The sequence below is a fragment of the Rhodobacter capsulatus genome (assembly GCF_052363175.1).
GTDB lineage: Bacteria > Pseudomonadota > Alphaproteobacteria > Rhodobacterales > Rhodobacteraceae > Rhodobacter > Rhodobacter capsulatus_D.
The window spans coordinates 557561-613045 of the sequence record NZ_CP198946.1; the positions used below are offsets into that span (position 1 = coordinate 557561).

The 55485-nt window shown below is 64.6% G+C and carries 51 protein-coding genes and 1 pseudogene (1 of these 52 running past the window's edge); 29 read left to right on the forward strand and 23 right to left on the reverse strand.

What is annotated here, in order from left to right; all coding sequences use genetic code 11:
- From ACTTAI_RS03535 to ACTTAI_RS03570, 8 genes are all read left to right on the forward strand, one after another.
- Positions 1 to 513: the 3' portion of an OmpA family protein gene (locus ACTTAI_RS03535; protein ID WP_444454349.1), read on the forward strand. 150 nt of this gene lie to the left of the window's left edge; the window shows 513 of its 663 coding nt (coding positions 151-663); its start codon lies beyond the left edge, outside the window; it ends in the stop codon at positions 511 to 513.
- A gap of 233 nt (positions 514 to 746) precedes the next feature.
- Complete coding sequence (locus tag ACTTAI_RS03540) at positions 747 to 2012, forward strand: AAA family ATPase (RefSeq protein WP_444454350.1); 1266 nt, start codon at positions 747 to 749, stop codon at positions 2010 to 2012.
- Positions 2013 to 2033: 21 nt separating this feature from the next.
- Entirely contained in the window at positions 2034 to 3512 is a 1479-nt protein-coding gene (locus ACTTAI_RS03545; RefSeq protein ID WP_444454352.1) for a CpaF family protein, read from the forward strand.
- Positions 3513 to 3526: 14 nt separating this feature from the next.
- On the forward strand, positions 3527 to 4495 hold the full coding sequence (locus ACTTAI_RS03550; protein ID WP_444454354.1) for a type II secretion system F family protein: 969 nt from the start codon (positions 3527 to 3529) through the stop codon (positions 4493 to 4495).
- 10 nt (positions 4496 to 4505) lie between these two features.
- Positions 4506 to 5504, forward strand: a complete 999-nt coding sequence (locus ACTTAI_RS03555; RefSeq protein ID WP_444454356.1) for a type II secretion system F family protein — start codon at positions 4506 to 4508, stop codon at positions 5502 to 5504.
- A 3-nt stretch (positions 5505 to 5507) separates the two neighbouring features.
- Complete coding sequence (locus tag ACTTAI_RS03560; protein ID WP_444454358.1) at positions 5508 to 6071, forward strand: tetratricopeptide repeat protein; 564 nt, start codon at positions 5508 to 5510, stop codon at positions 6069 to 6071.
- A gap of 25 nt (positions 6072 to 6096) precedes the next feature.
- Positions 6097 to 6957, forward strand: a complete 861-nt coding sequence (locus ACTTAI_RS03565; RefSeq protein WP_444454360.1) for a tetratricopeptide repeat protein — start codon at positions 6097 to 6099, stop codon at positions 6955 to 6957.
- Position 6958: 1 nt separating this feature from the next.
- Positions 6959 to 7462, forward strand: a complete 504-nt coding sequence (locus ACTTAI_RS03570) for a prepilin peptidase (RefSeq protein WP_444454362.1) — start codon at positions 6959 to 6961, stop codon at positions 7460 to 7462.
- Here ACTTAI_RS03570 and ACTTAI_RS03575 read toward each other — a convergent pair.
- The 3 genes from ACTTAI_RS03575 to ACTTAI_RS03585 all read right to left on the reverse strand — a co-directional run bounded on the left by ACTTAI_RS03575 (position 7455) and on the right by ACTTAI_RS03585 (position 11792).
- Positions 7455 to 8315 carry a 4-(cytidine 5'-diphospho)-2-C-methyl-D-erythritol kinase gene (locus ACTTAI_RS03575; protein ID WP_444454364.1) on the reverse strand — a complete coding sequence of 287 codons (861 nt, stop codon included), beginning with the start codon at positions 8313 to 8315 and terminating at the stop codon, positions 7455 to 7457. The two genes, ACTTAI_RS03570 and ACTTAI_RS03575, sit on opposite strands and share 8 nt — an antisense overlap.
- Positions 8302 to 10020, reverse strand: coding sequence for a tetratricopeptide repeat protein (locus ACTTAI_RS03580; protein WP_444454366.1), 1719 nt, complete (start codon positions 10018 to 10020; stop codon positions 8302 to 8304). Before ACTTAI_RS03580 ends, ACTTAI_RS03575 begins: the two co-directional genes overlap by 14 nt.
- A 110-nt stretch (positions 10021 to 10130) precedes the next feature.
- Positions 10131 to 11792: a 4Fe-4S dicluster domain-containing protein gene (locus tag ACTTAI_RS03585; RefSeq protein WP_444454367.1), complete on the reverse strand. Its 1662-nt coding sequence runs from the start codon at positions 11790 to 11792 to the stop codon at positions 10131 to 10133.
- Positions 11793 to 12045: 253 nt separating this feature from the next.
- Between ACTTAI_RS03585 and greA the strand changes: the two genes are divergently transcribed.
- The 7 genes from greA (at position 12046) to ACTTAI_RS03620 (ending at position 20252) form a co-directional block, all read left to right on the forward strand.
- Positions 12046 to 12516: a transcription elongation factor GreA gene (gene greA, locus ACTTAI_RS03590; protein ID WP_444454369.1), complete on the forward strand. Its 471-nt coding sequence runs from the start codon at positions 12046 to 12048 to the stop codon at positions 12514 to 12516.
- Positions 12517 to 12540: 24 nt separating this feature from the next.
- Entirely contained in the window at positions 12541 to 13578 is a 1038-nt protein-coding gene (locus ACTTAI_RS03595; protein WP_444454371.1) for a hypothetical protein, read from the forward strand.
- Between the two features lie 73 nt (positions 13579 to 13651).
- Positions 13652 to 13864: a hypothetical protein gene (locus ACTTAI_RS03600; RefSeq protein WP_444454373.1), complete on the forward strand. Its 213-nt coding sequence runs from the start codon at positions 13652 to 13654 to the stop codon at positions 13862 to 13864.
- Positions 13865 to 14251: 387 nt separating this feature from the next.
- The gene (locus tag ACTTAI_RS03605; protein WP_444454375.1) at positions 14252 to 15463 is read left to right on the forward strand and encodes an acetyl-CoA C-acetyltransferase; all 1212 of its coding nucleotides are present in this window, start codon (positions 14252 to 14254) and stop codon (positions 15461 to 15463) included.
- Positions 15463 to 15960, forward strand: coding sequence for a cupin domain-containing protein (locus ACTTAI_RS03610; RefSeq protein WP_444454377.1), 498 nt, complete (start codon positions 15463 to 15465; stop codon positions 15958 to 15960). Before ACTTAI_RS03605 ends, ACTTAI_RS03610 begins: the two co-directional genes overlap by 1 nt.
- Entirely contained in the window at positions 15957 to 18143 is a 2187-nt protein-coding gene (locus ACTTAI_RS03615; protein ID WP_444454379.1) for a 3-hydroxyacyl-CoA dehydrogenase NAD-binding domain-containing protein, read from the forward strand. Before ACTTAI_RS03610 ends, ACTTAI_RS03615 begins: the two co-directional genes overlap by 4 nt.
- 93 nt (positions 18144 to 18236) lie before the next feature.
- Positions 18237 to 20252, forward strand: coding sequence for a M3 family metallopeptidase (locus ACTTAI_RS03620; protein WP_444454381.1), 2016 nt, complete (start codon positions 18237 to 18239; stop codon positions 20250 to 20252).
- A gap of 106 nt (positions 20253 to 20358) precedes the next feature.
- Here the strand turns inward: ACTTAI_RS03620 and ACTTAI_RS03625 are convergent, their stop codons facing one another.
- On the reverse strand, positions 20359 to 21240 hold the full coding sequence (locus ACTTAI_RS03625; RefSeq protein ID WP_444454383.1) for a cation diffusion facilitator family transporter: 882 nt from the start codon (positions 21238 to 21240) through the stop codon (positions 20359 to 20361).
- A gap of 51 nt (positions 21241 to 21291) precedes the next feature.
- The gene (locus ACTTAI_RS03630) at positions 21292 to 21912 is read right to left on the reverse strand and encodes an SH3 domain-containing protein (RefSeq protein ID WP_444454385.1); all 621 of its coding nucleotides are present in this window, start codon (positions 21910 to 21912) and stop codon (positions 21292 to 21294) included.
- Positions 21913 to 21999: 87 nt separating this feature from the next.
- Here ACTTAI_RS03630 and ACTTAI_RS03635 point away from each other — a divergent pair, with 87 nt between their 5' ends.
- Positions 22000 to 22986: a 2-hydroxyacid dehydrogenase gene (locus ACTTAI_RS03635; protein WP_444454386.1), complete on the forward strand. Its 987-nt coding sequence runs from the start codon at positions 22000 to 22002 to the stop codon at positions 22984 to 22986.
- Positions 22987 to 23016: 30 nt separating this feature from the next.
- Here ACTTAI_RS03635 and ACTTAI_RS03640 read toward each other — a convergent pair whose 3' ends face one another.
- Positions 23017 to 23805, reverse strand: coding sequence for a hypothetical protein (locus tag ACTTAI_RS03640; protein ID WP_444454388.1), 789 nt, complete (start codon positions 23803 to 23805; stop codon positions 23017 to 23019).
- A 134-nt stretch (positions 23806 to 23939) separates the two neighbouring features.
- Between ACTTAI_RS03640 and ACTTAI_RS03645 the strand changes: the two genes are divergently transcribed.
- The gene (locus ACTTAI_RS03645; RefSeq protein ID WP_444454390.1) at positions 23940 to 26438 is read left to right on the forward strand and encodes a GcvT family protein; all 2499 of its coding nucleotides are present in this window, start codon (positions 23940 to 23942) and stop codon (positions 26436 to 26438) included.
- 158 nt (positions 26439 to 26596) lie between these two features.
- On the opposite strand, the gene ACTTAI_RS03650 is transcribed toward ACTTAI_RS03645, so the two are convergent.
- The 5 genes from ACTTAI_RS03650 to carB all read right to left on the reverse strand — a co-directional run bounded on the left by ACTTAI_RS03650 (position 26597) and on the right by carB (position 33449).
- Positions 26597 to 27436, reverse strand: a complete 840-nt coding sequence (locus ACTTAI_RS03650) for a glycoside hydrolase family 25 protein (protein WP_444454392.1) — start codon at positions 27434 to 27436, stop codon at positions 26597 to 26599.
- Between the two features lie 97 nt (positions 27437 to 27533).
- Entirely contained in the window at positions 27534 to 27893 is a 360-nt protein-coding gene (locus ACTTAI_RS03655) for a carboxymuconolactone decarboxylase family protein (RefSeq protein ID WP_444454395.1), read from the reverse strand.
- Positions 27894 to 27937: 44 nt separating this feature from the next.
- Positions 27938 to 29011: an NAD(P)/FAD-dependent oxidoreductase gene (locus ACTTAI_RS03660; RefSeq protein ID WP_444454397.1), complete on the reverse strand. Its 1074-nt coding sequence runs from the start codon at positions 29009 to 29011 to the stop codon at positions 27938 to 27940.
- Positions 29012 to 29253: 242 nt separating this feature from the next.
- Positions 29254 to 29955 (reverse strand): porin, encoded by a 702-nt coding sequence (locus ACTTAI_RS03665; RefSeq protein WP_444454398.1) that lies wholly within the window; start codon positions 29953 to 29955, stop codon positions 29254 to 29256.
- Positions 29956 to 30116: 161 nt separating this feature from the next.
- Positions 30117 to 33449, reverse strand: coding sequence for a carbamoyl-phosphate synthase large subunit (carB, locus tag ACTTAI_RS03670; RefSeq protein ID WP_444454400.1), 3333 nt, complete (start codon positions 33447 to 33449; stop codon positions 30117 to 30119).
- 265 nt (positions 33450 to 33714) lie between these two features.
- Between carB and ACTTAI_RS03675 the strand changes: the two genes are divergently transcribed.
- From ACTTAI_RS03675 to ACTTAI_RS03690, 4 genes are all read left to right on the forward strand, one after another.
- Positions 33715 to 34824 carry a phosphatase PAP2 family protein gene (locus ACTTAI_RS03675; protein ID WP_444454402.1) on the forward strand — a complete coding sequence of 370 codons (1110 nt, stop codon included), beginning with the start codon at positions 33715 to 33717 and terminating at the stop codon, positions 34822 to 34824.
- A gap of 121 nt (positions 34825 to 34945) precedes the next feature.
- A complete protein-coding gene (gene aspS, locus ACTTAI_RS03680) occupies positions 34946 to 36727 on the forward strand; it encodes an aspartate--tRNA ligase (RefSeq protein WP_444454404.1) in 1782 nt (593 codons plus the stop codon).
- Positions 36728 to 36826: 99 nt separating this feature from the next.
- Positions 36827 to 38200: a DUF1800 domain-containing protein gene (locus ACTTAI_RS03685; protein ID WP_444454406.1), complete on the forward strand. Its 1374-nt coding sequence runs from the start codon at positions 36827 to 36829 to the stop codon at positions 38198 to 38200.
- Between the two features lie 4 nt (positions 38201 to 38204).
- Entirely contained in the window at positions 38205 to 39434 is a 1230-nt protein-coding gene (locus ACTTAI_RS03690; RefSeq protein WP_444454408.1) for a DUF1501 domain-containing protein, read from the forward strand.
- Here the strand turns inward: ACTTAI_RS03690 and ACTTAI_RS03695 are convergent, their stop codons facing one another.
- The gene (locus ACTTAI_RS03695; protein WP_444454410.1) at positions 39435 to 39569 is read right to left on the reverse strand and encodes a hypothetical protein; all 135 of its coding nucleotides are present in this window, start codon (positions 39567 to 39569) and stop codon (positions 39435 to 39437) included.
- A gap of 136 nt (positions 39570 to 39705) precedes the next feature.
- On the opposite strand from ACTTAI_RS03695, the gene ACTTAI_RS03700 reads away from it, so the two are divergent.
- Complete coding sequence (locus ACTTAI_RS03700) at positions 39706 to 40413, forward strand: GNAT family N-acetyltransferase (RefSeq protein WP_444454412.1); 708 nt, start codon at positions 39706 to 39708, stop codon at positions 40411 to 40413.
- 89 nt (positions 40414 to 40502) lie between these two features.
- Here ACTTAI_RS03700 and ACTTAI_RS03705 read toward each other — a convergent pair whose 3' ends face one another.
- A complete protein-coding gene (locus tag ACTTAI_RS03705) occupies positions 40503 to 41213 on the reverse strand; it encodes a response regulator (RefSeq protein WP_444454414.1) in 711 nt (236 codons plus the stop codon).
- A gap of 141 nt (positions 41214 to 41354) precedes the next feature.
- Here ACTTAI_RS03705 and mce point away from each other — a divergent pair, with 141 nt between their 5' ends.
- Positions 41355 to 41759: a methylmalonyl-CoA epimerase gene (mce, locus tag ACTTAI_RS03710; protein ID WP_444454416.1), complete on the forward strand. Its 405-nt coding sequence runs from the start codon at positions 41355 to 41357 to the stop codon at positions 41757 to 41759.
- Between the two features lie 18 nt (positions 41760 to 41777).
- Here the strand turns inward: mce and ACTTAI_RS03715 are convergent, their stop codons facing one another.
- A complete protein-coding gene (locus ACTTAI_RS03715) occupies positions 41778 to 42467 on the reverse strand; it encodes an EI24 domain-containing protein (RefSeq protein WP_444454418.1) in 690 nt (229 codons plus the stop codon).
- Positions 42464 to 43069, reverse strand: coding sequence for a nitroreductase family protein (locus ACTTAI_RS03720; RefSeq protein WP_444454420.1), 606 nt, complete (start codon positions 43067 to 43069; stop codon positions 42464 to 42466). The genes ACTTAI_RS03715 and ACTTAI_RS03720 overlap by 4 nt, the downstream gene beginning before the upstream one ends.
- A gap of 93 nt (positions 43070 to 43162) precedes the next feature.
- On the opposite strand from ACTTAI_RS03720, the gene ACTTAI_RS03725 reads away from it, so the two are divergent.
- The 3 genes and pseudogenes from ACTTAI_RS03725 to ACTTAI_RS03735 all read left to right on the forward strand — a co-directional run bounded on the left by ACTTAI_RS03725 (position 43163) and on the right by ACTTAI_RS03735 (position 44564).
- Positions 43163 to 43411 carry a DUF167 domain-containing protein gene (locus tag ACTTAI_RS03725; RefSeq protein WP_444454422.1) on the forward strand — a complete coding sequence of 83 codons (249 nt, stop codon included), beginning with the start codon at positions 43163 to 43165 and terminating at the stop codon, positions 43409 to 43411.
- A 232-nt stretch (positions 43412 to 43643) separates the two neighbouring features.
- Positions 43644 to 43907 carry a hypothetical protein gene (locus tag ACTTAI_RS03730; protein ID WP_444454423.1) on the forward strand — a complete coding sequence of 88 codons (264 nt, stop codon included), beginning with the start codon at positions 43644 to 43646 and terminating at the stop codon, positions 43905 to 43907.
- Between the two features lie 9 nt (positions 43908 to 43916).
- Positions 43917 to 44564 (forward strand): annotated as a pseudogene (locus ACTTAI_RS03735) (DUF1523 family protein).
- A gap of 151 nt (positions 44565 to 44715) precedes the next feature.
- On the opposite strand, the gene ACTTAI_RS03740 reads toward ACTTAI_RS03735, so the two are convergent.
- Both ACTTAI_RS03740 and deoC read right to left on the reverse strand, forming a co-directional pair.
- The gene (locus ACTTAI_RS03740) at positions 44716 to 47055 is read right to left on the reverse strand and encodes an aldehyde dehydrogenase family protein (protein ID WP_444454425.1); all 2340 of its coding nucleotides are present in this window, start codon (positions 47053 to 47055) and stop codon (positions 44716 to 44718) included.
- 7 nt (positions 47056 to 47062) lie between these two features.
- Positions 47063 to 48016 carry a deoxyribose-phosphate aldolase gene (gene deoC, locus ACTTAI_RS03745; RefSeq protein WP_444454427.1) on the reverse strand — a complete coding sequence of 318 codons (954 nt, stop codon included), beginning with the start codon at positions 48014 to 48016 and terminating at the stop codon, positions 47063 to 47065.
- On the opposite strand from deoC, the gene ACTTAI_RS03750 reads away from it, so the two are divergent.
- A complete protein-coding gene (locus ACTTAI_RS03750; RefSeq protein ID WP_444454429.1) occupies positions 48015 to 48176 on the forward strand; it encodes a hypothetical protein in 162 nt (53 codons plus the stop codon). The two genes, deoC and ACTTAI_RS03750, sit on opposite strands and share 2 nt — an antisense overlap.
- Positions 48177 to 48193: 17 nt before the next feature.
- Positions 48194 to 48535, forward strand: a complete 342-nt coding sequence (locus ACTTAI_RS03755) for a hypothetical protein (RefSeq protein ID WP_444454431.1) — start codon at positions 48194 to 48196, stop codon at positions 48533 to 48535.
- A gap of 54 nt (positions 48536 to 48589) precedes the next feature.
- Here the strand turns inward: ACTTAI_RS03755 and grxD are convergent, their stop codons facing one another.
- The 5 genes from grxD to ACTTAI_RS03780 form a co-directional block, all read right to left on the reverse strand.
- The gene (gene grxD, locus ACTTAI_RS03760; RefSeq protein ID WP_444454433.1) at positions 48590 to 48949 is read right to left on the reverse strand and encodes a Grx4 family monothiol glutaredoxin; all 360 of its coding nucleotides are present in this window, start codon (positions 48947 to 48949) and stop codon (positions 48590 to 48592) included.
- 38 nt (positions 48950 to 48987) lie between these two features.
- Positions 48988 to 49227 (reverse strand): BolA/IbaG family iron-sulfur metabolism protein, encoded by a 240-nt coding sequence (locus tag ACTTAI_RS03765; protein WP_013066292.1) that lies wholly within the window; start codon positions 49225 to 49227, stop codon positions 48988 to 48990.
- 84 nt (positions 49228 to 49311) lie between these two features.
- Complete coding sequence (locus ACTTAI_RS03770; protein ID WP_444454435.1) at positions 49312 to 50199, reverse strand: hypothetical protein; 888 nt, start codon at positions 50197 to 50199, stop codon at positions 49312 to 49314.
- Positions 50200 to 50209: 10 nt separating this feature from the next.
- A complete protein-coding gene (purL, locus tag ACTTAI_RS03775) occupies positions 50210 to 52372 on the reverse strand; it encodes a phosphoribosylformylglycinamidine synthase subunit PurL (RefSeq protein WP_444454437.1) in 2163 nt (720 codons plus the stop codon).
- Positions 52373 to 52753: 381 nt separating this feature from the next.
- The gene (locus tag ACTTAI_RS03780) at positions 52754 to 53662 is read right to left on the reverse strand and encodes a LysR family transcriptional regulator (RefSeq protein WP_444455691.1); all 909 of its coding nucleotides are present in this window, start codon (positions 53660 to 53662) and stop codon (positions 52754 to 52756) included.
- Between the two features lie 246 nt (positions 53663 to 53908).
- On the opposite strand from ACTTAI_RS03780, the gene murI reads away from it, so the two are divergent.
- Positions 53909 to 54721 carry a glutamate racemase gene (gene murI / locus ACTTAI_RS03785; protein ID WP_444454439.1) on the forward strand — a complete coding sequence of 271 codons (813 nt, stop codon included), beginning with the start codon at positions 53909 to 53911 and terminating at the stop codon, positions 54719 to 54721.
- A 3-nt stretch (positions 54722 to 54724) separates the two neighbouring features.
- On the opposite strand, the gene ACTTAI_RS03790 is transcribed toward murI, so the two are convergent.
- Positions 54725 to 55438, reverse strand: a complete 714-nt coding sequence (locus ACTTAI_RS03790) for a DUF805 domain-containing protein (protein WP_444454440.1) — start codon at positions 55436 to 55438, stop codon at positions 54725 to 54727.
- Between the last annotated feature and the right edge of the window lie 47 nt (positions 55439 to 55485).

Consider the following 55485-nt stretch of genomic DNA (forward strand, 5'->3'; position numbering starts at 1 on the left):
CTGACTCGCAAATTCGCGCAAGATGTGCCGAATACGGTCAACTTCGCCTTCGACTCGGATGTGCTGGACGGGACCGCCCGGGCGGCGCTTGTGCAGCAGGCCAACTGGATCAAGCAATTCCCCGAAGTGAAGTTCCGCGTCTATGGCCACACCGATCTTGTGGGCTCGGATGCCTACAACAAGGCGCTTGGCCTGCGGCGTGCCAAGGCTGTGGTCGCGTTCCTGAACGCGCAGGGGATTTCCCGCGCACGGCTTGAGGCGGTCGTGTCTTATGGCAAGACTCAGCCGCTCGTCTATGATCCGGGCCCGAACGTGCAGAACCGCCGGACCGTGACCGAGGTGTCAGGTCTGGTCAAACGCGCGCCGCAATATCTCAACGGCCAATATGCCGAGCTGGTGTTCCGCGAATATGTCGCCTCGGCAACGACGCCGAGCACGATCAGCCTCTCCACGGGCACCACCAGCGGTGGCAGCGGTGGCAGCGGTGGCGACAGCGGCGGCGCGTCCCAGTAAGCTTCGCGACCAGGGTGATCTCGGGCGGGCTTTGGCAACAAGGCTCGCCTGTTTTGTTGATCGTCGCCAAAAATCCCACAATTGGAGCAATCCGGCCCAAATGTCGCCCAGATTGGTCGCGACCTTTGGAAGGCAGGAAATGGCACGTCCTCTGAGTCGTGCCCCTTCCGTGGCTGGCCGGTCGGTGTTTTGCCCGGTTCCTGTCACGGAATGCGTAACAAAGGACCGAGGCAATGAGTGCAGCAGCAAGTCTTTCTCCGGAACCGGCCCCGATCGTGGCCTGCACGGTATCGCGCGACGTCTCTAATTTCGACCTTCTGATCGAGGACATGGAAGCCGAGCTCGGTGAAAGCTGGGGCGATCTGACCTTCGAGGATGCGGTGGTTTTCCTCAATCAGCCCGATGCCGAGATGCTGGAATTCGTCGCCATCGCCGTCGACAGCGAAGATGAAAGCAATCTGGCGCGGATCTCGGGCATCATCGGCACGGCCAAGGAAAAAGGCATCCGGGTGATCCTGATCGCCGAGGAGGTCAGCCCGATCGCCCTGCACCAGCTGTTGCGTCTCGGCGCCGATGATTTCGTACCCTATCCGCTGCCGGAAGGCGCGCTGCACGAGGCGATCGAGCGTCTCGGCCAACCCGATCTGCCGCCCGAGATGCCCGGCGTTCCCGCGGCGCCGCCGAGCTTCAAGAATTCGGGCGGACGCGATGGCGTCGTGCTGCCCGTGCATGGCCTGTCGGGCGGGGTGGGGGCGACGACCTTCGCCGTGAACCTGGCCTGGGAACTGGCTTCGCCCGAAGCCTCGAAGAAATCCCCGGTGCAGCCGCCGCGGGTCTGCCTGCTTGATTTCGATCTGCAATTCGGCTCGGCCTCCACCTATCTCGACTTGCCGCGCCGTGATCTGGTGTTCGAACTCTTGCAGGACACCGCGCACATGGATGTCGAAAGCTTCAATCAGGCGCTGTTGACCTTCAACGACCGGCTGCATGTGCTGACCGCGCCGTCCGAGATGCTGCCGCTCGACATCGTCACCGCCGAAGATATCTCGCGCATCATCGAGATGGCGCGGACGAATTTCGACTTCGTGGTGATCGACATGCCGACCACCGTGGTCAGCTGGACCGAGACGGTGCTGAGCCAGGCGCATCTTTACTTCGCGCTGATGGAGCTCGACATGCGCTCGGCGCAAAATACGCTGCGGATGATCCGCGCGCTCAAGGCGGAAAACCTGCCGATCGAGAAGCTGCGCTTCGTTCTGAACCGCGCGCCGAAATTCACCGATCTTTCGGGCAAGTCCCGGGTCAAGCGGCTGGCGGAAAGCCTCGATATTTCGATCGAGCTGCTCCTGTCGGATTGCGGCCGCATCGTCACCCAGGCGAATGACCACGGCTTGCCGCTGGCGCTCTCGGCGGCCAAGGCGCCCTTGCGCAAGGAAATCCAGAAGCTCGCCCAGTCCATTGCCGATTTGACCCGCGCCACTGAGGCCGCCACGGCCTGAACGGCTCTCCGGAGTTAGCCCATGTTCTCGCGTTACAAGAAACCCGCCACCGGTGCGCCCACACCCGCCGCGCTTGCCCCGCGACCTGCCGCCGCTCCCGCGGCTCCGGCTGCGGCCAAGGCGCCGATTGCCGCGCCCGCCGAGGCGCCGAAAGCGGCTGTGCAGCGCAAGGTGATGCCGGGGGCTCCGGTTTCGCCGCAAGTGGCGGCGGCTGACAAGGATCGCAAGCGCAAGGAACGGATGGGCGAGCTCAAGGTCGAGCTGCACAAGCGCCTTCTGGAAAACCTGAACCTTGCCGCGCTCGAACATGCTTCGGAGACGGAGCTGAAAGCCGAGATCGCCGCAATCTCGGGCGAGGCGATGACCGAAATGTCGGTCGCCCTGAACACCGCCGAACGGCAAAGCCTGCATCAGGAGCTTTACGACGAGGTGATGGGCCTCGGGCCCCTTGAGCCGCTTCTGAAGGACGAGACCGTTTCCGATATTCTGGTGAACGGGCCGAACCAGATTTTCGTTGAACGCTTCGGCAAGCTGCAGCTCAGCGATGTCACCTTCAAGGACGAAAAGCACCTGCTGCGGATCATCGACAAGATCGTGTCGGCCGTGGGCCGCCGCGTCGATGAAAGCAACCCCTATGTCGACGCCCGTCTGGCCGATGGCTCGCGTTTCAACGCGATGGTGCCGCCGATCGCCGTCGATGGCTCGCTCGTCTCGATCCGGAAATTCAAGAAGGACAAGCTCGCGATTGACGATCTTGTCCGCTTTGGCGCCTTCACCGAAGAGATGGCCGCCTATCTGCAGGCCGCGGTTGCGACGCGGCTCAATGTGATCGTCTCGGGCGGGACGGGCTCGGGGAAAACGACGACGCTGAACGCGCTGTCGTCCTTCATCGACAACTCCGAACGCATCCTGACGATCGAAGACACGGCCGAACTTCAGCTGCAACAGACCCATGTCGGCCGGATGGAAAGCCGGCCGCCGAACGTCGAGGGCAAGGGCGCCGTCACCCAGCGCGACTGCTTGCGCAACGCCCTGCGGATGCGTCCCGACCGGATCATCGTCGGCGAAACCCGCGGCGAGGAAGTGATCGACATGTTGCAGGCGATGAACACCGGCCACGACGGCTCGATGACGACGATCCACGCCAACAACGCCCGCGACGGCATCTCGCGTCTGGAAAACATGGTGGCGATGGCGGGCATCGAAATGCCGCTGAAGGCCGTGCGCAGCCAGATCGCCAGCGCCGTCAACCTGATCGTGCAGGCCTCGCGTCTGCAGGACGGCTCGCGCCGCATGGTCTCGATCACCGAGCTGACGGGGATGGAAGGCGACGTGATCTCGATGCAGGAGATCTTCCGCTACGAACGGCTTGGCCTTGCGCCGGATGGCAAGATCATCGGCCGCTTCACCGCCACGGGCGTGCGCAGCCACTATTCGGACCGGTTCCGGCAATGGGGCTATGACCTGCCCGCCTCGATCTACGAACCGGTTCAGGACTGACGGGGGAAGCACGCATGATCATTTCCGCCACGCCGATCATCTATGGTCTGATCTTCGTCGCCGTGCTTTTGCTGGTCGAGGGCATCTATCTGCTCGTCTTCGGCAAGTCGATCTCGCTCAACAACCGGGTGAACCGCCGCCTCGAGATGCTCGACAAGGGCCAACGGCGCGAACAGGTGCTCGAACAGCTCCGCAAGGAAGCGACCCAGCATTCGAACGCCCAGGGCATTCCGCTCTATTCGCTGCTGGCCTCGAAAGCGCAAAAGGCCAATATCGCCTTCTCGCCCCCCGCGCTGATGGGGGTGATGGCGCTCGTCAGCTTCGTGGCCTTTCTGGGCCTGACGCTCGGCACGCAAGCCTCGACCCCGGTCCGGGCCGCTTTGGCCGTTCTGATGGGCGTGGGCGGGGTCTATTTCTGGATCAACGGCAAGGCCAACAAGCGCCTGAAACTGGCCGAGGAACAGCTGCCCGATGCGGTCGAGCTGATGGTGCGCAGCTTGCGCGTCGGCCATCCCTTCGCCTCGGCGATTCAGGCGGTGGCAAAGGAAATCCCCGATCCGCTTGGCACCGAATTCGGCATCATCGCCGACGAGGCCGCCTATGGCCGCAACGTCGTCGACTGTCTGCGCGATCTGGCCGAGCGGCTCGACATGCAGGATCTGCGCTTCCTCGCCGTTGCCGTGTCGATCCAGCAGACCTCGGGCGGCAACCTTGCCGAGGTGCTCGAAGGTCTGGCCAAGGTGATCCGCTCGCGCTTCCGGCTGTTCCGCCGTGTCCGCGCCATCACCGCCGAGCCGAAATGGTCGGGCATCTTCCTGTCGGGCTTTCCGGTCGCGGTGCTGGTGGTGATCCAGGTGGTCTCGCCGAACTATTACGACGGGGTCAAGGACACGCCCTCGTTCATTCCGGCGGCGCTGATCGTCTTTGCGCTGCTCGGGGCGAATGTGCTGTTCATGAAGGTCATGACGACGATCAAGGTGTGAGGAGGCCGGAATGTCCGTAAATGCGATCACCGAGACGCTGACCAACATGCTGGGCCCGATGGGCCCGGTCATTGTCGTTGCGGGCCTTGGCGCGGTCCTGATCCTTGCGGCGCTGCCATCGCTTCTGTCGAAACGCGAAGACCCGCTCGACAAGCTGCGCAAGAGCGTTGCGGCAAGCAACGGTCTGACCACGGCGACGCAGAAGACGCAAAAGCTGCGCAACACCGCAGGACCCGACAAGCTGCAGAAATTCGCGGGCTTTCTGGAGCCGCAAAACAAGGAAGAGATGTCGGAAAGCCGGAAATGGCTGCAAAAGGCGGGCTATCGCGGCCCGCATGCGGTGCGCCATTTCCACGCCGTGCAATTCGCGCTGGCGATCGGTCTTTTGATCCTCGGCGTGCTTTACGTGCTGTCCTACAATGCCGGGCATGAAGTGCCGCTCGACTCGACCAAGGCGGTTCTGGCGATCATCGGCCCGGCCGTGCTTGGCTATTACGCGCCGCGCCGCTGGGTGAACCAGCGTGTCGATGCCCGCACCGCCGAGATGCAGAACGGCTTTCCCGATGCGCTCGACATGCTTTTGGTCTGCGTCGAGGCGGGCCAGTCGCTCGATCAGGGCATCATCCGGGTGTCGAAGGAACTTGCCACCTCCTATCCCGCGCTCGCCGAGGAATTCGAAACCGTCGCCCACGAGATCAAGGCCGGTCTCGACAAGCCTTCGGTGCTGCGCGCCTTTGCCGATCGCTCCGGCGTGCCCGATGTCGCCTCCTTCGTGACCGTGATGATCCAGTCGCAACAATTCGGCACCTCGATCGCCGAGGCGCTGCGGCTTTACGCGGCCGACATGCGCGACAAGCGGATCATGCGCGCCGAGGAAGCGGCGAACAAGATCCCGACCAAGATGACGCTGGGCACGATGCTCTTCACCGTGCCGCCGCTGCTCATCATCCTTGTCGGTCCCTCGGTCCATGATATGATGGAAAACTTCAAAGCCTTCAGTCAGATGTGATCCATGGGCCTTTCCTTTCGCGCTTTGGGCGCGGCACTGTCGCTCTGCCTTCTGGCCGCCTGCATGTCGGGCGGCCTTGGCGCATCGAAGGGCAGCCCCTTTGCGCCCGGCGCGGCCGAGGGCGAGGGCGTGGACGGGCTTCTGGTCGGGCACCGGCTGATGGCGGCGGGGGAATATGAACTCGCGCTCAAGGCCTATTACCGCGCTGCCGCGGAAAAGGGGGCGACAGTCGACGTGCTTTCGGCCATCGGCTCGGCGGATCTCAAGCTTGGCCGTCTGGGGCAGGCCGAACAGATCCTGCGCCGCGCCACCGAAAAGGACGAGCGCTTCGTGCCCGCCTGGAACAACCTCGGCGTCGTGCTGATGGAGCAGGGCCACCCGGCCGAGGCGGCACGGGTCTTCCAGATCGCCTATGGGCTCGACAGTGGCGATTCTGACTCGATCCGGCAAAACCTGCGTCTGGCTCTCGCAAAAAAAGAGAAACCTGATTATGATCCGCCCACGGACAGACCGTTCAAGCTGGTCCGGCGGGGGGTGGGCGAGTACCTTCTGCTGACCGAGCAGTGAGGCACGAGCAAAAGGACGCAGAAACATGCGCCACCCGATCTTTCTGGCCGCCCTTGCGGGCGGAGCCCTTGTCCTTGGCGGCTGCATGGGCAACGACAAGGCCGAGGTGAACAAGGCGCTCGACTCGGTCAATGCCGTCGACGCGACGAACCTTTCCGACATCATGCTCACGGTGGGCGACCCGCGCGAGGCGGTGAGCTATTTCACCCGCGCCACGAATGAACACCCCGACCGGATCGATCTGCAACGCGGGCTCGCCAAGTCGATGGTGCGGGCCGGGCAGGCCGAGGCCGCGATCGGCGTCTGGAACCGCGTCCTGACCATGCCCGCGGCAAATAACGACGACAAGGTTTCGCTGGCCGACGCGCAGATCCGCGCGGGCAAATGGGACGACGCCAAGGCGACGCTGAACACCATTCCGCCGACGCACGAAACCTTCGAGCGCTACAAGCTCGAGGCGATGGTGGCTGACAGCGAGAAGAACTGGAAGAAGGCCGACAGCTTCTATGAAACCGCGGTCGGGCTGACGACGCGGCCGTCGAGCGTCTTGAACAACTGGGGCTTCTCGAAGTTGACCCGCGGCGATGCCAAGGGCGCGGAAAGTCTCTTCTCCGAGGCGCTGACCTACGATTCCGCCTCGTTCACCACCAAGAACAACCTGGTGATGGCGCGGGCAGCGCAGCACAAATACGACCTGCCTGTCGTGGACATGACCCAGACCGAGCGCGCGAAGCTGCTTTACACGGCGGCGCTCTCGGCGATCAAGCAGGGCGACGTGGCGATCGGCAAGGGGCTGTTGCAAGACGCGGTCGATACCTCGCCGGTCTATTTCGAAGAAGCGGCGCGGGCGCTTGAAGCGCTGGATGCCGGTGGCAAGCGGAGCTGAGATGCTGGGGCTGGGTGTTTCGCAAGCGGCCTTGGCGTTGTTCGTCGCCGTGCTGCCGATCTGCGGTTGGGTGATCTACACCGACCTGAAGTTCATGAAGATCCGCAACGTGGCGGTGCTGGCGCTGATCGCGGTTTTCGCGGTCGCGGGCTTTCTGGTCCTGCCGTTCGAGGTCTGGATGTGGCGCTGGGTGCATCTGCCGGTGATCCTCGTCATCGGGCTCTTGCTCAACATCGCGCTGGGCGTGGGCATGGGCGACGTGAAATTCGCCGCCGCCGCCGCGCCGTTTTTTTCCTCGGAGCCGGGGCGGGTGATGCTGGCGATCGTGCTGTTGCAGGGCTGCCTGATCCTGGCCTTCGTCGCCCATCGCATCGCCCGGGCGATCCCGGCGGTGCGGGCGGCAACGCCCGACTGGGCCAGCTGGGGCCACAAGAAGTTCCCCTTCGGACTTGTGCTTGTGGGGACGCTTCTGACCTATCTCGGGCTGATCGCGGCGATCACCTGACGGTGGCCGCCGCCTTTTGCGCCTGATCCCCAAGGCTGCCATGCGCGCTCCACCAGCCCGGGTGACTTGCGGCAAGGGCAGCCTGCGCCGCTTCCGCCTCGGCTTCCGAGCCGAACAGGCCAAAGCAGGTGGCCCCCGATCCCGACATCCGCGCCAGTTTGCAGCCGGGCAGGGCGGCGAGCACGGCCAGCACCTCGGCAATCACCGGCGCCTGCGCCACGGCCGGAGCCTGAAGATCGTTGCGCTGATCGGCCAGCCAGGCGATGCAGGCCCCCGCATCGGCAAAGGCCGGGATCTCGGGCAGCGGCGGGTTGTCCTTCACCGTCAGCGCCTTGAAGACCGAGGGCGTCGGCACCTCGACGCGCGGATTGACCAGCACGGCGGGCAGGGCGGGCAGGCTGACCGGGGTCAGATCCTCGCCGATGCCGCGGGTGCGGGCCGGGCGCGGGTCAAGGCACATCGGCACATCGGCCCCGAGTTTCAGCACCGCGGCCGCATCGGGCAGGGGCTGGCCGGTCAGCGCCGCCATGCCGCGCAGCGCCGCCGCCGCGTCGGAGGAGCCGCCGCCAATCCCGGACGCCGCGGGCAGGCATTTCTCAAGCGTCACCGCCGCGCCTGCACCAAACAGGGCAGCCGCCTTCAGCACGAGGTTCTCCGGCCCCTCTGGCACGGCTGCGCCCTCGGGGCCGCTGACCTTCAGCCCCAGCCCCTCGGCCGGGGCGAGCGTCAGCGCATCGCCCACGGGCGAAAAGGCGACAAGACTGTCGAGCAGATGATAGCCATCGGCGCGCTGGCCGGTGACATGCAGGGCAAGGTTCACCTTGGCGGGGGCAAAGACGTCAATTCTGGGCATGTTCGGGGTGCAGCGGTTTTGCACCTTCCTCCTTCAGCACGACATCCAGTCCGACCTCGAGCTTGCGGCGGACACGGTTCAGGTCCAGATCATCCGCCGGACCAAGGTTGAGCGCCCGGCGCCACTGGAATTCGGCCTCGCGGCTGCGGCCCACGGCCCAGTAGACATCGCCCAGATGGTCATTGAGCAGCGGATCGGCGGGGGTCAGCTCGACCGCCTTTTCCATCTGCGCCACCGCCTCGTCATAGCGGCCCAGCCGGTAATAGGCCCAGCCCAGACTGTCGGTGATATAGCCATCATCCGGGCGCCCGGCGACGGCCTTCTCGATCATCTCGAGCGCCTCTTTCAGGTTCTCGCGCTTCTCGACATAGGAATAGCCGAGGTAATTCAACACCGCAGGCTGATCGGGCGAAAGTTTCAGCGCCTCGCGGAAGCCCTTCTCGGCTTCTTTCCACGCGCCAGACCGCTCCTGCGCGATGGCGCGGGAATACCACAGGCCCCAATCCTCCGGGCGCGGTTCGCCATTCAGGGCAATCGCCTTGTCATAGGCTTTCGCGGCCTCGGCATAGCGTTCCTCGCGGCGCAGGGTGTCGCCCAGCGAGGACCAGGCATTGGGCAGGTCGGGATGGGTGCGGCTGAGCTGTTCCAGCACCTCGATCGCCGCATCCGAGCGCCCGGCCGAGACCATCGCCTGCGCGCGGCCCAGTTCGGCGGCGTAAAAGGCCGGATTGTCCGGGCCGATTTCGGCATAGGCGGCAATCGCCAGATCGAATTGGTCCTGCGTTTCCAGAATATCAGCCGCCAGCAGCGCGGCATCGACATCGTCCGGCTGCAGCCAGAGCGCCAGCCGCGCGTGGATCAGTGCGAAGCCGGGCAGGGAATCCGCATTCAGAGCGAGTGCCACCGACTGGAACACCTCGGCCACGCCGTCGCGGGCCGATCCGATCCGGGTAAAGGGCAGGGTTTCCCCGGCTTCAAGCTGCTTGCGGATCGCGGCAATCTCGGGCGGCAGCGCCGCGCCATAGGCCTTGTCGATCAGCGCGATCGCATCCTGGTCGCGTTCGAGTTGCGACAGCACCTGCACATGCGCCAGAATCCCGCGCCGGGTGCTGTTGAAGTAATCCGCATACTTGCCAGAGAAGATCGCTTCCGCGCTTTCGTAATCCCCTACCAGCGCCGAAGCGAGCGCCCGGTGATACCCGGCAAAGCCGTCGAGCCCGTCAATCTTGCCAAGCTTGTCAAAGGCCTCCATCGCCTCGGACATCTTGCCCGACCCCGCCAGCGCCCAGGCCTTGTAAAGCCCGCTCACCAGCTGACCGGCATCGCCGCCCTTTGCGAGCAGGGCATCCCCGGCGGCAAAATTCCCCGATTTCGCGGCATCGGCCAGCATCACCAGCACCGCCACCTGCGAGGGCTTCTCGGCCTTGACCATCTGCGCTGCCAGATCGCGGGCGGCATCGACATCGCCAAGCGACAAGAGGCTGATCAGCAGCCCTTCCTGCACGCGCCCGTCGGTGGGATCGTCGGCCAGCAGGCGTTGATAATATTTCGTTGCCTCGGCGTAATTGTTGTCCATCGCCGCGGCCTGCGCGGCCAGATAGGCGCCATCATCCTCGGACCGGGCGGCGGTGACAGGCAGGGTCACGCCAAGGCCAAGGGTGGCGACAAGGCACAGGGCTGGCGAAAGTCTCGAAAGGAAGGGCACGGATCGGTCCTTATACTCGGGCTGCCGCAAAAGGTAGCGAGGCCCATCGCCCAAAGCAATCGGGGGAGGCATTCGCCTCCCCCGCAACACGCCGATGTGACGCGCAAGACTCACATATTGGGGTAGTTCGGGCCGTCGCCGCCCTGCGGTGTGGTCCAGGTGATGTTCTGCGACGGGTCCTTGATATCGCAGGTCTTGCAGTGCACGCAGTTCTGGAAGTTGATCTGGAAGCGGGCCTGATCGCCTTCGCCCAGCACCTCATAGACACCCGCCGGGCAGTAGCGCTGCGCCGGTTCCGCATAGTCGCGCAGGTTCACCGCGATCGGCACCGAGGGATCTTTCAGCCGCAGGTGGCAGGGCTGGCTTTCCTCATGGTTGGTGAAGGCGAAGCTGACGTTGGTCAGCCGGTCGAAGCTGATCTTGCCATCGGGCTTGGGATAGTCGATCGGCGCGAAATCCTTCGCCAGGCCGGTATGGGCGGCGTCGGTCTTCTTGTGCTTGAGCGTGCCGAAGACCGAGAAACCGAACAGCGAATTCGTCCACATGTCGAGCCCGCCGAGGAACATCGACGCCCAGATCCCCCACCACGACCACAGCGGCTTGACGTTGCGCACCGGAAGGAGGTCTTTCGCAATCGGGCCGGAGCGGACATCGGCTTCGTAATCGACCAGTTCGTCGCCTTCGCGCCCGGCCTTGATCGCCTTCGCGGCGGCTTCGGCCGCGGCGATGCCCGAAAGCATCGCATTGTGGTTGCCCTTGATCCGCGGCACGTTCACGAACCCGGCCGAGCAACCGAGCAGCGCAGCCCCCGGTACCGTCAGTTTCGGGATCGATTGCCAGCCGCCTTCCGAGATCGCCCGCGCGCCATAGGCCACACGCTTGCCGCCTTCCAGAAGCTGCGCCACCATCGGGTGATGCTTGAAGCGCTGGAATTCCATATAGGGCGACAGATAGGGGTTCTTGTAGTTCAGGTGCACGACGACGCCGATATACACCTGATTGTTCTCGATGTGATAGATGAACGACCCGCCCCCGGCGTTATGGTCCAGCGGCCAGCCCATCGTGTGGCTCACCGTGCCCTCGCGGTGCTTTTTCGGGTCGATCTCCCAGATTTCCTTCATGCCCAGACCGAATTTCTGCGGGCATTTGCCATCCGAGAGGTTGTAGCGCTCGATCAGCTGCTTACTCAGCGACCCACGCACGCCCTCGGCCAGGAAGACATATTTGCCGCGCAGCTCCATCCCCGGCTCGTAGTTCGGGCCGGGCGTGCCGTCCGAGGCCAGACCCATCTCGCCCGCGACGACACCGGCGACGCGGTCGTTGCCATTTGCGTCCTTGTCCCAGACCAGTTCCGAGCAGGACATGCCCGGGAAAATCTCGACCCCCAGCCCTTCGGCCTGTTCGGCCAGCCAGCGGCAGACATTCGCCATCGACACGATGTAATTGCCGTGATTCGACATCAGCCCCGGCATCGGCCAGTTCGGGATGCGGATCTGTCCGGCGGGCGAGAGCAGGAAGAAATTGTCTTCCTTGACCGGGGTTTTGATGGGGGCGCCCTTGTCCTTCCAGTCCGGAATGAGCTTGTTGAGCCCGCGCGGGTCCAGAACGGCGCCCGAAAGGATATGCGCGCCCACTTCCGAGCCCTTTTCGAGCACCACCACGTTCAGATCCGGGTCGATCTGCTTGAGCCGGATCGCCGCAGAAAGACCCGACGGACCGGCCCCCACGATCACCACATCGTATTCCATCGACTCGCGTTCGATCTCGGCCATCTCGGGGGCTCCTTCGTTCAGGCAGCAGCAGCGCGTTCCGGCGTCGTGGTAACGCGAATGGGAACATGAAGCAATTGTTACGCAGCGCCGCGACGCAACAATCTTTCGCATCTGCAGAAAAGACACGCCCGTCCGGATGCGGCACCCGGTCGGCGGAAAACGCCCTGCCACCCTTGACACCGGACCCGCTTGGCGGATTTACCTCACAGGGCTAAGAAGAAGAATTGTCAGCCAGCACAGGTCAAGCACCTCCATGGAAAAGATACCGATGACGCGCGCCGGCTACGACGTGCTCGACGAGGAACTGAAAACGCTGAAGTCCGTGGAACGGCCCGCCGTCATCAAGGCGATTGCCGAAGCCCGCGAACATGGCGACCTTTCCGAAAACGCCGAGTATCACGCCGCCCGCGAAAAACAGAGCTTCGTCGAGGGCCGGATCAAGGAACTCGAATCGGTGCTCAGCCGCGCCGAGGTGATCGACACGGTGAAACTGTCAGGATCGATCAAGTTCGGGGCCACGGTGACGCTGGTTGACGAGGACACCGAAGAAGAGCGCACCTATCAGATCGTCGGGGAACACGAGGCCGATCTGGAGCGCGGTCTTCTGAACATCAAGTCGCCGCTGGCGCGGGCGTTGATCGGCAAGGACGAAGGCGACAGCGTTGAGGTTCGCACCCCGGGCGGCCAGCGCAGTTACGAGATCCTGTCGGTCCGCTTCGTGTAAGCGGATCTGGACAAAGGTAGCGAGATGGGCGAGCCCCAGTCCGAACGCAAGACCCCCGAAAGCGGTGCGGTGGCATGGTCGCCTGCGCCGCAACCGGACGTGCCGTCCCGCCGCACCGAATGGGTGGCGGGCGGTCTGACGGCCCTGTGGCTGGCGCTCGTTGGCGCGTTCTGGCTCTTCATGCCGTCGGGTGATGCGACGGGGCTGAATGTCGCCTCGCTGGTGATGACGGTGGTGGGCGTCGTGCTGCCGGTGGTGATGATCTGGGTCGCTGCCGTGACCGCCCGCACCGCGCAGGAGATGCGGGCCGAGGCGCAGGCGCTCAAGGTCGCGCTTGAGGCGATGCGCTCTGCCTGGCTCAACCAGACCCAGATCCGCGGCGGTCAGGCACTGGAAAAGAAGCTCGACGAGGTGGCGATTGCCGCCCGGCAGGCGGAATCGGCGCTGGCGACGTTCTCGACCCGGCGCGACAATGCGGCGGCGCAGCCGCCAGCCGACCGCAAGGCCGCTTTGGCAACGCCCAAACCCGTGGCCCCGGTCGATGACCAGCCAAGGCTCGCCTTGGGAACGCCCGCCGAGGATCTCAAGCCGCCGGTCTCGGTCGCCGATTTCATCCGCGCGATGCAATTCCCCGACAATGCCGAGGACAAGGAGGGCTTCCGCGCCCTGCGCCTTGCGCTCGAAGACCGGACGATGGCGAAATTGCTGCGCGCGGCGCAGGACGTGCTGAACCTGCTGGCGCAGGACGGCATCTATATGGACGATCTGAAACCTGACCGGGCCCGGCCGGAACTCTGGCGCCGTTTCGCCAAGGGCGAACGCGGTCGCGAGATCGCGGCTTTGGGCGGGGTGCGGGATCGCTCGTCCTTGGCGCTGACCTCGGGCCGGATGCGTGCGGATACGATCTTCCGCGATGCCGCGCATCATTTCCTGCGCCAGTTCGACCGTACCTTCACCGAATTCGAGCAGAACGCCTCGGATCAGGAAGTGGCGGAACTGGCCGAGACCCGCACAGCCCGCGCCTTCATGCTGCTGGGCCGCGTCACCGGCACCTTTGATTGACCGTCCGCGCCGCCGTCGTCTCATGCGCCCTGCGCAAGGTGCGGCGGCCGCTTCTGATGCCAAGGAGCCGTCCATGCCCAAACGTCTGCGCCTGACGCGCCGCTTTCCGGTCTCGCTGACGAATGATGCCTATCGCGTCCTGCACCGCTTCGCCGAAGAGGCCGGGCTGACCCCGGACGAGGCCCTGTGCTTCCTCTTCGAGCATTTCAACTCGGTCACGCATCACGAAAATCTTGCGGTACGGCTGCGGCTCTTCAAGGCGGAACTCGAGGATCGCAAGGCCTGAGGGCGCGCGCGGGACTTGCGGCGGCAAGGGCGTATTTGGGCCAAGAAAAAGCAGGTTCGACACGAGTTGTTAACCATGCGGCGCGATGCTCGCATCACGGTACAGGCTGGCGAGCCGATGACCGTCCAAGGAAAAGCCGCCCCGGCGCGAGGAAGGATCTTCCTGAGAGGCTTGAGTGACCTCCGTCAGCCGGGGCGCACCTTTGCGGCTGCTTTTTCTTGGTCCAAATACGCCCTTTTGCGACCTCTCCTTCGCGAGCCCTCGTGACGTTGCGCCACTTCGTCGCCAAGCTAGTTACGCGCACGTCAATTCGTTGCAATATGTCTGCCGACGCGGGTTCCCCCGCGACGGGAGCAGGCCCGGTTTCGTCCGGGCAGAGGAGGAACGATGACCGAAGCCTATATCTATGACGCCTGCCGCACGCCGCGGGGCAAGGGGCGCGCTGATGGCAGCCTGCATGAAGTGACCTCGGTCGCGCTCTCGGCGCGGCTTCTGGATGCAGTGGCCGAGCGCAACGGCCTGACGGGCCATGCGGTCGAGGATGTGATCTGGGGCAATGTCACGCAGGTGGGTGAGCAGGGCGGTTGCCTTGCGCGGTCTGCGGTGCTGCTTTCGGGGCTGGATGAATCGATCCCGGGCCTTTCGATCAACCGCTTTTGCGCCAGCGGAATGGAGGCGGTAAACCTTGCTGCCAACCAGGTCAAGGCGGGCGCGGGCGCGGCCTATATCGCGGGCGGGGTCGAGATGATGAGCCGCGTCGCGATGGGCTCGGACGGGGCGGCGATTGCCGTGGATCCGTCCCTCGCGATGAAGACCTATTTCGTGCCGCAGGGGATTTCCGCCGATGTGATCGCCACCGAATACGGCTTCACCCGCGAGATGGCCGATGCCTTGGCGGTTGAGAGCCAGCGCCGCGCCGCCGAGGCCTGGGCCGAGAACCGTTTCGCGAAATCCATCGTGCCGGTGAAGGATCAGAACGGGCTGACCATTCTTGACCGTGACGAATATCTGCGCCCGGGCACGACGATGGAAGACCTGGCCAAGCTCAAGCCCGCCTTCAAGGACATGGGTGAGGTGATGCCCGGCTTCGACAAGGTGGCGATGCTGAAATACCCGCATCTGGAGCGGATCGAGCATATCCACCATGCGGGCAACTCTTCGGGCATCGTCGATGGCGCGGCGGCCGTGCTGATCGGTTCGAAGGAATTCGGCGAGGCGCATGGGCTGAAACCCCGTGCCCGCATCCGCGCGACGGCGAAGATCGGCACCGATCCGACGATCATGCTGACCGGCCCGGTGCCCGTCACTGAAAAGATCCTGCGCGACAGCGGCATGAGCATCTCTGACATCGACCTGTTCGAGGTGAACGAGGCCTTTGCCGCGGTCGTTCTGCGCTTCATGCAGGCCTTTGACGTCGGGCAGGACAAGGTCAACGTGAACGGTGGCGCGATGGCGCTGGGCCATCCGCTTGGCGCGACGGGGGCGATCATCATCGGCACGCTGCTGGATGAGCTGGAACGCCGCGATCTGTCCACCGGCCTTGCGACGCTCTGCATCGCTTCTGGCATGGGCGCTGCCACGATCATCGAGAGGGTCTGATGCCGAAGCTCGACCTGTCCGCGGCCCCGGTGAAGACCGGCTCGATCTACCCGGCGCCTTATGCCGCGCAGATGGCGGGGCGGTCCTCGATCCGGCTCGGGGATCTGGCCGGGCTGACGCAGTTCGGCGTCAATATCGTGACGCTGGAACCGGGCGCCGCGGCCTCGTTGCGGCACTGGCACCTGCGCGAGGACGAATTCGCGCTGGTGCTGGACGGCCGTCTGACGCTGATCGAGGACGACGGCGAAACCGAGATGCACCCGGGCGATTGCGCGGCGTGGAAGGCTGGCGTGCCGAACGGGCATCGCTTCGTCAACCGCTCGGACGCGCCGGGCAAATTCCTGATCGTCGGGACCAAGGCTGCCGAGGAGGTGGCGACCTATTCCGACGTCGACATGCAGATTCACATTGCGGGCGGCAAGGCCCGCTTCACCTACCATGACGGCAGCGACTGGGCGGGCCCCCGCGACCTTGCGCCGAAGGGAGAGAGCAAATGACCGATTTCACCTGTGAGCTTGGCGCCGATGGCGTCGCCGTTATCACCTGGGACGTGGCCGACAAATCGATGAACGTGATGAGCCTTGACGGGCTCGCTACGCTCATTTCCCATGTCGATCAATGCCTTGCCGATGCGGCCTGCAAGGGGATCATCATCACCTCCGGCAAGAAGGATTTCGCCGGCGGCATGGATCTCAACGTGATCGCGAAAATGCGCGAGGGCGGCGCGCAGGCGGTGTTTGACGGCGTGATGCAGCTGCATGCCGCGCTGCGCAAGATCGAGCGCGCGGGGATGGACCCGAAGACGCTGAAAGGGGGCAAGCCGATCGCCTGTGTCCTGCCGGGCACCGCGCTTGGCATCGGGCTGGAACTCCCGCTGTCGTGCCACCGCATCTTTGCCGCCGAGAACCCGAAGGCGAAGATCGGTCTGCCCGAAATCATGGTCGGCATTTTCCCCGGCGCGGGCGGCACGACGCGGCTCGTGCGCAAGATGGGCGCGATGATGGCGGCGCCGTTCCTGCTGGAAGGCAAGCTTTCGGACCCGAAGGCTGCGAAAGCCGCGGGGATCATCGACGAGGTTTGCGCCGATCCGATGGCCGCCGCGCACGACTGGGTGCTCAAGGCCACCGACGCCGATCTGGTCAAGCCCTGGGATGCCAAGGGCTACAAGATGCCGGGCGGTGCCCCCTATCACCCGGCGGGTTTCATGACCTATGTCGGCGCCAGCGCCATGGTGCATGGAAAGACGATGGGGGTCTACCCGGCCGCCAAGGCGCTTCTGTCCGCGGTCTATGAAGGCGCGCTTGTGCCCTTCGATCAGGCGCTGCGGATCGAGGCGCGCTGGTTCACCAAGGTGCTGATGAACCCGTCCTCGGGCGCAATGATCCGCTCGCTCTTCATCAACAAGGAGGCGCTGGAAAAAGGCGCGAACCGGCCCAAGGTCTCCGATCAATCGGTGACAAAACTGGGCGTTCTGGGCGCGGGGATGATGGGGGCGGGCATCGCCTATGTCGCCGCCAATGCCGGGATCGAGGTCGTGCTGATCGACAGCACGCAGGAAGCGGCCGACCGCGGCAAGTCCTATTCGACCGGCATCCTCGACAAGGGGATCCAACGGCGCAAGGTGACCGAGGCGAAAAAGGCCGAGGTTCTGGGCCGTATCACCGCCACCACCGATTACGCGGCGCTTGCGGGCTGCGATCTGGTCGTCGAGGCCGTCTTCGAAGATCCGAAGGTCAAGGCCGAGGTGACGGCGAAAGCCGAAGCGGTGATCGGCGAGGAGGCGATCTTTGCCACCAACACCTCGACCCTGCCGATCTCGGGTCTGGCAAAGGCCAGCCAACGGCCGACGAATTTCATCGGCATCCACTTCTTCAGCCCGGTCGACAAGATGAACCTGGTCGAGATCATCAAGGGCAAGGACACCGGCGAGATTGCCGTGGCGAAGGCGCTCGATTTCGTCCGTGCCATCCGCAAGACCCCGATCGTCGTCAATGACGCGCGCTTCTTCTACGCCAACCGCTGCATCATCCCCTATATCAACGAGGGCATCCGCATGGTGGCCGAGGGGGTGAACCCGGTTCTGGTGGAAAACGCGGCAAAGCTCGTCGGCATGCCGCTTGGCCCGCTGCAACTGGTCGATGAAACCTCGATCGATCTGGGCGTGAAGATCGCCAAGGCGACCAAAGCCGCGATGGGCGATGCCTATCCCGATGGCGCCGTGGATGAGGTCGTGTTCTGGATGGCCGAGCAGGGGCGGCTGGGCAAGAAGGCCGATGCGGGCTTCTACACCTATGACGCGGGCAAGCGCGGCGGCATGTGGGACGGTCTTTCGGCGCACTATCCCCGCGCCGCGGATCAGCCCGAGCTGACCCATGTGCAGCATCGTCTGCTGATGGTGCAGGTGCTCGAAGCCGTCCGCGCCTTTGAACAGGGCGTGCTGACCGACATCCGCGAAGGCGACGTCGGCGCGATCCTTGGCTGGGGTTTCGCGCCCTGGTCGGGTGGCCCCTTCGCCTGGCTCGACATTCTGGGCGCGGCCCGGGCGGTCGAGATCTGCGACGGGCTTTGCGCTCAATATGGCGCCCGCTTCGAAACTCCTGCGCTTCTGCGCGACATTGCGGCCAAGGGCGACAGTTTCTACGCCCGCTTCGGTTCCGGGGCGGCCGCGAAAGCCGCCTGAGATCTCTGATCACGCGAATGAGGGCGGTGCCACGGGCATCGCCCCTTTTCCTTTCGCCCGGCGCGTCCTAGCTTTCCGCCAAAGGAGTTCCGCATGACCAATCCCGTTCTGGCCGAGGGCCTTGGCCCCTTCGCCCTTCCCGATTTCGCCGCGATCACCGATGCCGATTTCGCCCCCGCTTTTGACACCGCTCTGACCGAGGCCCGCGCGAATATCGCCGCCATTGCCGCCAATCCGGAGGCGCCGAGTTTCGCCAATACGATCGAGGCGCTGGAACTGGCCGAGGGGCTGCTCGACCGGGTGGCGGGGGTTTTCTACAACCTCTCGGGCGCCGACAGCACGCCTGCGCGCGAGGCGCTGATGCGCGATCTGGCGCCGAAGATGGCGGCCTTTGCCTCGGAAGTGACGATGAACCGCCCGCTCTTCGCTCGCGTCGAGCGGCTGTGGGAGACGCGCGAAACCCTGGATCTGACCCCGGAACAGGCCCGGGTGCTGGAGCTCTATTTCAAGATGTTCGTGCGCTCGGGCGCGGCGCTGCAGGGCGCCGATGCCGACCGGATGACCGAAATCAAGGAACGGCTCGCGGTGCTTTCGACCGCGTTTTCGCAGAACTTGCTGGCTGACGAACGCGACTGGTTCCGTCCGCTGGCCGAGGACGAGCTGGAGGGCCTGCCCGATTTCGTCGTGGCGGCGGCGAAAGCCGCCGGAGCAGAGCGCGGGCAGGAGGTGCCAGTGCTGACGCTCAATCGCTCGCTGATCGTGCCGTTCCTGCAATTCTCGTCGCGCCGTGATCTGCGCGAACTCGCCTACGAGGCCTGGGTTGCACGGGGCGCCAATGGCGGGCCGACCGACAACCGGGTGATTGCGGCGGAAATCCTGAACCTGCGCGAGGAACGCGCGAAACTGCTCGGCTACGACAGCTTCGCCGCCTACAAGCTCGAACCCGAGATGGCGAAGACGCCCGAAAACGTCCGCGATCTGCTGATGCGCGTCTGGACCCCGGCCAAGGCCCGGGCCGAAGCAGATGCCGCGAGGCTGACGGCGATGATGCACGACGACGGCATCAATGGCGATCTGGAGGCCTGGGACTGGCGCTACTACTCCGAAAAGCGCCGCGTCACCGAGCATGATTTCGACGAGGCGGCGCTGAAGCCCTATCTCTCGCTCGACGCGATGCTGGGCGCGATGTTCGACACCGCCACCCGGCTCTTCGGCCTCGAGTTCCGCCCGATCGAAGGGCCGTTCTACCACGCGGACGTGCGCGGCTGGGAAGTCAGCCGCAAGGGGCGCCATATCGCGGTCTTCCTCGGTGATTATTTCGCGCGGCCTTCGAAACGCTCGGGGGCGTGGTGTTCGGCGATGCGGTCGCAAAAGAAGCTGGGCACGGACACCCGCCCGATCGTCGTCAATGTCTGCAACTTTGCCAAGGGCGAGCCCTGCCTGCTGTCCTATGACGATGCCCGGACGCTGTTCCACGAATTCGGCCATGCGCTGCACCAGATGCTGTCCGATGTGACCTATCAGTTCGTCTCGGGCACTTCGGTCGCGCGGGATTTCGTGGAGCTGCCGAGCCAGCTTTACGAACACTGGATGGAAGTGCCCGAGGTGCTGGAAAAGCACGCCCGCCATTGGCAAACCGGCGAAGCAATGCCGAAGGCGCTTCTCGACAAGCTGCTCGCGGCGGCGACCTATGATCAAGGCTTCCTGACGGTCGAATTCGTTGCCTCGGCGTTCGTCGATCTGGCCTTCCACGAAGGCGCGGCCCCGGCCGATCCGATGGCGCTGCAGGCGCAGGTTCTGGCGCAGATCGGTATGCCGAAGGCGATCCGGATGCGCCATGCCACCCCGCATTTCGGCCATGTCTTCAGTGGAGACGGCTATTCCTCGGGCTATTACAGCTACATGTGGTCCGAGGTGATGGATGCCGATGCCTTTGCGGCTTTCGAGGAAACCGGCGATGCTTTCGACCCGGCCACGGCCGAGCGTCTCGAGCGCTGCATCCTCTCGGTCGGCGGTTCGGTGCCCGCCGATACCGCCTGGATGGCCTTCCGCGGCAAGACCCCGGGGGTCGAGGCGCTGCTGAAAGGCCGGGGTCTTTTGGAGGCCTGAGAAAAGGGCGTATTTGAGCCAAGAAAAAACCCTGTGCTTTTTCTTGGGGAAAATACGCCGGGGGGAGCCTCCGCAGGAGGCCGGGGGGCAGCGCCCCCTGCCTTCGTCAGCCTTGCCAGACGTCCATGTGGATGATCACATCGGTCTGCGGATAGGCCTCGCGGATCGCGCGTTTCAAACTGCGCGCGATCGCATGGGCGGCGTCGAGGGTCTGCTCGCCGTCAAGCTCTATATGGATCTGCACGAAGACACGCGCGCCCGCGGTGCGGGTGCGCAGATCGTGGTGGCCGCGCACGCCGGGCCAGAGATCGGCAATGTTCGAAATGCCCTGCACCAGCTCGGCGGGGGCGGCGCGGTCCATCAGCGCGTGCCAGCTGGAAATCCCGATCTGCAGTGCGCCGCGCAGCATCAGAAGGGCGGCCAGAATCGCAATCACGCTGTCTGCCCGTGACCAGCCGAACCGCGCCGAGAGCAGTAGTGCCAGAATCGCGCCCATGGTCGGCAGCAGATCGCCCACGTAATGCAGCATGTCGGCGGCCACGACCTTGTTGCCGGTCTGCCGCGCCACCCGACGCTGCCAGAGCACCAGCGCCGCCGTAAGCCCCGCCGAAACCGCCATCACCGCGATGCCCGCGCCTTCCTCGGCCAGCGGCACCGAGGGGGCCATGAGCCGCTCGACCGAGGCCCAGAGGATCAGCCCGCCCGAGGCCGCGACGAAGATCGCCTGACCAAGCGAGACCAGATCTTCGACCGAGCTGTGCCCAAACGTGTGATCGTCATCAGCCGGGCGCGCTGCATAGACGATCGCCGCAAGACCCGCGGCCGACACGAACAGATCCATCGCCGAATCGGCGAGCGAGGCCGCGATCGACAAGGCTCCGGTGGCAAAGAGCGCCCAGAGCTTCAGCACGACCAGCGTGGCGGCCACGGAAACCGAGGCAAACCCCGCCGAGAGGTTCAGTTTCTGTGCAGGGGCATCATAAGGCATCGGCGACTCGGGATTGGGTTGCGGGCCCTGTCCCTATCCGATCCCTGTGTCTCAGTCACGAATTTCATCGGGGTCCACGCCCCAGATCGCGGTTTTCGGCACCCAGCCATCGGCCTCTTCGGCGCTGATCTCGCACCAGTCGATCGTGCAATCCCCGAGCTTCGCCACCGCCCCCATTTCGGCCAGCGCCACCACGGCCGATTTCGCATCGGCGCGGGCGTGCAACTCGGTCATGTCATCCTCGACGATGACGGTCCGCACCCCGGAGATCAGCGAGTAATGCACCCAGCCGCCCGCGCCGTCGCGATCCTCGACCCGGCGCCAGTGGCCGAATTCGGCGGTGACGCGCAGCGGCATCCCGGCATGAGTGAAAACCCAGTCGATGCGATGGCTGAGCGAGGGGCCGCGCCGTGCGTTGCCTTCGGACCCTTTGAGCGAGACGTAGCGCGGCAGGGGCAGGTTTGTCACCGGACCGCGGCCACTTTGCGTTGCCAGCGCCTGTGCCACGGCTTCATCCGTGGGCGGTGGTTCGTCGTCAATCTCCTGCGCTGGTGCGGGCAGCGTGCCAAGTCCCAGGGTCAGGGCCAGCATCACCCCCGGCAGCCTGGTTGACAGGCGCCGTTCACGATCGCGCGCGCAACAAAATTGCGCTAACACGTCAAAAATCGTCATTTCTGCTCTCTCCGGGCCTTGTAACTTGCCCCTTTGACGGTCAATTTGCACCCAAGCACAGGAGTTTGGAAGAGAGGAGAGACAACCATGCCCGCACCGCGACTGAGTGTTGTCGTGACGCGACGGTTGCCCGAAGTGGTCGAGACGCGGATGAAGGAACTTTTCGACGTGACCCTGCGGGAGAGCGACGAAAAGATGACCCGCGAAGAGCTGGTGGCGGCGATGCAGGGCGCCGACGTGCTGGTGCCGACGCTGACCGACCATATCGACGCCAACATGCTGGCAGGCGCGGGTAACCGCCTGCGTCTGATCGCGAATTTCGGCGCCGGGGTCGATCACATCGACGTCGCCTCGGCCCGCTCGCGCAATGTGCTGGTGTCAAACACGCCGGGCGTGGTGACCGAGGACACGGCCGACATGGTGATGTCCCTGATCCTTGGCGTGACCCGTCGTCTGCCCGAGGGGCTTGCCGAGATGGCGCGCGGTGAATGGCAGGGCTTTGCGCCGACCGCGAATCTGGGCGGGCGGATCGGCGGCAAACGGCTGGGCATCATCGGCATGGGGCGGATCGGTCAGGCCGTTGCCCGTCGCGCGGCAGCCTTCGGGATGGAGATCCATTACCACAATCGGCGCCAGCTGCGCGCCGAGACCGAAGCCGATCTGAAGGCGACCTATTGGGACAGCCTTGATCAGATGGTGGCGCGGATGGACGTGATCTCGGTGAACTGTCCGCACACGCCCTCGACTTTCCACCTGATCAATGCGCGGCGGCTGAAGCTGATGAAACCGTCGGTGGTGATCGTGAACACCTCGCGCGGCGAGGTGATCGACGAGAATGCGCTGGTGCGCGCGCTGAAGGCGGGCGAAGTGGCCGGGGCGGGGCTCGATGTCTATGAGCACGGCGCCAACATCAACCCGGCGCTGCGCGAGATGCCCAATGTGGTGGCGCTGCCGCATATGGGCTCAGCCACGCGCGAGGGCCGGATCGAGATGGGCGAAAAGGTGATCCTGAACATCAAGACCTTTGCCGATGGCCACCGGCCGCCGGATCTGGTCGTGCCCGGCATGCTGTAAGCGAAAGGGCGGCCCCCGGGGCCGCCCTTTTCACATCGTCAGCCGAATTCTGCGGCCCGGTTGCGCCTGAGAACTGACGGCGGCCAGCGACAGCGTCGAATAGGCGCTTTCGCGTGCTTGGGCGGCGTTCTGTTGTTGCATCTGTTCTTGCGCATTCGGCTTGTCGGTCAGGCTGGTGCCGCGCACCGCCCGGCCCTCGGCCAGCGCCTGATCCGCGACCTGACGCAAGGCATCATCCTGCTTGCTCAGGTCCACCCGCGTTTCAGAGAGGTCGACCTGCTCTTGCACGGGGGTCGTCTGATCGATGAGCGCACTCAACTCATCGACATTGCCGCCGGGTTTGCCGCCCGCCTCCTGCTGCACCAGAATCTCGACAGGCGTCGGTTCGCGGTCCTTCATCTCCGTTTCGGCTTCGGCCGCAATCTTCTTCACCGAATAGACAGCCCCGGTGGGCTGGGTTTCGGTGCTGGCGATCTCTCGTCTCATCGTGTCGGCCGCAGTGTTCTCGGGCATCTTGGCCGCTTCTCGCGAAATGTCGCGTATCCCGCTCAGCGGGGTCGAGTCGCGGCTTTCCACGATCTGCGCCGGCCCCATGAGCGAGGATTCGACGACATGGCCCTTCAGCCCGCTGGTCGAGCCTACGCCGTGAGAACTGGTTGCAGAAGCGGCAACAGAGGTCGCGCCACCGGCATGGTTGCGCGCTGTCCCCCGGGAAACGGCGGAGACGGAAGAGACGGCAGAGATGGACGCGATCATCGCAAGACAGCCTCTGAACAACAGATACGCGCGCAGGATACACCCGATGACCCGGTCAATCATCGTTAAGCTGTCTGAATGGTAAACCCCGTCCGGGCTTCATCGGTTTGTGTCGTTTTTATCCATTATATGTCGGCAACGCTTGCCCGAAGCTTCGCCAACCTGCGACAACGGGGGAAACGCTTCAGGAGTTCCCGATGAAGACCCATGTCAAAGCCCTTGTTGTCGGCGGCGGTGCCGTCGGCTGTTCGATTGCCTATCACCTTGCCAAGGCGGGCTGGGAGACGATGCTTGTCGAGCGCGACGAGCTGACCTCGGGCTCGACCTGGCACGCCGCCGGTCTGCTGCCGCTTTTCAACATGAGCTATGCGACGACCCACATCCACAAATACTCGGTCGATCTCTACAAGCAGCTCGAGGCCGAAACCGGTCTGAACGCGGGCTTCTCGGTTTGCGGCAACCTGCGCATGGCGCAGACGCAGGACCGGATGGACGAATACATGCTCTATTCCTCGGTCGCCGAGACCGCGGGCGTGTATCATGAATTCCTGACGCCGAAGGAAATCAAGGAACGCTGGCCGCTGGTGCGCACCGACGACCTGAAGGGGGCCCTCTTCCACCCGCAGGACGGCTACATCAACCCGGCCGACGTGACGCAGGCGATGGCCAAGGGTGCCCGTCAGCGCGGCGTGGACATCGTCCGCAAGCTGCAGGTGAACGGCTACAAATGGACCGGCTCCGAGTGGATCGTGACGCTCGAAAAGATGGTCGAAAAGGGCGGTAACCTGGTCGGGTCGGGCGAGCTGATCGACGTGCATGCCGAGCATGTCGTCACCGCGACCGGCAACCACGCGCAGCGCACCGCCCGGCTTCTGGGCATCAAGATCCCGGCGATTCCGGTCGAGCACCAGTTCATCGTCACCGAGCCCGATCCGATGCTGCAGGAATGGCGCAAGAACAACCCGGAACACCCGGTTCTGCGCGATGCCGATGCGAAATGGTATGTCCGCGAAGAGCGCGGCGGCTGGATCCTTGGGCCCTATGAAAAGGGCGCCCCGGCCCGCTTCCTCTATGACGTGCCGGAAACCTTCCGCGCCGACCTCTTCCCGCTCGATCTGGAGCGGATCGAGGCGGAATACATGTCGATGATCCACCGTCTGCCGTCCTCGGAAACCGTCGGTCTGAAAGACGATTTCAACGGCCCGATCTGCTACACGCCCGATGGCAACCCGCTCGTCGGCCCGGCGCCGGGCCTGCGCAACATGTGGCTGGCCGAGGGCTTCAGCTTCGGCATCACCGCCGCGGGCGGCACCGGCTATTACCTCGCCCAGCTGATGGTGAATGGCGAAGCCGAGATCGACATGGCCTCGCTCGATCCCAAGCGCTACGGCAACTGGATGACGACGGAATATGCCGCGCGCAAGAACGAGGAATGCTACGACCACGTCTTCATCCTGCACCACCCGGACGAAGAACGCGAAGCCTGCCGTCCGCTGCGCACCGCGCCCGCCTATGACCGCCAGCTCGCGCTCGGCGCGCAGATGGGTCAGGTGAACGGCTGGGAACGCCCGAACTACTACGGCCCGGTCGATGCGCCCGCCGATTTCGACCACAACAGCCGCAGCTTCCGCCGTGGCGCATGGTGGCCCTATGCGGTCGCGGAAGCGAAAGCGATCCGCGAAACTGCGGGGATCATCGATGCGGCGGCCTTCACCAAGCATCTGGTGCGCGGCGCGGGGGCGACGGCCTTCCTCGACCACTTCACCTGCAACAAGCTGCCGGCGGTGGGCCGGATCAACCTGACCTATGCGCTGACAGATGCGGGCACGACGCGGACGGAATACACGATCGTCCGTCTGGCCGAGAATGAATACTACCTGATCTCGGCTGGTGCCTGGACCGCCTATGACTATGACTTCCTGCAGAAATCGGCCGATGATTTCATGGCGGCCGGTGGCGGTCACATCGACATCCACGATGTCACCACGCAATGGGGCGTCTATGCGCTCGCCGGTCCGAATGCCCGCGCGATCCTGAACGAGATCGTCAAGGATGCGAACCCGGAAACCGTGCTTGGCAACAAGCGCTTCCCGTGGCTGAGCTGTCGCAACATCGAACTGGGCATGTGCCCGGTCCGCGCGATCCGCGTGGCTTATACCGGCGAGCTTGGTTGGGAACTGCATTACCCGATCGAATTCGGCCGCTACCTCTGGGATCTGATCTGGTCGGTCGGCCCGAAACACGGTTTGAAGCCGGTGGGCGCCCGGGCGCAGAACTGGCTGCGGCAGGAGAAATCCTACCGCGCCTTCGGCAATGAACTGGGGCGCGACGCGACGCCGATGGAGGCCGGTCTCGACCGCTTCATCGACCTCACGAAAGACTTCCGCGGCAAGCAGGCGATGCTCGAGACCGGCATCCGCGCGAAATGCGTGACGCTGCTCATCGATGGGCCGGAAGACACCGATCCCTGGGGCAAGGAAGCGCTGATCCACAACGGCGAAAAGATCGGCCGTCTGACTTCGGGCGGCTGGTCGGTGGCCTTCGGCAAGCAGATCGGCATGGGCTATGTCCGCCCCGATCTGGCCGAGGTCGGCACCAAGCTGAAGGTGAAGATCCAGCTCAAGGAATGGGATGCGGTCGTCACCGAAGACAGCCCGCATGATCCGACGAACGCGCGCATCCGCAAGGATGGCTGACACCGAAGGGCCGGGGGAAACCCCGGCCCTTTCGCTGTGATCTGCGGACAGGATTTGCGTATTTGAACCAAGAAAAACCCTGTGCTTTTTCTTGGTTCAAATACGCCGGGGGGTGAATTGGCCGAAGGCCAAGAGGGGGGCAGGGCCCCCTTTACCTTTCAGCGCTGAGCGCGGGCGGCGAGCCAGCTTTCCCAGGCGCCGCGGGACCCCGCAAAGGCGTTGATGTCGACCTTGCCGCCGACACCCGGCACGACGCCGGTGCCGGTATATTGCCAGAAGGTCCAGCGTTCGCCCGGGTAGCGCTCGGACGGATGCGCGGTGACGGCACGCAGCCAGAAATCCACCCCCGACATGCTGCCCAGATCGTTGTCGCGGTAGAAGTCCGGGGTGGTGTAGACGACGGGCTGGGTGCCGTAATGGCGCTCGAGCAGGCTCAGGAAGGTGCGCATTTCCGAGCGCACTTTGGCGGCATCGGGGCGCGCCTTGCAGCTGGGCGAATCGGGGTTCCATTCGATGTCGAGCACCGGCGGCAGATCGCCCGGTTGTTCGGGGACATTGCGGATGAACCACGCCGCCTGTTCCGAGGCCGGGCGGCAGAAATAGTAGAAGTGATAGGCCCCGACCGGCACACCAGCCGCGCGCGCGGGGGCTGCGTTCTGTTCAAACCCCGGATCGACGCGGTCGCCGCCTTCGGTTGCTTTCAGCCATGCAAAGGACACCCCGGCCCGCCGGGCGGCCCGCCAGTCGATCGCGCCCTGATAGCGCGAGGCATCAAGGCCATGCACCGCGTAGCGCGCGGGCGTGATGCCTTGCCAGTCATGCGGATCGGTGTCGCCAAAACCCGAGGGCAGGCCGGGTGCGCGGTAATCGGCGGCATCCAGGTCCGAGGGCGATTCGAGCCGTCCCTTGACCGGGCCATGATGCCCACGCCCGTGATGGCCGCAGCCCATGATCAGCGCGCAAAGCGCTGTCGTGACGAGAATCGTTGAAATCCGCATGCCTGCCTCTGCCCGTGCTGGTCTGATTGGAGCAAAGGGTGACGCAAAACGCCCCCGCTGTCACGGGGGCGTGGCCGGGCTTGCGGAAAATTGACGCTCAGGCGCTGGTGGCGCCGGGCTGATCGGCGGCGAGTTCGTCCCAGCAGGCGAGCGCATGGGCCGCATACATCATCGCCGGGCCGCCCCCCATCTGGATCGCCACGGCGCAGATATCGGCCAGCTCTTCGCGCGTGCCGCCCGCGCGCATCATCGCGCCGATGTGGAAGTTGATGCAGGGCTCGCAGCGCTGAGCAATGCCCATGGCGAGCGCGATCCATTCCTTCTGGCGCTTGTCCATCACGCCGTTCTCGGTGATGGCCTTTTCCATCTCGCCAAAGCCGCGCATCGCATCGGGGATGATCTTGCGCATCACGCGCAGTTCACCGCGCATCGTCTCGATCTTGGTCTTGTAGCTCATCTGGGCCTCCTTTTGAGACCTAGATATATTCATAATTTGGAATGTCAATCAAAACGCGACGGCGCGAGGCTGTCGAGAAGGTCGCGGTCCAGCGCAGGCGGACGGCCCGCGATCAGATCGGCCACGAGTTCCGCCGCCGCAGGCGCCAGCTGGAAGCCATAGCCGCCCTGACCGGCGAGCCAGAAGAAGCCGGGCTCGGCCGCGTCAAAGCCGATCACCGGCGCGCGGTCGGGGGCGAAGGTGCGCAGGCCTGCCCAATTCGCCAGAAGCCGGGTCACCGGGGCGGTCACCGCCTCTTCATAGCGCGCCAGCCCCTCGGCCAGCACCATGTCATCGGCCCAGGCATCATGCGGCTCGGCTGGGTCCTCGTCGGCCGGAGACACGATCAGCGCCCCGGCATCGGGCTTCGTATACCAGTCCTCGCCGCCGCCGATCACCATCGGCCAGGACCGCACATCCATTCCCTCGGGCGCCGGGATGCGCGCCATCGAGCGGCGCAGCGGCGTGAAGCCAAGAGTCCCGACCCCCGCCAGCGCGGCCACCTGATCGACCCAGGCGCCCGCCGCGTTGATCAGGATCTTCGCAATGAAGACCGCGCCCCCCGCCTCGACCTCCCAACCCGTGGAGGTGCGGGTGATGCGCGTCGCCCGTGCCCGGGTGCGGATCGTGGCACCTGCCGCCCGGGCCTCGCGGGTGTAGCGGGCCAGAAGCGCATCGGTGTCGATGTCCTTCGCGCGCTCGGCATAACCGGCAAAGGCCACCGTCTCGGGGTTCAGGATCGGCCAGAGCGCCTGCGCTGCGGGGATCGTCAGTTCATCCAGTTGAAAATGGTCAAGATGCTCGCGGAACCGGGCCTCGTGCGCGGCGTCATCCACCACCATCAGCCCGCGCGGGGTGAGCAGCCCGGAGCCCTCGTAGAACGCCTGCGAGGCCAGCGAGAGCGCCACCACGACCGGATTGCCATAGCGCGGTTCATAAAGCGCGGCCGAGCGGGCCGAGGCGTGATAGGCCAGATCGGCCTCTGCCTCGAGCAGGGTAGCCGTGCCGAGGGGGGCCAGATGGGCGGCCGCGGAAAGCCCCGCGATGCCACCGCCAAGAATGAGAAAATCGGTCTGCATGGCGGCAGGTTAGTGAGCCGCCCGGGCAAAGAAAAGGGTGATTGCATCGCCTGTGGTCCCGGGCTTAGGCTGAGGCAGCCAAGGAGGGCGCGATGAAACAGGTTTTGATGCTTGGACTTCTGCTGGCTCTGGCGGCCTGCGGCGACAGCGTGCCGCTGGTGCCGTTTATTTGAACCTGAACGGCCGGAACGAGGTCTCGTTCCGGCCTGTCCTGTCTTGCGCGGAGGCTTTCTGGTCGTAGATCAGAGGCCCGGCCACACCGCCAGAACGCCGCGCTGGTCGAAGGTGGCGCCGCGCTTGGCGCCGAAATTGAACTTGGCCCCGAGGCCGAAGTAGGTTTCCGACCCGGTATTCTCGATATCGGCGCTGCCGAGCTGGGCAGTCAGCGCAAAGTTGTCGATCCGGTATTCGGCTTCGAGCTGCGCCCGTGACATGTCGTAGCCTTCGACGTCGAGATTGTCATAGGAAGCGCCAAGGGTGAAAGCATCGGTTGCGTCATAGCCGATGCCGATCCCCATCAATGTGCCGTCGATGTTGGAAAATTCGCCACCGGCGACATAGGCATCGCCATTTAACTGGCCCTGTTCGAAGCCGACTTCGGCGCCGTAGAAATTGTAGCCCTTGCCCTCGATCTCATCGCGGCCGAAGAAAGCACCGAGCGAGGCATTCTCGCTGGCGTGATAGAGGCCGTGCAGCGCAAGGCTGGCGGTGTCGGCATCCAAGAGGCCGAAATGGCCGATCGACATATCGCCTTGCAGGCCGAAGTTGCGGTCGAAGCCGAGTTCGAGACTTCCCGAAAGGGCGGTTTTGCTGACGGTGCCCTCGCTGTCATCAGTGAAGGCGCTGTAGTCAAGGCCAAGGCTGGCGCCGGTGACTTCTGCGGCCTGAGCGGCCGGGGCGCCAAGCGCGCTACATGCCAAGATGCAAAGGAAAATTCGTTTCATTCCTGCCTCCAAAATTGTTGTTTGGACGATTCTAGGCAGGACGGAGGAGGTGCACAACCTTGGATTGCCGCGCCTTGTGGCGGCAACGTGACGCAGCGCAATATGATGTGATAGCCCGCAGTCGATGGGACACGGAGCCGCTGGGGCTCCGTGTCGTGGGATCAGGCCTGCAGCGGACGGACCGAGATTTCGCCCTCGGCACGGCTCTTCATCGCGGCGACGGCGGCGATGGAGGCGGCGGCGGTGGTGAAATAGGGGATCTTGTCGTAAAGCGCGACGGCGCGGATTTCGCGGCTGTCTGAGACCGACTGGTTGCCGTCGGTGGTGTTGAAGACCAGCGCGATATCGCCATTCTTCAGCCGATCGACGATATTCGGACGGCCCTCGTAGACCTTGTTCACCGCCTCGGCCTCGACGCCCTTTTCCTTCAGCCAGGCGCCGGTGCCGCGGGTGGCGACCAGCGTGAAGCCCATCGCGATCAGATCGCGGGCGGCATTGGCCAGATCGTCCGACTTGTCGGCATCCTTGATCGACAGGAACACGCGGCCGCATTCCGGCAGATGCGTGCCCGCGCCCATCTGCGCCTTGAGGAAAGCGCGCGGGAAGTTGCGGTCCCAGCCCATGACTTCCCCGGTCGAGCGCATTTCCGGCCCGAGCAGCGTGTCGACGCCCGGGAAGCGGGCGAAGGGCAGCACCGCCTCCTTGACCGAGAACCACGGCGTGTTCGGATCGGCGAGCGTCAGCGGATCGGCGAAGGGCAGGGGCGTTTCCGGGCCGACGCCTTCGGGATAGGCGGCGCGCTGCGGGAAGTTCGCCATCGGCTCGCCCGCCATCAGCCGCGCGGCGATCGAGGCAATGGCCGAGTCGGTGGCCTTGGCGACGAAGGGCACCGTGCGCGAGGCGCGCGGGTTGACTTCAAGGACGTAGATCACCCCGTCCTTGATCGCGAATTGCACGTTCATCAGCCCGACGACGCCCAGCGCCAGCGCCATTTTCTCGGTCTGCGCCTTCAGCTCCGCCACGGTTTCGGCCGACAGCGAATAGGGCGGCAGCGAGCAGGCGGAATCGCCCGAATGGACGCCCGCTTCTTCGATATGCTGCATGATGCCCGCGACATGGACGGTCTTGCCATCTGAGAGCGCATCCACATCGACCTCGATCGCACCCGAGAGATAGCTGTCGAGCAGAACCGGGCTGTCGCCCGAGACATGCACCGCGGTGGTGATGTAGCGCTTCAGATGCTCGGTATCGCGCACGATTTCCATCGCGCGGCCGCCCAGCACATAGGACGGGCGGATCACCAGCGGATAGCCGACGCGGCCCGCGATTTCAAAGGCTTGCGCCTCGGTCGAGGCGATGCCGTTGACCGGCTGCTTCAGCTCCAGATCATTGAGCAGGTGCTGGAAGCGCTCGCGGTCTTCGGCAAGGTCGATGGCGTCCGGCGTGGTGCCAAGGATCGGGATGCCTTCGGCTTCGAGCGCATTCGCGAGCTTGAGCGGCGTCTGGCCGCCGAATTGCACGATCACGCCATGCAGCGTGCCGTTGTCCTGCTCGACGCGCAGGATTTCCAGCACATGTTCCAGCGTCAGCGGCTCGAAATACAGCCGGTCCGAGGTGTCATAGTCGGTCGACACCGTTTCCGGGTTGCAGTTGATCATGATGGTTTCATAGCCCGCCTTTGTCAGCGCGAAGCAGGCATGGCAGCAGCAGTAATCGAACTCGATCCCCTGACCGATCCGGTTCGGGCCGCCGCCAAGGATCACCACTTTCTTGCGATCCGAGGGCCGGGCCTCGCATTCGACATCGCCCATCGCGGGGACTTCGTAGGTCGAATACATGTAGGGGGTCTGCGCCTCGAACTCGGCGGCGCAGGTGTCGATGCGCTTGAAGACGGCGGTGACGCCCAGATTGCGGCGGGCGCGGCGGACCTGACCTTCGTCGCGGCCGGTCAGTTTCGCCAGACGCGCATCGGTGAAGCCCATCATCTTCAGCTTGCGCAGGCCCTTTTCATCGAGCGGCAGGCCGTTCTTGCGGATCGCGGCTTCGGCCTCGACGATTTCGCGGATCCGGGCGAGGAACCATGGATCAAAGGCGGTGGCGGTGACGATTTCGGCGTCGGTCAGGCCATGGCGCATGGCTTGCGCGATCAGCCGCATCCGGTCCGGGGTCTGGCGGGAGATCGCCTTGATCACCGCGGCCTTGTCGGGCGCGCCTTCGATGGCGATTTCGTCAAAGCCGGTCAGGCCGGTTTCCATCGAGGCCAGCGCCTTTTGCACCGATTCGTGGAAGGTCCGGCCAATGGCCATCGCCTCGCCCACCGATTTCATCGCGGTGGTCAGTTCCGGCTTCGAGCCGGGGAATTTTTCGAACGCAAAACGCGGGATCTTCGTCACGACATAGTCGATGGTCGGCTCGAACGACGCGGGCGTGACCTTAGTAATGTCGTTGTCGAGTTCATCGAGCGTGTAGCCGACGGCCAGCTTCGCCGCGATTTTGGCAATCGGGAAGCCGGTGGCTTTCGAGGCCAGCGCCGAGGAGCGGCTGACGCGCGGGTTCATCTCGATCACCACCATGCGGCCGTCTTTCGGGTTGATCGCCCATTGCACGTTCGAGCCGCCGGTCTCGACGCCGATTTCGCGCAGCACGGCGATCGAACCGTTGCGCATGATCTGATATTCCTTGTCGGTCAGCGTCAGTGCCGGGGCGACGGTGATGGAATCGCCCGTGTGCACGCCCATCGGATCGACGTTTTCAATCGAGCAGACGATGATGGCATTGTCGGCTTTGTCGCGCACCACCTCCATCTCGTATTCTTTCCAGCCCAGAAGCGACTCGTCGATCAGCACCTGCGCGACGGGCGAGGCATCAAGCCCCGAGCGCACGATGGCCTCGTAATCGTCCCGGTTGTAGGCGACGCCGCCGCCGGTGCCGCCGAGCGTGAAGGCCGGGCGGATGATCGCGGGCAGGCCGATGTGTTCAAGGTCGATCAGCGCCTGACGCACGCCGGCCGAGATGTCGTATTTGCCGTTTTCCAGCTTCGGCGCCGAGATGATCGTCGCTTTCGGGTTTTCCAGCCCGATCCGGTCCATCGCCTCGCGGAAGAGTTTCCGGTCTTCGGCCATCTCGATGGCCTCGCGGTTGGCGCCGATCAGCTCGACGCCGAATTTTTCCAGCACGCCCATGTCGGCCAGCGCCAGCGAGGTGTTCAGCCCGGTCTGCCCGCCCATCGTCGGCAAAAGCGCGTCGGGGCGTTCCTTTTCGATGATCTTCGCGACGACCTCGGGGGTGATCGGCTCGATATAGGTCGCGTCGGCCATTTCCGGGTCGGTCATGATCGTCGCGGGGTTCGAGTTCACCAGAATGACCCGGTAGCCTTCTTCGCGCAGCGCCTTGCAGGCCTGGGCGCCCGAATAGTCGAATTCGCAGGCCTGCCCGATGATGATGGGGCCCGCGCCGATGATGAGGATGGACTGGATGTCGGTTCTCTTCGGCATGGGGGAACCCTTTATGTCATGGCGCGGCAAGACGCACCGGGCCATGGGGTCCGGTGCGCAAATTGATGGGGGTTATAGTCAGGTCGCGGCGTGGCGCAAGCCCCGATGCGTGACATTCCGACCATGTGAGAGAAAGCAGGCGCCTTTCCCCTGTGGGTGCGGCAAGTCTGGCGTGGCGCTGATCCGACCTTTCCCACGAAAATGCCGAATTCCAGCCGTATTCGGCGTTTATCCACGTCAAACTGACGTGTGGAGAGTTCTCACGATGACGATGATCGAACAACGCTTCGCCTGCGATGCCGCGCCGACTGAGCCGCGAGTGGATCGTTTCATCTCCAGGATATTTCCCAAGACGGAAGACCTCGCTCTTGGTGTTATATGTTACACCTTGATTGCGGTGAGCATCACGGCCGCAGTTGGTGCTGATCTGTCGACGTTGTCCAACGTGATCATCCGTTCTTTTCAGTCTTTCTACTTTCTGGTGCGGTTGCTTGCGCCCGGCTGGTTTGGGGTGGCCCTTGCGGTCGGGTTTCTGCTGCTGGCCCCGGTGAGGCAACGCCTCTGGCGCAACCTGCCTTCGGTCTTGTTCTCCATCGCGTTGTGCTGGATCTTCTTCACGTTGTTTTCGAATGTGAAAAATGCGCTGCCCAAAATCGTGCCGTTCTGGGCCGATCCGTTTTTGACAAGAGCCGATCTTGTTTTGCATCTCGGGCACAGCCCGCACGACTTGCTTGGGTTTCTGGCGGCATTGCACATCGGCCCTCTGCTGCAGTTCTACTTCAACAGTTGGGCACTTTTTGCCACGTTCCTCCCGGTGTTGCTGATCGCTTTCGATGGCGATGGTGCGCGTCGCCGCGTCTTCATTTGGCTGTGGATGTTTTGCTGGGTGGGGCTTGGAAACGTGTTGGCGGTGATGTTCATGTCTTACGGGCCGATTTTCGCCGATCTTTTTGCCGATGGCTTGACCCATGCGCATGCAGGGGCACTGGCTTTGACCGAGCGTAGCGACGGCTCCGGGCTTTTGGCGATAAAAATGCGGCTGTGGCATGGCTACGCTGGCGACGACGGAACTCTGGGCGCAGGCATTTCTGCCTTTCCCTCGGTCCATGTCGGGATGGCTACAGTCTTGGGCCTCTATGTTGCCAGACTGGCGGCGGATTTCGCACGGCAAGAGCGCATCGCTATGCTGTGGGCGCGCGTGCTGGTTTGGGGCGCCCGCGTCGCGGCTGGGCTTTACATCATGACTTATGTGGCTCTATCGGTCTGGCTTGGCTGGCACTATGCGATTGACGGCTATGCCTCGGTTCTTGTCATCGGGTTGGCTTATCTTGCGCTTTGTGCGCGTATACCGCGCGCCGCCGCAACGGCGGGATAAGCTGGCGGCAAGCCAAAGGTGGGGAGCTATTTGAATACTCTTGCCCGGACTTGACTTTCCGCCCCCCAAAGAGTGTATCGACGAAAGCTTGAAACCCGGCCATTCCGAGGGAACTGAACCTATGCACGCCTATCGCAGCCATACCTGCGCCGCCCTCAACGCCGCGAATGCGGGTGAGGAAGTTCGTCTGTCCGGCTGGGTGCATCGGGTGCGAGATCACGGCGGTGTGCTCTTCATCGACCTGCGCGACCATTACGGCATCACGCAGATCCTGTGCGACGGCGACAGCCCGGCGTTCTCGGCGCTCGAAAAGGTGCGCGCCGAATGGGTGATCCGCATCGACGGCAAGGTGAAGCTGCGCGATGCGAGCCTGATCAACGCGAAGATCCCCACCGGGGAAATCGAAGTTTACGTCAAGGACGTGGAAGTGCTCGGCCCGGTCGAGGGTGACCTGCCGGTGCAGGTCTTCGGCGAGCCGGAATACCCCGAAGAAACCCGCCTGACCTATCGCTTCCTCGATCTGCGCCGCGAAAGCCTGCATCAGAACATGATGCTGCGCTCGCATGTGGTGCGCAGCCTGCGCAACCGGATGTGGAACACCGGCTTCACCGAATTCCAGACGCCGATCATCACCGCGTCTTCGCCCGAAGGCGCGCGCGACTTCCTCGTGCCGTCGCGTCTGCACCCGGGCAAGTTCTACGCGCTGCCGCAGGCGCCGCAACAGTTCAAGCAGCTGATCATGGTGGCGGGGTTTGACCGCTACTTCCAGATCGCGCCCTGCTTCCGCGACGAAGACCCGCGCGCCGACCGCAGCCCGACCGACTTCTATCAGCTCGACATCGAGATGAGCTTCGTGAAGCAGGAAGACGTGTTTGCCGCCGTGCAGCCGGTCATTCAGGGGCTGTTCGAGGAATTCGGAAAAGGCAAGAAAGTCGATCCGAACTGGCCGCTCATCGCCTATCGCGACTCGCTTCTGTGGTATGGCTCGGACAAGCCCGACCTGCGCAACCCGATCAAGATGGCCGATGTGTCGGAGCATTTCCGCGACTCGGGCTTTGCGATCTTTGCGAAACTGCTTGAAAACGACGGCACCGAAGTGCGCGCCATTCCCGCGCCGACGGGCGGCTCGCGCAAGTTCTGCGACCGGATGAATGCGTTTGCGCAAGCGAACGGCCTGCCGGGCATGGGTTATATCTTCTGGCGCAAGGCCGAAGACGGGTCGATGGAAGCCGCCGGTCCGATCGCGAAAGCGCTGGGCGCCGAGCGCACCGAGGCCATTCGCACGCAGTTGAACCTGAACGAGGGCGATGCCGTCTTCTTCCTTGGCGGCAAGGCCGAGCAGTTCGAATCCGTCGCGGGCAAGGCGCGCAACGAGATCGGCCGCGAGCTGGGCCTGACCGAGACCGACACCTTCCGCTTCGCCTGGATCGTCGACTTCCCGATGTACGAGAAGACCGACGAAGGCAAGATCGACTTCAGTCACAACCCGTTCTCGATGCCGCAAGGCGGGCTCGAGGCGCTGATGGGCGATCCGCTCAAGGTCTATGCCTATCAATATGACCTTGCCTGCAACGGCTACGAACTGGTCTCGGGCGGCATCCGCAACCACCGCCCCGACATCATGTTCAAGGCCTTCGAGCTGGCGGGCTACCCGAAGGAAGAAGTGGAAAAACGCTTCGGCGGCATGGTCAAGGCGTTCCGCTACGGGGCCCCGCCCCACGGCGGGTGTGCGGCGGGCATCGACCGGATCGTGATGCTGCTGGCCGATACGGCGAACATCCGCGAAGTCATCATGTTCCCGATGAACCAGCGTGCCGAAGACCTGATGATGGGCGCGCCCAGCGAGCCCACCAATGAACAGCTGCGCGAATTGCGGCTGCGGGTGCTGCCGAAAGAATCCTGATCTTCACGCAAGCGTGAGCAAAAGGGTGCCGAAGGTGACGACGGCACTCTTTCGTTTGTGCGTAACATCCATCGCGTTCGTCTCTGAGGGGAGGGCAGGATGGAGTTCTCGCAACTGGCGCAGGTGCGGTTCGGCTTTGGCCCCGCGCCGGGCAAGCCTGCTCCGGCCGATGCCGAGGCGATGCTGGCCGGTCTGGCCGGTCCCGATGATCTGGCGGCGCGCTGGCCGGGGCTGAACACCGAAGCGGCCCTGGCTCTTGCCCGTGAGTTCCGCACGGCCAAGAAAACCGCCAAACACGCAAGCCCGGCCGAGATCGAGGCGATGCAGGCCGCGCTTGAGACGCAACAGCAGCGCATGACCACGGTGCTGTTGCAGAACCTGCAGCTGTCGCTGGCCCGCGCGGTCGAGGCGCCGGACGGCTTTCGCGAAAGGCTCTGGGCGTTCTGGCGCGACCATTTCACCGTGATGGCGAAGCGGCGGCAGGATGTCGGCCTGTCTTGCGCCCACGGCGAGGCATTGCGCCCCCATATCACGGGCAATTTCAAGACCCTGCTGCGGGTGGCCGAAACCCATCCGATGATGCTGATCTATCTTGATCAGACCTTTTCGATCGGACCGAATTCGCGACGGGCAAAAAAACGGCCGGGCCTTGGTCTGAATGAAAACCTCGCCCGCGAGGTGATGGAGTTGCATACGCTGGGCGTGGCTGGCCGCTACACCCAGACCGACGTGCGGCAACTGGCGGAGCTCTTCACCGGCATGCAGGCGGATTCGGGCGAGGGTTTCGCTTTCGCCCCCAATCTGGCCGAGCCAGGAGCCGAGACGGTGCTGGGCAAGACCTTCGGCGGCGATCCCGCGAAGGTCGAAGACATCTACGCGGTGCTTGACACTCTGGCGCTGCATCCGGACACGGCGCATCATCTCGCCTCGAAACTGGCGGTGCATTTCGTCGGCCCCGCGCCCGATCCGGCGCTGGTCACCGCGATGGCCGAGGCCTACAGCCGCTCGGGGGGCGAACTGATGCCGGTCTACAAGGTGCTTTTGACCCATCCCGCCGCGCTGAGCCCGCAGTTTGCCAAGGTGCGCCAGCCCTTCGACTATGTCGCCACCGGGTTGCGGGCGCTTGGCGTTGACGGCGAAGCGGTGATGGCGCGCGAAGGCAAGGAAATCCGCGTGACCGCCTTTGGCCCGATGCGCATGATGGGGCAGCCCTGGCTTGCGCCGAACGGTCCCGACGGTTGGCCCGAGGACGACGCGGAATGGATCTCGCCGCAGCAGCTTGCGGCACGCATCAACTGGGCGATGCGGGTGCCGGCGCGTTACAGCCCCGCCCCCGCAGATCTGAGGGCCTTTGCCGAGGCGACCCTGGGTCCGCGGCTGTCCCCGGCTTTGGCGCAGGCGGTGCCGCGGTCCGAAACCAAGGTCGAAGCGGTGGCGCTGGTGCTCGCTTCGGCGGAATTCATGAGGAGATGAGCCCATGCTGACACGGCGGTTCTTCTTGCAAAGCGCGATGCTGGCGGGCTGCTCGGCGGCGGCGCATCCGCTGATGAATTCGGTGACCTTCGCCGCCGTGCCGGGGGATCGGCGGCTGGTGGTGATCATCCTGCGTGGCGGCATGGACGGGCTCGACATCGTGCAGCCCTATGGCGATCCGCTGCTTATGAAACTGCGCCCCGATTTCGCCATCGGGCCGACAGCGGGGGCGGCGGATCTGGACGGGTTCTTCGCGCTGCATCCGCGGCTTGTGCCGCAGCTGATGCCGATGTGGACCGCGGGCGAGCTTGGCTTTGCCCATGCCGTCTCCACCCCCTATCGTGACAAGCGCAGCCATTTCGACGGTCAGGATATGCTGGAGGCCGGGACCGGGATGGACGTGCCCGTCTCGATGATCCGCGACGGCTGGTTGAACCGGCTGTTGCAGACCTTGCCCGGCGCGACGGCCGAGACCGCCTATTCGGTGGGCGAGGAGGAACTGCGCATCCTGTCCGGAGCGGCGCCGACGATGTCCTGGGCTCCGGATGCCTGGCTTGGCCTGTCCTCGCAGGGGCGGCGGCTGCTTGAGACGATCTATCACGATGATCCGCTGTTTCGCACCGCAGCGGCCGATGCGTTGACGATGACCGAGCCCGAAATTGCGTCCGACGGCGAGATGTCCGCGGAAGATCTGACCATGACCCGGCGGCGTCCGCCGAAACCCGCGGCGGAGAAGATCCCGGGTTACAATGCGCTGGCGGCCTTTGCGGCCTCGCGGCTGCGGCGCGAGGCACGGATCGCCGCCTTTTCGCTGACAGGTTGGGACACCCACCATGGTCAGGAGAACGCGTTGCGTCGTCCGGCCGAGCAGTTGGCGGCGATGCTCACGACGCTGAAAACAGAGCTTGGCCCGGTCTGGCGCGAGACGCTGGTTCTGGCGATGACGGAGTTTGGCCGCACCGCACGGCAGAACGGCACGGCAGGCACAGATCATGGCACCGGCGGTGCGATGGTGATGGCGGGCGGCGCGCTCAAGGGCGGCAAGGTCTATAGCATATGGCCGGGGTTGGCCGATGCCGATCTTTATGCCGGGCGTGACCTGATGCCGACGGCGGACATTCGCGCCTATGCTGCCTGGGCGCTGGCGGGGCTCTACGGAACCTCGCGCGAGACGCTGGAACGCGCGATTTTCCCGGGGCTCGACATGGGGACGGACCCGCGCTTCCTCGCCTGATCAGGCGAAGAAGGCGGTCCAGGCGGTGCCGCCGATGGCGACGACAAGGCTCGTCGCGCCAAGGCTGAAGCTGGTCCAATGCGCCGCATCAATCAGGCGCTGATCGTTCAGAAGGCGAAGGGCTTGAGTTTTCATGGTGGTCCTCTGGCAGGGGGATCACCGTCAAATTCGCCAAGGATTGCGGCAGGATCTGGGAAGCATTGGTGCCTTTGCGCGGCAATTGCGCCGTCGCGCCGGGCCGGTTAGCCTGCCCCGAAAAGGGGAAGGAAACATGAAGAAATTTGGCGAAGCGGTGACGGGCTGGGTCGCACCGCGGTTTCCGGATGCAGAGGTGATCGAGGGCCGGGCCTGCCGTCTGGAGCGGCTTGAGGAACGTCATGCCGATGCGCTCTTCCGCGCCAACAGCGAAGATGACGCGATCTGGGATTATCTGCCCTATGGGCCGTTCCCCTCGGAAGCGGGTTACATCCGCTGGGTCGGCGACATGGCCGCTTCGCGCGATCCGCTGTTCTATGCGGTGGTGGAAAGGGAAACCGGTCTGGCCTCGGGCGTGATGTCCTATCTGCGAATCACCCCGGAGATGGGGGTGATCGAACTGGGGCACATCAATCTGTCGCGGCGACTGTCGCGCTCGACCGCGGCGACCGAGGCGATGATCCTGATGATTTCCTGGGCGTTCCGGACGGGCTATCGGCGGTTTGAATGGAAATGTGACGCGCTCAACATCCCGTCGCGCCGCGCGGCGGAACGGCTTGGCCTAAGCTACGAGGGCACGTTCCGGCAGGCGGCGATCGTCAAGGGGCGCAACCGCGACACCGCCTGGTTCGCCGCCACAGACAAGGATTGGCCTGGGCTGCAGGAAGCCTATGAGGCTTGGCTGTCACCGTCGAACTTCGATGACGCCGGGCATCAGATCGAGCGCCTGACCGATCTGACGCGACTGGTGCGCGTCGCTTCGGACCCGGTGTTGCAGGGATAGGAACGGTTTGCGTATTTGAGCCAGGAAAAGCTGTTGTTTTTTCGTGGCCCAAATACGCTCTTTCAGTCGGGTGCGAAGGCGCGGCGGCCTCAGAACCCCGAGGCTGCGGCCAGTCGTGCCTGCACGATCCCGGTGAGGCGGGAGATTGCCGCCTCGCTCGGGGCGGTCTTGCCGCCAAGCGCCGAGGCCGCCAATTCGAGATCGCCGTCATGTGCGGACCGCGCGACACCGGCCAGGAACTGCGCCACATAGCCCAGAACCGCGCCATCCGGCTCGGCCGCCAGAACATCGGCCACATGGCTCAGGTCGTCGCGCAGCGCGAGCGGGTCGGGCAGCACCTTGTCGTCATTGATCGGCCGCACCCCGGCCGGGCGCACATCGGGCGGCAGCACCGAGAGCACCCGCGCCTGAAAGGCCACGAGCGAATCGAGCGGTTTTTCCATGAAGGCATCCGCGCCGGCCTCCATCGCCTCTGCCATCATGCCCGGATCGCCCGAAAGTCCGATCACCGCCGGGCTGCCGGGACCGGCATCCTTGATGTGGCGGATCAGATCGGCCCCCGAGCCATCGGGCAGGCCCATGTCCACCACGACCACATTCGGTCGGTAGGTGGCCAGATGCCGATGCGCCGAGCGCAGGCAATCGGCCCGGCGGATGCGCGCGCCAGAGCGCAGGCACAAAAGCCGCACCGCTTCCGAAGCGAAACGGCTGTCTTCGACCAGAAGCACGGTCAACCCGAGCAAGGGGCGTTCCGCCGTCGCGGGTCGGCAGGAGAGGAAGGAGTTCAGATCGTCGGTCATGGCGCCACCCTGGCAGAGGAATCGCGTTTTCCTGAGTTAACGATGCATTTGCCTAACGTCTGGTTAACGCAAACACCGAACGGCGCGCTTGCATCGCGGTTTTCGCGCTCCTATGCGATGAAAAGCAACTGGAGGCCCACCATGATCGGACGTCTGAACCATGTCGCCATCGCCGTGCCGGATCTTGCGGCAGCGTCGGCGCAATATGCCAACACGCTTGGCGCCAAAGTGAATCCGCCGCAGGACGAACCGGACCACGGCGTGACCGTGGTGTTCATCGAACTGCCCAACACCAAGATCGAGCTTCTTTACCCTCTGGGTGAAAACAGCCCGATCAAGGGCTTTCTCGACAAGAATCCCTCGGGCGGGATCCACCACATGTGCTTTGAAGTCGAGGATATCCTGGCCGCGCGCGACAAGCTCAAGGCCGAAGGCGCCCGCGTTCTGGGCACCGGCGAGCCGAAGATCGGCGCGCATGGCAAGCCCGTGCTGTTCCTGCATCCGAAGGACTTCAACGGCTGCCTGATCGAGCTCGAACAGGTGTAAGCCTTTCGGCTGGCGCGGTTACCGCTGCGCCAGCCGGTGAAACAGGTGGGTGAAGGCGGCAGCCCCCACGACCGGCACCGCAAGGTTCAGAACCGGTACCGTCAGCGGCAGCGCCATCAGCGCGCCCGAGGCCCAGATCGTCGTCTTGTTGGCCGCATAAAGCGCCGACGCTTCGGCCCGGCCCATGCGCCGCATCGCCGCCATCTGGAAATATTCGCGCCCGAGCAGATAGCCGTTCAGCGCGAAGAAGACGATGGGCGCCAGCGGTCCGACGAACAGATAGACGATCAGCGCCACAAGGTTCGCCGCAAGCACCACCCCGAAGAATCGCAGGCTGTCGCCGAGCGTCTCCGACAGGCTCAGGCCGCGCACCGGCGGCAGGCCGGGGTAATGCGCGCGCTCGACCAGATCAGCGACCTCGTCAAGGAAGAAGCCGGTGAAGATGGAGGCCACCGGCACCATCAGGAAGACCGAGGCGATCAGCATCACGCCGATCGAGGCGATCGACAGCGCCGGATCGATCCAGCCGATCTCGCCGATCCATGGCAGGGTGATCGTGTCGGGGACGAACCAGCCGATTAGCTCGAAAAGGCCGAACCAGACCGCGAGCAGCAGCAGGATTGCAAGGCCGATGCCCTTGAACAGAACTTTCAGCGCGCCGGGCCGGGCCAGATCGGCCCAGCCGCGCAGGAAGATGTCGAAGATCATGCGGTCACCCATGTGATGAGACTGTCAAGATCGGGGCGGGGGCGCTCGGGCGGCGGGGCGGTCTCGGTGCCGATGTGAATGAGGCCCGCGACCCATTCGCCCTCGGCCAGACCAAGGGCCGGGGCGGCAAAACGCCGATCATGCGCGACCCAGCCGGTGAGCCAGGCCGCCCCCCAGCCTGCGGCCAGCGCGGCATTCACCAGTTGCATCCCGGCGGCGCCGACCGACAGCGTCTGCTCGATCGCGGGCACCTTGTCGGTGGGCCGGGGCACGGCGATCAGCGCGACGCAAAGCGGGCTTTGCACGAATTGCGACACACCCTTGGCCGCGACCTCTTCGGGCAGCAGATGGGTGGCGGCAAACACCGCAGCCTCATCCGTCAGCCGCTCGAGCGCGGGTTTTTCAAGCACGATGAACCGCCAGGGTTCCAGCTTGCCGTGATCGGGCACGCGCGCGGCGATCGTCAGGATCTCGCGCAACGCGGTGCGGTTCGGCGCGGGGGCGCCAAGCATCTTCGGCGGCCGCGAGCGGCGGGTGGAAAGGAAGGTGAGGGTCGTCTCGTCGCGCAAGGCGCGGTTGACGGTGCCGGGGGGAATATCCATCGCGCATCTCCTGTCTGAGAAAGATATCGGCGGGGGCGGCCGGGATTGCAAGCAGGGGGCTTGCCGGGCGATTGCGGCGCGGTAGAAGGGGGCATGAGTGATCTGAGCCATCTTGCGCAGCCGGGCGCGGAAATCGCCCTGCGCGTGACGCCCAAGGCGTCGCGCAATCAGATCGTGGTGGCCGAGGATGGGTTGCGCGCCTATGTGACGGTGGTGCCCGAGGGCGGCAAGGCCAATGCGGCGGTGTTGAAACTGTTGGCGAAAAGCCTTGGCGTGGCGAAGACGCGGCTGACCCTGATCCGGGGCGAGACGGCGCGCGACAAGGTCTTTCGCCTCGACTGAGCCGCGCCCTCGCGCCGTGTGGAACGCGCCACGGATCGGCAGATTTTTTCCCTGCGGCATCGGTGCATCTATTCTCTGACGAATTTGTGAGTTTTCCTGACCAAAGGGTCGAAGCGGACCTCGGTTCGCATTTGGGCGCAGACACTGCGCTTGCCGGACGGGTCGGGCTGTTCGGGAACGTGGTGTCTTGTCCGCGGTCCTGTCACATGTTCGGACTGGTCGGGGACGAAAAATGGTCGGATTTGGCAGATTGCTGGTGTTGCTCGCCGTTATGGCGATATCGGGGTATTGGGTCTTACGATTATCATTGGCGTCGCGAAAACGTGAAGCGCTCGAGGCGGCGTGGAACGATGGCGCCGGTGATGCGTTGGACTTCGATGCCTATCTACAGAGCGGAATGGCCGCATGGGAAAGCAGCCTGCCGCAGCGCATGTTGCGTCTTGTGATGCTGCTGCCCTTCGCGATCGTGGGAGCGCTTGTCTATTTCGCCAACTGAGAGGTGAGTATGGGATACGTCAAATGGACTTTCTGGCTGCTGATCGTGGTGATCTTCGGCAGCTTCCTGCACTACACCCTGCCCCGGCATGAAATCGTCCGGGTGGTCAACATCTATCAGGAACGGCAGGATCTGAGCGGCTGGACCAGCATCTTCTGGTCGGGGCCGGATGTGAAGACTGCGGGCCAGACCAGCTATGACGTGCAGTTCATCTCGACGGTGACGCCCGAGGGCAAACCCGTCGTCTATCGCAACGAGGACACCGGCTGGGGCTGGCCGCCCTATTTCAAATTCGACACCGCGAACCTGTCGACTCAGGCGGCTGACCTGCAATCGACGGCCGAGGCGCCGAAATGAGGCGTGGTCACCTATTACGGCTGGCGCAGCGAGCTGTTCTCGATCTTCCCGAACGCGATCTCGATCAAGACCGTGGACGGGCCGGATGTCTCGATCATTCCGTGGTTCAACATCGTCTTCCTGACGCTGCTTGTGATGGCGATCCTGACGGTGCGGGCGCTCTGGATCCAGTTTCGGCGCAATGCGATCGATCCGGTGCTGGGCGATGTCGCTGATGCGATCGAGGATGTGACCGACCGCGCCGAATCGGGCGTCGACAAGGCCCGGGGCATGTTCGACGATCTGACCGGGAAGAAGTGATCAAGGCGGGGGCGCTGCCCCCAGGGCTGCCACGGGCAGCCCGTTCGATGGGGCCACCTTCCACCGGAAGGTGGCTCGATCCCATCTCACCCCGGGATACTTATGGCAAGATAAAGCAAACCGCGTCCGGGGTCCGGGCGCGGTTTTTGGTTCACATGCCGTAGGGCACCCAGATCGTTTTCGTCTGCGTGGCTTGCGTGATCGTTTCGGCCATGTCCTGTGCCGCCCAGTCGCGACCCGTCGGGCACCATGTGGCCTTGAGGTTGGCGGCGCTGTCGCGTTCCACCCTCGCGGCGCCTTCGGGCGTGCCCGCATACCAAAGCGCGGCCACGTCGTCGTGTTGTGCCAGCACCTTCGCCAGATCGTCGCGCGGGCCGCAGATCAGGTTCACCACCCCGCCCGGCACGTCTGACGTATCGAGCACCTGCGCGAAATCGGCCGCCACAAGGGGTTGCACCATCGCCGGGATCGCGACGACCCGGTTGCCCGCCGCGATCGCGGGCAGCACCAGCGCGGCCAGCCCCAGCAGCGGTTGCACATTGGCGCAGGCGATGCCCAGAACGCCCCAGGGCTCGGGCCGGGTCAGGGTCAGCATCTGCGGCTTCGTCTGGATCACCTCGCCCGCGATCTTGTCTGCCAGCGCGGCGGCGCGGAAGGCAAGGCGGATCGTCTGCGCGACCTCGGCGGGATCATGCCCGGTCTCGGCGAGATTGGCCTCGAACTCCGCCGCGCGCAGCGAGAGGTTCTCGGCGAGGAAGTACAGCACCTGCGCCCGGGCGTGGCCGGTCATCTTGGACCAACCCGCGGCCTTGTGCGCGGCCTCGACCGCGTTGCGGATGTCCTTGCGCCCGCCAAGGGGGGCAAGGCCGATCTCGCGGCCCTGATGGGTGACGCGCCAGCTTTGGCCGCCATCGGGGCGTTTCTGCGCGCCGCCGATGTAAAGCTTCGCCGTGCGGTCGATGGCTTGTGGCTGGGCCGGTGTGGGGCAGGGGGCGGCGCTGAAATCGGGCGCCGGGGCCTCGGCCAAGGCGGGGGGGGCGGCGGGGCGCAGGCAAGCGCGCAGCCCCTCGCGCCCGCTTTCGCGCCCAAAGCCGCTTTCGCGCATGCCGCCAAAGGGGGCGGCGGCGTCGAAGATGTTGTGGCTGTTGATCCAGACCGTTCCGGCCACCAGTTTCGCCGCCACATCCTGCGCCAAGGTCACGTTTTCGGACCAGATCGAGGCGGCGAGCCCATAGCGGCTGGCATTGGCCAGCTCGACCGCCTCGCTGGGCGTGCGGAAGGTGGCGAGCGTTGCGATCGGGCCGAAGATTTCCTCGATCATGCAGGGGTTGGTCGGCTGCGCCTCGAGCAGCAGGCCGGGGGCGACGAAGCTGCCCTGCGCGGGCAGGGGGGCGGTGGATTGCACCAGCCTTGCCCCCGCCGCGACGCCGCGGGCCACGAGGGCCAGCATGCGGCTGCGCTGCGCCTCCGAGATCACGGCGCCGATATCCGTGCCCTTGTCGAGCGGATCGCCCAGACGCAGCTTGTCGAGCCGCGCGATCAGCCTGTCGGTGAAGCGCTCCGCCACGGTCTCGGCGACGAAGATCCGCGATCCGGCCGAGCAGATCTGGCCCTGATTGGTCCAGACCGAGGCGACGACCCCCTCGATCGCGGCGTCGAGATCGGCATCGGCGAAGACGAGGAAGGGCGACTTGCCGCCGAGCTCCAGCGTCAGCGCCTTGCCCGATCCGGCCGTGGCCTGACGCAAGCTGCGCCCGACCTCGGTCGAGCCGGTGAAGGCGATCTTGTCGACGGCGCTGGCGGCCAAAGCGGCACCGGTGGCGCCGTCGCCGGTGACGATGTTCAGGACGCCCGGCGGCAGGCCGATTTCAAGGCACATCTCGGCAAAGGCGAGCGCCGTGAGCGGGGTTTCCTCGGCCGGTTTCAGAACCACCGTATTGCCCGCGGCCAGCGCCGGGGCGACTTTCCACGCGAGCATCAGAAGCGGGAAGTTCCACGGGATGATCGCGCCAACGACGCCAAGGGGCGCATGGCCGGGGAAGTCGTCGGTGCACAGCTCGGCCCAGCCGGCGTGGTGGTAGAAGTGACGGATGGCGAGCGGCAGGTCGATGTCGCGGGTTTCGCGGATCGGTTTCCCGGTGTCCAGAACTTCCAGAACCCGGAAAAACGCCTCGCGTTTCTGCAAGTTGCGGGCGATGGCATAAAGCCATTTCGCCCGCTCATGGCCGGAAAGGGCGGCCCAGCCGGGGGCGGCGGCCCGTGCTGCAGCGACGGCGGTGGCCACATCGGCCGCACTTGCCTGCGTGACCTCGGCCAAGGTTTCGCCCGTGGCCGGGTTCTGCGTCGCAAATCCCGGTCCGGGTGCGGTCATCGCCCCGTCGATCAGCAGGCCAAAGCGCCCGCGCGCTTTCAGCCAGGCGCTCACCTCGCCCGTCGCCTCGGGGGAGGGGCCATAATCCATCGTCGTCAGGATGTCGTTCAAGGAAGGCATCTTTCCCTCAGGCAAGCGCGTGGCGGTGGCTGGCGGCATAGCGGCCGGTGACATGGGTTTCGAGCTGGCGTTCGATATCGCCCAGCATCGAGGAGGCGCCCAGACGGAACAGATCCGGCCGGAGCCAGTCGGTGCCCAGCTCCTCCTTCATCAGGATCTGCCAGTTCAGCGCATCCTTGGCCGTCTTCATCCCGCCCGCGGGCTTGAAGCCGATCTTCACCCCCGTCCGCGCGCCATAGTCGCGCGCCGCGCGGACCATCGTCAGCGACACCGGCAGGGTGGCATTCACGCCTTCCTTGCCGGTCGAGGTCTTGATGAAATCGGCCCCCGCCTGCATCGCCACCATCGAGGTCTTGTAGACCGTCGAGAGCGTCTGCAGATCGCCCGTCGCCAGAATCGCCTTCATATGCGCTGCTCCGCAGGCCTCGCGCATTGCGGCGATCTCGTCGAAAAGCTGCGCCCAGTCGCCCCGCAGCGCCAAGGCCCGCGAAATCACGATGTCGATTTCGGCTGCGCCTTGATCAACCGCATAACGGATTTCGGCCAACCGCAGCGGCAAAGGCATCAGCCCCGCGGGAAAGCCCGTCGCCACCGAGGCCACGGGAATTGCCGTCCCCCGCAAGGCCTTGACCGCCGCGGCCACCATCGTCGGATAGACGCAGACGGCGCCGGTCGTCAGGCTCTCCAGCCCCAGCCCTGTCAGGATGTGATCGGCCAAGGGCGCCCGCGCCTTGGCGCAGAGCCGTGCCACCCGCGCCTCGGTATCGTCGCCCGCGAGCGTCGTCAGGTCCATGCAGCGGATCGCATTCACCAGCCACGCCGCCTGCCACTCCTTCTTCAGCGACCGGCTGGTCCCCAGATGCGCGGCACGCGCTTCGGCGGCGGGGGTGTTGATGGCGATCTCCTCGAACCAGCTGCGGTCGAGAGGGATGCCCGGGTTGCGAAGATGGGGATCGGTCATGGCAGGCCTGTCGTTGTGTCCCTACAGGCTATCGGTTGCCGCCCCCGGCTTCAACGTCTGGCTGATCGGCCAAAGCCCGCCGGTCTTCACCTTGTTGCGCCGAAAGCTGGGGAAAAATGCCGTGAGCCCATTGCGGGATGGCCGGATTTCGGCAAGCTGAATTTCTTTGAGGTGATCATGACAATGATGTCTTTGCGAATCGAAGAGCGGGTGGCGTTTGCCATCGAACGGCTGTTGCGGGCGGATGAGTCCTGGCGCAGTCTTGTGCGCGAGATGGTGGAGCATTGGCCCGATGAACCGCCGCTGGAACTGGGTTTTGCGCTGGTCTCGGCGGCCTCGGCGATCGAGACGTCATTCACCGAAGCCAGTCCTGCCCGTGATGCGGCGATGCAGGGCTATCGGCTGGCGGCCCTAGTGAGCATGGATGTTTATGCGATGCAGCTTCTGGGTATGCGGCATGAAAAAGCCAGCGATCTGCTGGCCTATTGGGATGTCGATCCCTTTTTCGTCAGGCTCTGAGAGGCCCTGCAAGAAAAAGCCCCGCCTGCGCGGGGCTTTCCTGTCTTTGTCGCCTCAGGCGTTGGCGGCGCGGATCTGGTCGGCGCGGCCCTTGTCATAGGTGATGCCCTTGTCGTCGAAGAGCTTGTCGAGCTCGCCCGAGAGCATCATTTCGGTGACGATGTCGCAGCCCCCGACGAAGTCGCCCTTGACGTAAAGCTGCGGGATCGTCGGCCAGTCGGAGTAATCCTTGATGCCCTGACGCACCTCGGCATCGGCCAGCACGTTGACATCTTTGTAGGTCACGCCGAGGTAGTTCAGCACGCCCGCGACGCGGCTCGAAAACCCGCATTGCGGCATTTCCTTCGTGCCCTTCATGTAGAGGATGACATCGTTTCCGGCGATATCGGCCTTGATCTGGTCAAGTGCGGTCATGCGAGGGGGTCCTTTCTTCGAAACGCTTGCGCTGCGGTTCATTCAGCCTTGGTCGTCAGGGCAAGGGCATGGAGCGGTGCATTCGGCCCGTCCATCGCGCCTTTCAGCGTCGCGAAGACAGCGCGTTGCTGCTGCACCCGGTTCAGCCCCTTGAACGAGGCATCGATCACCTCGGCGCCCCAGTGGTTGCCGTCACCGGCGAGGTCGGTGATGGTGATCTTTGCATCGGGAAACCCGGCGCGGATCAGGGCTTCGATGTCACTGGCTTCCATCGGCATGGGCAACTCCTTGTTCTGGGATCAATCTAGGCTGCGCGGCGAGGGGCGACAAGAGCCAAGCACCCGGCGGCTGTGCCAAGTGGGTCAGCGCGGCTCAAGCCGGGTCACGGCGGGCAGGGCGACCAGATCGCGCAACTCCTCGGCGTGCAGGCGATCAAGGGCGGCGCGGTCCTCGGCGCTCCAGGGGTCGAAAGCGCGCTGATCGGGATTTTGCAGGGCAGCGGCCCGGGCGCGGCGCAGAAACAGCCGATAGTCGCAGCCTGGATCCTCGGCCATGCGGGCCTCCAGCTGCGTGATCGCGCGATGCGAGAGCGGCGCGGCCGGGGGCAGATCGGGCAGCCCCAGGGTCGCACCGAAGCCGCGCAGCCCGGTCGCCCAGTCGATCAGCTGCGGGCGCAGGGCAGGCAGATCTTCTGCGGACCAGAGCGTCAGCGTCGAACAGACCGGCAGCATCCGGTTGACGAGCCAGAGCCAGCGCACTCCCGCGGGGGGCAGGGCAGCGGCGAAGTCGGCAAAGCTTTGCCAGGGCGCTTGCCGCAGTTGCTCGGCCCAGCAGGCGGGCAGGAAGCTGGCCGGATGACGGATCGCCAGCCCCACCCGCACTTCGGCGCCGCCAAAGGCCGCGAGCGCATCGCGCAGACGCTTGGCCGCGAAAGGATAAAGGATGCCACTTTCGCCCAGAAATTGCGGCCGGGCCAGTGTGCCGAGGGTGTTTTCCTCGATCACCACCACGTGCCGCGCGCCGGGGCACAGCCGGTCGAGCGCGGCCCGGGTCAGGGCCTTCACCTCGGTCGCGGAGCGGCCCTCGGGTTGCAGGGCAAGGCGCAGATGATCGCGCACCTCGGCGCTGGTGATCACCCCCACGCCCTCGGCCCGAAGCGGATCACGAGCCGAGACGAACGAATCTTGCACAACCGTCGCCCCGGTCTGATGCGGGCCGACGATCAGCGTGATGGAGGCGAGCCGGGCCACCGGCCCGCCCTCAGCCTTCGACCGCCGCGGCGAAGGCGGTGCGGTAAAGCGCGCTCAGCTCGGCCATCGGCGCGGCATCGGTGCCAAAGACCACGCTGTCGCCGCCAAAGACGCCAACGCGATCGAGGGGCACACCGGCCGCCTTGGCCGCCGCTTCGAGTGCTTCCGCCCCCGCCTCGTCGCAGGCGACGAGATAGCGGGCCTGATCCTCGCCGAAGAGCTGCGCGATGTCGCCGCTGTCGAGACAGATGCCGAGCCCGGCCGCTTCCGCCATTTCGAAGGCAGCGAGCGCCAGACCGCCATCAGTCAGGTCGGCGGCGGCTTTCAGCACCCGGCCATTGGCGCGGATGAATTCGCCGTGCTTGCGTTCGTCGGCCAGATCGACCGGCGGTGCGTCGCCGTCTTCAAGGCCGAAGGCCTCGGCGGCCAGCGCCGATTGACCAAGGTGGCCGTGCGTCACGCCGATGACGAGCGCGATGTCGCCCGCTTCCGGCAGCCCGCCGATCAGATCGTCGAGCGATTTCAAGAGGCCCACAGCGCCGATCGTTGGCGTCGGCAGGATGCCCGTGCCGTCGGTCTCGTTGTAAAGCGAGACGTTGCCCGAGACGATCGGGAAATCGAGCGCCTTGCAGGCCTCGCTGATGCCTTTGATCGCGCCCACGAACTGGCCCATGATCTCGGGTTTTTCGGGGTTGCCGAAGTTCATGTTGTCGGTCGTCGCCAAGGGCAGGGCGCCCACGGCCGAGAGGTTGCGATAGGCTTCCGCCACCGCCTGCTTGCCGCCCTCGAACGGGTTGGCTTTCACATAGCGCGGCGTCACGTCCGAGGTGAAAGCCACGGCCTTGTTGGTGCCGTGAATGCGCACGACGCCCGCGCCCAGACCCGGACGGCGGACGGTATCGCCCATCACCTGCGTGTCATATTGCTCGAACACCCAGTTCTTCGCGGCATAGTTCGGCGAACCGATCAGCGCTTTCAGACCGGCGATCGGGGTGATCGCGGGCAGCGCGCCCAGCGGTGCGGCGGCAGGCGTTTCGACCCAGGGACGGTTGTATTCCGGCGCCGCCGAGGACAGTTTCGACAGCGGCAGATCGGCTTTCACTTCGCCCTTGTGCAGGATCAGGAAGCGGTCTTCCGCAATCGTTTCGCCGACGATGGCGAAATCCAGATCCCATTTCTCGAAGATCGCCCGGGCCTCGGCCTCTTTCTCGGGCTTGAGCACCATGAGCATGCGTTCCTGACTTTCGGACAGCATCATCTCATAGGCGTTCATGTTCTTTTCGCGCTGCGGCACGGCGTCGAGGATGAGCTTGATGCCAAGCCCGCCCTTGTCGCCCATCTCCACCGCCGAACAGGTCAAGCCCGCGGCCCCCATGTCCTGAATCGAGATCACCGCGTCGGTCTGCATCAGCTCCATGCAGGCTTCCATCAGGCATTTCTCGGTGAAGGGGTCGCCGACTTGCACGGTCGGGCGTTTCTCCTCGATCGTGTCGTCGAATTCCGCCGAGGCCATCGTGGCGCCGCCGACGCCATCGCGGCCGGTCTTGGCGCCAAGGTACACGACGGGCATGCCGACGCCCGAGGCGGCGCAATAAAAGATGTTGTCGGTCTGCGCGAGGCCCGCCGCGAAGGCGTTCACGAGGCAGTTGCCGTTGTAGCTTTTGTGGAAGCGCACTTCGCCGCCGACGTTCGGCACGCCGAAGCAGTTGCCGTAGCTGCCCACGCCCTCGACCACGCCCTTGACCAGGTGGGGCGTTTTCGGATGGCTCGGCACGCCGAAGGACAGGCTGTCCATCGCCGCGATCGGCCGCGCGCCCATCGTGAAGACATCGCGCAGGATGCCGCCCACGCCGGTCGCCGCGCCTTGGTGCGGTTCGATGTAGGAGGGGTGGTTGTGGCTTTCCATCTTGAAGATGATCGCCTGACCGTCGCCGATATCGACGACGCCCGCGTTCTCGCCCGGGCCACAGATCACTTGATCGCCGGTGGTGTGGAGCGTCCGCAGCCAGACCTTGGACGACTTGTAAGAGCAATGCTCGTTCCACATCGCCGAGAAGATGCCGAGCTCGGTGAAGGTCGGCTCGCGGCCGATGATCTCAAGGATGCGCTGATATTCATCCGGTTTGAGCCCGTGGGCGGCAATCAGGTCGGGGGTGATTTGCGGCTCGGTCATCGGCTCCTCCGGCATCGGCTGGTTGCGTTTCCCTTAGAACATCGGCGCCGGTCGGGGAAGGGGAGAGCGGGGCCCGCGCGCGGTTTTTGCCAAGGTCGAAGGGCATCTTTGCACGCAATGGGCGAGAGTGACGCAAAGCGACATGCGCTTAACTCAAAGCGACATCATCCCCCGGGATAAAAAAAAGGGCCGAGACAAGCTCGGCCTTAGTCCAACAGGGAGGTAGAAGGTGATGCGCGTTTCCGCAGGCCATCGCCTTCAACGCCCGATTTATGGGCAGAGTGAGAACGGTTCAAGGAGAATCATGCTGCGCTTGCAGCATGGCCGGTATGCGCTGAGCGAATGTCTTTATTCGCCCTTTGGTTGCATTCTTGCTGGGGCTCAATCCGCGCTCGGGTCGTTCGTCTGTCCGCGACGATAGGCCAAGATTTCCTCCTGCACGAAATCGCGGAAGGCATTGACCCTGCGCGAGGAGCGCAGTTCCTCGGGGTAGGCCAGAAAGACCGGCACTTCCACCGACTCGACTTCGGGCAGAACGCGTTCGAGATAAGGGAAGTCGGCCGTCAGGTAATCGGGCAGAACGCCGACGCCGATATGGTTCAGGACGCCCTGCAGAACGCCGAAATAGTTGTTCACCATCAGCGTCGAGGGCACGCCATGCGCCATCACGCTTTGCGTCAGCCACGCCCCTGCCTGCACCTGCGGTGTGGCCGGATTCTGGCAGATCAGCCGGTGCTTCGCCATGTCCTCGATCCGCTCGGGGCGACCGGCGCGGGCCAGATATTCGGGCGTCGCGTAAAGCCGCATGCGGATATTGATCAACCGCTTGCGGATCAGGTCGGCCTGCGCCGGTTCCTTCATCCGGATCGCCACATCGGCTTCGCGCATCGGCAGATCCAGCACGCGCTCTTCCAGCAGAAGGTCGATCTTCAGATCCGGATAGCGGTCATAAAGCTTCACCAGACGCGGCGCGAGCCACATCGTGCCGAAGCCGACCGTGGTCGTGACCTTGAGCTCGCCGAAGACCTCTTCCTCGCTGTCGCGGATGCGCGCGGCGGCGGCGTCGAGCTTCTTCGCCATCGTCGAGGTTGCATCGAACAGGAGTTCCCCCTGCTCGGTCAGGATCAGGCCGCGGGCGTGGCGGTGAAACAGAGTGGTGCCAAGCGACTCTTCCAGCGCGCGGATCTGTCGGCTGACGGCGGATTGCGACAGGTGCAGCGCATCGCCCGCATGGGTCAAAGACCCGGCATCCGCCACGGCGTGGAAGATGCGCAACTTGTCCCAATCCATGCCGTTCACGACGCCACCTGTTCATAGCTGTTTTGCACGGGCTGCATACCTAAAACAGCGCCCCTTGCCAAACGGCTTTCGGCGAAATTCACTGTTAGCGCATAAACTTTGTTGTCGCAGCGACTTTTGTGCATCCGTGCAGGCATCCCGGCCGCGGCTGCTCGCGCAATAGGCGTTTCTTTTCGCAGCCGAGAGGCTTAGAACCGAGAAAAGGGCGTTGAAGACGCAAAGGGCGGAGAAGCAGGCATGGCGGTTGGTGTTTTCGACAGTGGGCTGGGTGGTCTGACGGTCTATGAAGCGGTCTCGAAGCGGTTGCCCGAGGTGGCCTTCGTCTATTACGGCGACAACGCCCATGCGCCTTACGGTGTGCGCACCCCCGATGACATTTACGACCTGACCTGCAAGGGCGTCTCGCGGCTTTGGGACGAGGGCTGCGATCTGGTGATTCTGGCCTGCAACACTGCCTCGGCCGCGGCGCTGAAGAAGATGCAGGAACACTGGATCCCGAAGGACAAGCGGGTTCTGGGCGTCTTCGTGCCGCTGATCGAGGCGCTGACCGAACGGCAATGGGGCGACAACAGCCCGCCGCGCGAAGTGGCGGTGAAGCATGTGGCGCTGTTCGCGACGCCCGCCACCGTGGCCTCGCGCGCCTTCCAGCGCGAGCTGGCCTATCGCGCGATCGGGGTGGATGTCGAGGCGCAGCCCTGCGGCGGCGTCGTCGATGCGATCGAGGCGGGCGACGAGATTCTGGCCGAAGCGCTGGTGAAAAGCCATGTCGAGGCGCTCAAGCGCCGGATGCCGCATCCCGAGGCGGCGATCCTGGGCTGCACCCATTACCCCTTGATGCAGAAAACCTTTCAGGAGGCGCTTGGCCCGCAGGTCAAGGTCTATTCCCAGGCCAATCTGGTGGCGGAAAGCCTCGCCGATTATCTGACCCGCAAGCCGGAATTCATCGGCAAGGGCACGGTGTCGAAATTCATCACCACGGGCGATCCAGCCTCGGTTTCGACCCATGCGACGCAATTCCTGCGCCACCAGATCAAGTTCGAGGCCGCCTGAGCCTCAGCCGAAGCGGTTCGGCCCGGGCGTGCCTTTGCTGCACAGGAAGACGAGGATGGCAATCGAGTAGCCAAACAGCAGCAGCATCATCAGCCCCATCAAACCCATGCCGATCAGGGGGTCTTGCGCTCCCGCCGCATCGATCGCTGCCGCGATAAGCCCGGCGATCACCCCGACCGGGATCATCGCCAGATAGAAGCCGCCAATCCACCAGCCCGACCGGTCGGTGTCATGCAGGCGCCGCACCGTGACGGAGAGCGAAGGCAGGAAGGTCGCGAGCGAGGCAATCCCGCTGAGCGCCGCGCCGTCGTTGCCCATGATCCCCTCGAGAGCGCCACCGATGAAGCCGAGGATGATGCAGAACAGGAAGAACCACCAGTATTCCGACCGGCTCGCGCGGCCCTTGAAGGTGGCGTATTTCTGGAAACAGACCTTGATCGCCTCGCCGAACGCGCGTGGCGGGGCAGCGCCCTGACCGCCGTCGCGGGCAAATTGCGGCGGCATCTGCGCGCCTTGCGGCAGCGGCGGCATGGCCGTCGTCAGCGGGGGCGGCGCGAAGGGGAAGTGCTGATCGGCCCTTTGCCAATCCGCCATGCCCTCGCTCCAGATCAAGGTATCAGCCTTGATCCGGCCCGCTCGGATCAGATCGCGGATCGCCAGATCGTCCACCGGGCCTTCGCTTTTGCCGGCCCATGCGTAATGCCACGCTTTCGTCATCAAAACCCTCGCGCAAACTTTGCTTGCGCGACACCTTAGCCTGAGGC

What these genes read in the sequence shown, in the direction of transcription:
- ACTTAI_RS03605 (WP_444454375.1), top strand. Translation starts at nt 14,252, where the DNA reads ATGACCGAAGCCTATATCTATGACGCCTGCCGCACGCCGCGGGGCAAG.
- ACTTAI_RS03715 (WP_444454418.1), bottom strand. Translation starts at nt 42,467, where the DNA reads ATGATCTTCGACATCTTCCTGCGCGGCTGGGCCGATCTGGCCCGGCCC.
- ACTTAI_RS03595 (WP_444454371.1), top strand. Translation starts at nt 12,541, where the DNA reads ATGGGCGAGCCCCAGTCCGAACGCAAGACCCCCGAAAGCGGTGCGGTG.
- murI (WP_444454439.1), top strand. Translation starts at nt 53,909, where the DNA reads ATGGCGGTTGGTGTTTTCGACAGTGGGCTGGGTGGTCTGACGGTCTAT.
- deoC (WP_444454427.1), bottom strand. Translation starts at nt 48,016, where the DNA reads ATGACCGATCCCCATCTTCGCAACCCGGGCATCCCTCTCGACCGCAGC.
- grxD (WP_444454433.1), bottom strand. Translation starts at nt 48,949, where the DNA reads ATGACCGCACTTGACCAGATCAAGGCCGATATCGCCGGAAACGATGTC.
- ACTTAI_RS03675 (WP_444454402.1), top strand. Translation starts at nt 33,715, where the DNA reads ATGACGATGATCGAACAACGCTTCGCCTGCGATGCCGCGCCGACTGAG.
- ACTTAI_RS03555 (WP_444454356.1), top strand. Translation starts at nt 4,506, where the DNA reads ATGTCCGTAAATGCGATCACCGAGACGCTGACCAACATGCTGGGCCCG.
- ACTTAI_RS03660 (WP_444454397.1), bottom strand. Translation starts at nt 29,011, where the DNA reads ATGCAGACCGATTTTCTCATTCTTGGCGGTGGCATCGCGGGGCTTTCC.
- ACTTAI_RS03695 (WP_444454410.1), bottom strand. Translation starts at nt 39,569, where the DNA reads ATGAAAACTCAAGCCCTTCGCCTTCTGAACGATCAGCGCCTGATTGAT.
- ACTTAI_RS03560 (WP_444454358.1), top strand. Translation starts at nt 5,508, where the DNA reads ATGGGCCTTTCCTTTCGCGCTTTGGGCGCGGCACTGTCGCTCTGCCTT.
- ACTTAI_RS03755 (WP_444454431.1), top strand. Translation starts at nt 48,194, where the DNA reads ATGACAATGATGTCTTTGCGAATCGAAGAGCGGGTGGCGTTTGCCATC.
- ACTTAI_RS03725 (WP_444454422.1), top strand. Translation starts at nt 43,163, where the DNA reads ATGAGTGATCTGAGCCATCTTGCGCAGCCGGGCGCGGAAATCGCCCTG.
- ACTTAI_RS03640 (WP_444454388.1), bottom strand. Translation starts at nt 23,805, where the DNA reads ATGATTGACCGGGTCATCGGGTGTATCCTGCGCGCGTATCTGTTGTTC.
- ACTTAI_RS03585 (WP_444454367.1), bottom strand. Translation starts at nt 11,792, where the DNA reads ATGGCCGAGATCGAACGCGAGTCGATGGAATACGATGTGGTGATCGTG.
- ACTTAI_RS03540 (WP_444454350.1), top strand. Translation starts at nt 747, where the DNA reads ATGAGTGCAGCAGCAAGTCTTTCTCCGGAACCGGCCCCGATCGTGGCC.
- ACTTAI_RS03610 (WP_444454377.1), top strand. Translation starts at nt 15,463, where the DNA reads ATGCCGAAGCTCGACCTGTCCGCGGCCCCGGTGAAGACCGGCTCGATC.
- ACTTAI_RS03685 (WP_444454406.1), top strand. Translation starts at nt 36,827, where the DNA reads ATGGAGTTCTCGCAACTGGCGCAGGTGCGGTTCGGCTTTGGCCCCGCG.
- ACTTAI_RS03615 (WP_444454379.1), top strand. Translation starts at nt 15,957, where the DNA reads ATGACCGATTTCACCTGTGAGCTTGGCGCCGATGGCGTCGCCGTTATC.
- ACTTAI_RS03790 (WP_444454440.1), bottom strand. Translation starts at nt 55,438, where the DNA reads ATGACGAAAGCGTGGCATTACGCATGGGCCGGCAAAAGCGAAGGCCCG.
- ACTTAI_RS03575 (WP_444454364.1), bottom strand. Translation starts at nt 8,315, where the DNA reads ATGCCCAGAATTGACGTCTTTGCCCCCGCCAAGGTGAACCTTGCCCTG.
- ACTTAI_RS03625 (WP_444454383.1), bottom strand. Translation starts at nt 21,240, where the DNA reads ATGCCTTATGATGCCCCTGCACAGAAACTGAACCTCTCGGCGGGGTTT.
- ACTTAI_RS03665 (WP_444454398.1), bottom strand. Translation starts at nt 29,955, where the DNA reads ATGAAACGAATTTTCCTTTGCATCTTGGCATGTAGCGCGCTTGGCGCC.
- ACTTAI_RS03620 (WP_444454381.1), top strand. Translation starts at nt 18,237, where the DNA reads ATGACCAATCCCGTTCTGGCCGAGGGCCTTGGCCCCTTCGCCCTTCCC.
- ACTTAI_RS03700 (WP_444454412.1), top strand. Translation starts at nt 39,706, where the DNA reads ATGAAGAAATTTGGCGAAGCGGTGACGGGCTGGGTCGCACCGCGGTTT.
- greA (WP_444454369.1), top strand. Translation starts at nt 12,046, where the DNA reads ATGGAAAAGATACCGATGACGCGCGCCGGCTACGACGTGCTCGACGAG.
- ACTTAI_RS03730 (WP_444454423.1), top strand. Translation starts at nt 43,644, where the DNA reads ATGGTCGGATTTGGCAGATTGCTGGTGTTGCTCGCCGTTATGGCGATA.
- ACTTAI_RS03765 (WP_013066292.1), bottom strand. Translation starts at nt 49,227, where the DNA reads ATGCCGATGGAAGCCAGTGACATCGAAGCCCTGATCCGCGCCGGGTTT.
- ACTTAI_RS03750 (WP_444454429.1), top strand. Translation starts at nt 48,015, where the DNA reads ATGGCAGGCCTGTCGTTGTGTCCCTACAGGCTATCGGTTGCCGCCCCC.
- ACTTAI_RS03780 (WP_444455691.1), bottom strand. Translation starts at nt 53,662, where the DNA reads ATGGATTGGGACAAGTTGCGCATCTTCCACGCCGTGGCGGATGCCGGG.
- ACTTAI_RS03630 (WP_444454385.1), bottom strand. Translation starts at nt 21,912, where the DNA reads ATGACGATTTTTGACGTGTTAGCGCAATTTTGTTGCGCGCGCGATCGT.
- ACTTAI_RS03705 (WP_444454414.1), bottom strand. Translation starts at nt 41,213, where the DNA reads ATGACCGACGATCTGAACTCCTTCCTCTCCTGCCGACCCGCGACGGCG.
- ACTTAI_RS03740 (WP_444454425.1), bottom strand. Translation starts at nt 47,055, where the DNA reads ATGCCTTCCTTGAACGACATCCTGACGACGATGGATTATGGCCCCTCC.
- ACTTAI_RS03550 (WP_444454354.1), top strand. Translation starts at nt 3,527, where the DNA reads ATGATCATTTCCGCCACGCCGATCATCTATGGTCTGATCTTCGTCGCC.
- ACTTAI_RS03720 (WP_444454420.1), bottom strand. Translation starts at nt 43,069, where the DNA reads ATGGATATTCCCCCCGGCACCGTCAACCGCGCCTTGCGCGACGAGACG.
- ACTTAI_RS03655 (WP_444454395.1), bottom strand. Translation starts at nt 27,893, where the DNA reads ATGAGCTACAAGACCAAGATCGAGACGATGCGCGGTGAACTGCGCGTG.
- ACTTAI_RS03570 (WP_444454362.1), top strand. Translation starts at nt 6,959, where the DNA reads ATGCTGGGGCTGGGTGTTTCGCAAGCGGCCTTGGCGTTGTTCGTCGCC.
- ACTTAI_RS03635 (WP_444454386.1), top strand. Translation starts at nt 22,000, where the DNA reads ATGCCCGCACCGCGACTGAGTGTTGTCGTGACGCGACGGTTGCCCGAA.
- ACTTAI_RS03565 (WP_444454360.1), top strand. Translation starts at nt 6,097, where the DNA reads ATGCGCCACCCGATCTTTCTGGCCGCCCTTGCGGGCGGAGCCCTTGTC.
- ACTTAI_RS03545 (WP_444454352.1), top strand. Translation starts at nt 2,034, where the DNA reads ATGTTCTCGCGTTACAAGAAACCCGCCACCGGTGCGCCCACACCCGCC.
- ACTTAI_RS03600 (WP_444454373.1), top strand. Translation starts at nt 13,652, where the DNA reads ATGCCCAAACGTCTGCGCCTGACGCGCCGCTTTCCGGTCTCGCTGACG.
- carB (WP_444454400.1), bottom strand. Translation starts at nt 33,449, where the DNA reads ATGCCGAAGAGAACCGACATCCAGTCCATCCTCATCATCGGCGCGGGC.
- aspS (WP_444454404.1), top strand. Translation starts at nt 34,946, where the DNA reads ATGCACGCCTATCGCAGCCATACCTGCGCCGCCCTCAACGCCGCGAAT.
- ACTTAI_RS03690 (WP_444454408.1), top strand. Translation starts at nt 38,205, where the DNA reads ATGCTGACACGGCGGTTCTTCTTGCAAAGCGCGATGCTGGCGGGCTGC.
- ACTTAI_RS03645 (WP_444454390.1), top strand. Translation starts at nt 23,940, where the DNA reads ATGAAGACCCATGTCAAAGCCCTTGTTGTCGGCGGCGGTGCCGTCGGC.
- ACTTAI_RS03650 (WP_444454392.1), bottom strand. Translation starts at nt 27,436, where the DNA reads ATGCGGATTTCAACGATTCTCGTCACGACAGCGCTTTGCGCGCTGATC.
- purL (WP_444454437.1), bottom strand. Translation starts at nt 52,372, where the DNA reads ATGACCGAGCCGCAAATCACCCCCGACCTGATTGCCGCCCACGGGCTC.
- mce (WP_444454416.1), top strand. Translation starts at nt 41,355, where the DNA reads ATGATCGGACGTCTGAACCATGTCGCCATCGCCGTGCCGGATCTTGCG.